Here is a 55189-nt window from a genome sequence, read left to right on the forward strand (position 1 = left end):
CGCTGAGGCCGTGAGGCAGACGCGCGATGACGCGCAGAACGAGCTCGGCGACCTACTCAGCGCAGCGCCGTCCACGGTCATCTCGGCCACCCTCGTCCACGACGTCGACTGACCCTGACTGACCTCGCCCGGTACTGGGAAGCACCGGGCCCTGAGGTGCATGATCCGCGGTTCAGGGCCCGTCGATTGACCTGATGGGCAGCGCTCCATGCGGACTCGGCCGGGCCACAGACCTGCACGTCGTCCCCCGGGAGCAACAGTCGTGTTGGGTTTCAGCCCTTGTGCAGCATGGCTCTGGACGGACCATCGTGCACGCGCCGCTGGAGCCGACTCACATGGCCGGCGCCGCAGACGGGAATGGGGATCCTGAGATCGTCGTCGAGGTGATGGGCGAGGCTCCATTCGCCGGAAGAACGTCTCGAGGCGCCGAGGCGGATAGGAAACGAAGTCCGTTCGAGTGGAGTCGGTGCGTTCGGGTCGGGCGGTGGTGACCGTCGCACGATGGCGACGGGTGTTGGCGATGGTGGTGGCGGCGCTGGCATGCGAGAGGCTACAGGTATGGTTACGCGCACGTTCAGAGCTGTCATGGAGAACGGCGACGCCTACGACGATCCGTCCGAGGACGTCCTCCTGTTGCTCCTCGAGGACCTCGCCGCGGGTGAGGGCTCGTGGGTCATCGTCGAGAAAGTCGCGGACGCGTCAGGTCAGACGTACGCGCAGGCGCTCCGGCTGTCCGACGGGTCGTTCCAGGTCGAGCGGCGGCGCGGAAGCTCGGACACGCACGAGGTCGTTCCCGCGCAGTCTCTACGAGAAGCGCACGCACTGCTGACCCGGTGGGCGTTCGCGTTGTAGACGACTGGTGGGACCTCTCCGACGCTACGTGTCCCGGTCGGCCGGCTGGTCCGCTGTCGCTCGCGCCCACCGCTGCTGGTCGCGGGAGGACCGCTCGGCGGAACCTGAGGACGCTTTCGTTGGGTCTTGGCGTGGCTGCGCTTGACGGCCACGAGCTCGCGGGCACCCCGCGCGTCACATGCGATCCCATCGCGACGCTCGTCCTGGTTGCGGACGCCCCACGGCTGCGGCCGGCTCGGCGTCGAGACGTCGGCCACCCGGCCCTGGTCGGGCTGAGCTAGGCGCTGGCGGACTGATCCAGCAGCGCGTGCACTTGGGCGGCGTGGAACCGCCGGTGCCCGCCGAGCGTGCGGACCGCCTCGAGGCGACCCGCCCGAGCCCAGCGCGTGACCGTCTTCGGGTCGACCCGGAAGAGCGCAGCCACCTCAGCCGGAGTCAGCAGCACGTCCGCGGCCGCGAGTGGCGTCGTCGATGTCGTCATGTCGAACCCCAATGCAACGTAGTCCCTGACTACACCTGCAGGCGCGCGAACGTCGCGGTGTGCCCTCCACGGTAGAGCGCCACGGCTCGCGGCAGGCGGGATTGCACCGTTTCCTCAATCGTGGTCCCACTCCTGCATGCAGTAGGTATCGCTGCCTCTGAGGCGACCTCTGCTGCGTCTGCCCGTCCTAGGTCGGCAGCGCCGCGACCTCATCCACCGCCTGGTCGCCGAACCCGGCGCCTGGGCCGAACGCTCAGTTTGTCTGAACTGGGGAGCACGCCAGCATCACCTACGCGGACGCTTTGAGAGCACCTTCGAGTGCGCCCCGTCGCCTCCCACGATGTCATTCGCCATCCCGCCTGTGTCGCTGCGCGCCCGCCCCGCCGGGAGAGTGCCCCGACGCCCTGGCGTGCGCTGGGGCCGCCGGTGCTTCAGGCCGTGGCAGAGCCGGCCTGACCCACGGTCGAATGTCGCGCCCTCGGTGGGCCACGAGCAGTAGCGGCCGGCCACGCCACGGCTAGGCTCGGCATCGAGTCGTTTGCGGGCTCGGACGTTGAGGAGGTCGACCTGATGGCTACAGAGTCACCCGGCGCGGAACGCCAGTGGGCAGCTGAGAAGCGCGACTTCGTTGGCGACCGACGTGACGACCTGGCTGGCGAGCGAGACCTGGCCGGGGACCTGCGGGACCTGACGGCCGACGCGCGAGAACAAGCGCTGGACAAGCGGGAACGTGAGCTGGACGCCCGGGAAGCTCAGCTCGGTCTGGCGCGTCAGGCCGAGGCAACCGCGCACCGGCTCGATGCGCTCGCCATTCGTGGGCAGGCACGGCAGACCCGTGAGCGTTCAGGCGCCGAACGCGTGGCCGCCGCCCGGGCCCGCGACGATGCGACACAGCGACGGCTGGAGGCGGCACCGATCACGGGACTCGCATCGTCGTTCGCCACCATCGCCGCGAACCTCTACGCCGCGGATTCCTACGACGCCGTCCTCCAGCGCATCGCCGAGGCCGCGGTCAGCACCGTCGCCGGGTGTGAGATGGCAAGCGTCACCCTCAGCGAGCACGGGGGCTATCGCACGGCCTCGACAACGGACGTGGCCGCATCGGCGGTCGACCAGGCCCAGTACGACGCCCGGGAGGGCCCCTGCCTCGATGCGGTCGAGACCACGCTGGTCTATGCGAAGTCGTTCCCCGACAACCGCTGGCCCACGCTCGCATCCCGTCCGGTCGATCTGGGCGCGCACTCCGTGGCCTCCTACCGCCTGGCAGCGGCGAGCGAGGGGAGCGCCGGCACGAGCGGCTCGCTCAACACCTACGGCATCAAGCCGGACGCATTCAGCGACGAGGCGCAGCAGATCGGGTTGCTCCTAGCCGCGCACGCCTCGATGGCCGCCGGGGCAGTCCGCGAACGGGACGCCCTGCAGGATGTGGCAGAGCATCTGCACCAGGCCCTGTTGACCCGAGATGTCATCGGCCAGGCCAAAGGGATCCTGATGGAACGGCTCAAGCTCACCCCGGAGGCCGCCTTCAACATCCTGCGTCACGCCTCGAACGCGTTGAACGAGAAGCTTCATGATGTGGCGCTCAATCTCGCGGAGACTGGCGACTTGGACACGCCCGCCCAGCGCCGCGCAGACAGACACTCCTGACTGACGGTCACTCGTCGGCACTACCGATCGGCGGCATATGAGGGCGTTCTCAGAAGGTGACGTCCGGCGGCGCACTTTCACCCACGGCGACCAATCTCAGGAGAGCTCCCCGGGGTCGAGGTCTGGCCTGGTGCGGTGCAGCCGCGCTGCGTGGCGCAGCACGCCCGGTGCGGCGGAGGCGTCGGCGTCGACCTCGACGACGAACGGTGCGACGACCATCACCCGACTTGGCGCAGCTGAACCCCAGGCGAAGGTGCGCTCGAACGTCTCGCCGGTCGGGTGCAGCAGGGGCGCCAGCGATCGGCCGACCGCCTTCGACAGGGCTGTTGTCGAGCCGGCGGTGACCGGGCCACCGTCGTCGTCGACGTTCCCGGGGAACGCGAGGACCAGAGAGGTGGGTGCGGCCGCGTCCCCGGTGAACCCAATCGCGAGCATGTCGAATGTCTCCGTGGCCTTGACCTTCCACCAGGCCCGTTGCTGGGGTGTGGTGGGGTAGGTGCCGCTCGCGTCCTTGATGACGAGGCCTTCGATGCCGCCGGCTGTCAGGGTGTCGAACCACTCGCGGGCGAGGCTGGGGTCGTCGGTCTGCTGGCACAGCACGATAGGGGAGGCGATCCCGGCCAGTGTCCGCTCGAGCAGGGCCCGGCGCTCTCGCAGTGGTCGGCCTCGGAGGTCCTCAGTGCCGGCGGCGAGAACGTCGAAGACGACGAACTGCGCTGGCCGGCGGGCGGCGACGGCGCGGATCCGTCGCCCGGCGGTCATGCGGGCCTGCAGGCCCTCGAAGTCCAGCCGTCCCGTGGCGGGATCCCAGGCGATGACCTCGCCGTCCAGCACTAGGTCCTTGGGCAGTCGTGCGCTCAGGACCGGGGCTAGGTCGGGGAACAGCGGCGTGAGGTTGGTGCCGTTGCGCGAGTAGATGCGGCCACCACCGACGAGGGCGCGGTAGCCGTCCCACTTCGGCTCCCACACCAGATCCGCGGTCTTGGAAGGGACGAGCTCATCGACGCGCCGCGCCAAGGCGACCGGCGCCTGCAACGACACGACAGCCATGTGCTCACCATGCACCCCTGCCGGCCGGCATGCGTGTTCCAGCGTGGCGGGTCATGGACCACCGAGGCTCGTGGCGCCGGGAAGCGCCACGGACCAAGGCTGGGAGGGCGGCTCCACGCCCGTGGAGAGCCGCTCCGGGATGAGCCAGTCCCATCCGCCGTCCTCGGTCGGCACCTCGCGGGTGGCGAGCCACCGGCCGTCGTACCAGCCGTGGTATTCACTCCAGGCCCAGGCGCGAGCTTCGGACAACTGCTGTTGCAGGGACTCGATGCGCTGGTCCTGGTCGTCGTGCGTCATGGACCTAGGTCTCCGCGGCGACGGCTCACGCGTCCGGACTGGTGCAGGATCGGTCAGGTCGACCGCCGTCGCTGCGTCTCGCCGATGAGCCCCGCTGTGGAGGCGGGTAGAGGGCGTCGATGCGGCTGGGCAGCCACCACCGGCGTCCCCGGTGGACGCCGTCCGGGCGGAGAGAGGTTTGGGCGAGGCGGCGGACCGTCTCCCGCGACACACCGAGCCGTTGCGCCAGATCCGACGTCCACAACACGTCCCCTGGCTGCTGTCGCTCGTACTGCTCCACGGCGGCGCGGTCCCACCAGAACGCCCCGCGGCCACCGTGCCGCCCGCCGGCCGGCAGGGCCCGGTTCTGCGCCAGCCGGTGAACCTGGCTGGTGCTCACCCCGAGCCGCGCTGCCACCTCGGTGACGACCAGCGCGTCGGCGGATGGACGGTGTAGGCCCCACCCGGCGACGGTTGCCGGCCACCACCAGCTGCGTCCGCTCGTGCGCCCGTCAGGCCGGTGCTGCCCTCGCGCGATGCGCCGGGTGAGCGAGGCGGTGGTGATGCCGAGCATCGCCGCGACCTGGCCCGCGACGAGGGCGCCGTCGGGTATCCGTTCCCTCTGCTCCTCCGGGGTTGCGGCTCTCCAGAGCCGGTAGTGCGTCCAGCAACGGCCCCGAGCCCGGGCGGGCTCGACGCACTCGACACAGACACCTCGCACACGGCGCGGACTCATGCCAGGCCGGCATCGTCAGGCGCCGGCCGCGTCGCGTGCGCGCGCGGACCAGCGTTCGGCGAAGCGCGGCGCCGGTTGTAGCGGCTGGCGCACGAGCGGGAGCAGAACCGGCGCTTCGATGCCCCGCGCAGCGGGCAGAACTCGACGCTGCACTCCTGACAGACGACGACGATGCCGCGGCGCCGCGAGCCGCCGCGCCGGAGGCCGGCGGCTGCTGAGGCGGCGGCGCCGGCGGGGGAGAGCGGCTGCCCTGCAGCGAGCCGGGCTGCGGTCGCCTTGCGGGTGTCCCGGTTGGCCAGGAACGCCGACCTGCGGGTCAACTGGGCAGCCGAGCGCACCGCGAGCTTCTCGCGCACCGCCGAGGCCACCAGACCCTTCGAGCGACGCAAGCCGTGCTCGATCTTGTAGCTCTGTGCCTGCATCCCATGACTCTTGAAAACGTGAAGCCCGAGATGTACAAAGCGCCTGCCGCACTCGTGGCAGAGCAGCCCGTCCTCGTCCTCATCCAGGACCCCGAAGTGTCCGTGTCCGTCCGGCCGTCCGACCTGGGCAGCAGGGCCGGGGGAGACCCCGGGCTCGGTCTCCGGAGGCGGGAGGAGGTCCCCGGTGGAAGAGGTCGGAGTCGTCACGGCCACATGATGCCCGTGAGCGGGCCATCACGCCCGCCGGACGCCCTGCGGGCGAGGCGGGTCTAGCCGTCAGGGAGAGACCTCGCTAGACCTTCACGGGCTTGGCTGAACAAGTGCGGCACCACCGCGTGGGGCTCCGTGCCCACCCAGCGAGGCGCCTTGTCTCAGCGCTGGGCTGGCGTCACGAACTCCGACGGGAGCCACTGCTGGATCAGGGCATGGTCGCCCTCGAGGAAGTAGGCAACAAGCGCGAACCAGGTCGCGTCCCGCTTCTCCCAGGCGAGCACGATCCCGGCGTGCGGACCGGGTGCGTCCCCAGCCCCGCGCACCCAGCAGTGCCGCCGAGGACGCGGAGGCTCCGGGATCGGGTGCTCATGCCCCCGTCCTGAACCGCCCGCCATCTCTCCAGTGTGCCAAAGGATCGAACTGGTGTACGAATGTGGTTGGGTCGGCGAAGGGCAGCCAGGGCTCCTGTGGTGGTGCCGGCGGTGCCTCAGGCGAGGTCGAGAGGGCTGTGCTCGGACGTTGGCAGAAGACGCATGACCTCGGGGCGGTGGAGCCGTTCTGCTAGCTGAGGCGCCGCTAGCAGCAAGCCGCACAGACCACGCCGGAAGGGACGCTCTATGCCTGAAACAGGCATTTCGCAGCGGCCGGCGTGCTTGACACGTAGCCTCAGGTCACACAGGGAAGCGGGGGTCACGAGAACCTGCGGCATGCGAGGCAGCGGGCGTGCCGAGGTCGACTGGTCGCCCTCGTCCATGGGGACTGCACGGCAGCCCAATGCAGCGCCGCTGTTGATGGCAGTGCTGTCCCCGGTGAAGAGACATGCCCACGCCACATTAACCACAGAAAGATGCCGCTCTGACCGCGACCGGTCGGGACCGGTGACATAGCGCTGAGAAGACGGGCCAAGGTGCCTGCGGCAACACGAGGATCACTGAGTTCGAATGCCTGTCGAGTTCCACGCACCACAAGGATGGCCCGCGCCTCCGACCGGCTGGGTGCCGCCGCCCGGCTGGCTGCCCGACCCGGTATGGCCGCCAGCTCCGGACGGCTGGCAGTTCTGGACGACCGCGCCGGAGTCCCCGGGCGCCGTGTCCCCGGCCTCTTCATCGCTGGCGTCGCCCCCAGCCCAGCCGGCGCGCGCCTCGTACGGGAGTGCAGCACCCCTGCAGCCACCGACGCCGTGGTCTCCGCAGCACGGCGGCGCGGGTAACCGGCCGCCCGCCGCTGCGGTTTCTGCCTTCGTCGCCGACTCCGCGCCTCAGGGTGGCAGCCCCGACCGCGGCCGCATGCTCGCGGTAGCCGGTTGGGGTGGCCTGGCCGTCACCACGCTCGCGGGTCTGATCTCTGGCATCGGCGGTGCGCTGCTCTTCGCGGGGATGTTCGCCTTCTTCGTCGCCATCGTGGCCCTCATCCGCGGGCAGGTCCGGTGGGCTCACCTACCGAGCCGTGCCGCCGCTGCGGTCGCCTTGGTCGGTGCGCTGGTGGCCGTGTCGGTCGGCGGGGCGCTGTCCCCGTCGCCGGCGTCCGTCCCCACCTCGCAGACGGTTCTGCCAGCCGCACCAGCGCCCGCAACCCCGTTGCCGGCGACGGACTCCGCAACGACCGAGCCGGCCACCGCTTCCCCGACCTCGACCATCGCAACCGCTAGCCCGTCGCCGACCGACCCGGTCACCGCCGCCATCGGGCAGGCCCGACCCGGCACGGCGCTCGCGGGGTTGGGCACGTTGACGGTCAAGGGTCGCGGCCCGATGACCGGCTACACCCGCGAGGCGTTCGGTGCCGTGTGGAGCGACACCGACCGCAACGGCTGCGACCAGCGCAACGACACCCTCCGACGCGATCTTCGCTCGCTGACGCTCAAGGCGGGCACGAACGGGTGCGCCGTCATGACGGGCGCCCTGGTGGACCCGTACACCGGGGCGCGGGTGGCCTTCACCAGCGGCGCCTCCTCCAGCTCGGCTGTGCAGATCGATCATGTCGTCGCACTGGCTGACGCGTGGGTCAAGGGCGCCGCCGGGTGGCCACAGGCGAAGCGGACCGCGTTCGCCAACGACACTCTGAACCTGACGGCGGTGTCCGCGTCGGTCAACGCCTCCAAGGGCAGCGGTGACGCGGCGACCTGGCTGCCGCCCGCGATGTCGTACCGGTGCATGTACGTGGCTCGCCAGATCGCCGTCAAGGCCCGGTACGAGTTGGCCGTGACGGCCGCGGAGCGCGTCGCCGTGGCCCGCGTCCTCACGACTTGCCCGGACACGCCAGTCCCGGCGGTGTCGGTGGCCAAGCTCGGCGGCTTCCCGATCTACGCGCCGCCCGCGCCGAAGCCGACCGTCGCGCCCGCCCCGCACCCGACCGTCACGCCGGCTCCCAGGCCGGCACCGCAGCCCAGCCCCTCGCCCTCGCCGGCCGCGCCGTCGCCCCGTCAGGGGGTGCACCCTGGTGCGTTCTGCTCGCCGGCGGGCGCGCTCGGCTACACGAGCGCGGGCACGCTGATGCGCTGCTCATACAAGTCCGGCGACACCCGCGCACGCTGGCGCGCCGCCTGACCAGCCCGTCCATGGCAACCACAACATCAGACGTACCGCCGGGTGCGGTACAGGGAAGGCAGGGCCGGTAGATGGGCCTCGGTGTCAGCTTCAAGCTCGCCCCCGGGGTGCGCGTGCGCGCCTCCAGCAGGGGCGTGCGTACCAGCATCGGCCCCCGCGCCGCCCGGGTCCACGTCGGCGCAGGAAGGACCCGCATCTCCAGCGGGGCCGGGCCCTTCACCGTCTCCACCGCCGTCGGAGGCGGCTCACGCAGCAGCCGGGCCCGCACCTCCACGCGAGCCTCGTCCGGCTCTTGGCCCCAGTCGTCGGGCGCCTCGACCCGGACGGCGGGTGCTTCGCCGCGCCCGCGGCAGCCCACCGTCGCGCAGCATCAGGCCCAAGCCCGGGCAGCCGAACGCGCCCAGGAGGTCGCGGCCGTCGCCGCGGTGGAACGCTCCCTCACTACGCTGCACCACGAGGACTTCCCCGAATCGACACGCCGCGTCGTGGCCGTCCCCGCCGCCCCGGGGCCAGCCGAGGTCAAGGCGGTCCGCCGCGAGCTGCACCGGATCGCCATCGCCGCGGTGCCCTTCTGGAAGCGGTCTGAGCGCCGGGAGGCGAAGGCCTGGGCGGCGCAGCAGGCCACCGCCGAAGCGCAGCGCCGGCACACCGGCGCGCTCGTCGAGGCGCAGCTCGAGCAGTGCCGACTCGACCAGCAGTGGCAGGCGCTGGTCGACCACGACCCGCAAACGGTGATCGAGGCCGTCGAGGACGCGTTCGCGGACAACGCCAGCGACTCCACCTGCGTCGACGCCGAGGCCGACACCGGCGTCCGGTACGTCACGGCGGTCGTCACCTATGGCGGCATCGACCTGGTCCCGGACGTTCGTCCGGACACGACCCCCGGCGGGAAGCCGACGCTGCGCAAGCGCACCAAGACCGACCGCAACTCCCTGTACGCCACTGCTATCGCCTCGACGGTGTTGGCGACCGCCAAGGAGGCCCTGGCCGTAGCGGTCACCGCCACAGAGGTCCGCGTCCTGGTCATTCGCAGTGGGATCGGTGGCAGCACCGGTGGCGTCGAGCCGGTTTACGCGGGCATGCTGCGACGCGACCATCTCGCGCACCTGGACTGGCGAAACCTGGACCCGCTGACGGTGGCCATGTCCGCCGAGGACGCACAGATGGCGCGCAAGGGCAGCGCCCGCGAGGTCGTAGCCCTGCCCGTCGAGCCCGGCTCACCGGCACAGGAGCTGCTGGACGCCTGGTCGGCAGCGCTCGACGACCGGACCGAGGCTCAGCCCGCACCCTTCCCTCCCGCCACACCGACAACCTGAGGCATCCTCGAGCAGGACCGATCCAGGGTGTCTCCCGACGCGTGGTTACGCGTCCTTCTCCATCGCCCTGACCAGTTTCATGGAGGAGAACCAGATCTGGGCGAGCACGTCCCTCCTGGTTGTACGTCTGACGACCCCACCTGCTGCTGGTGCGGACGTCACGGTCGGCGTGGGCGGGGCAGTAGTTGCCTGCCGCCCGGGCCAGCACGTCGGGTGTCAGCTCCTCGGCGAACCACACGAAGTAGGGCTCGAACTGGGTGGGGCGGAAGTGGTCGGGCTGTGGCTCGTCAGGATCAATCTCCCAAAGGCCGTAGGTGCCCAAGCTGAGCCGCCACGGCGGTTCTTGTCTGTCGTCATGCACGATCTGCACGCCGGAGTAGCGCTTCTCCGCTCGCCTGTCACCGCGCAGAGGGAGTTCCTCCTCCACAGGGAGGAGAAACGTCACCGACCTGTCCGGGGCCGGTCGCCGGGTCAGTCGCACGGTCGGCGCGACCAGTTCCACGTCAACGCCGAGCGCGTTCGCGACCTGCTGCACGCACCAGCGACGACGCGCCGCATCCGCCTCGTCCCATGCGGGACGGGAGGTCTCCACGAGCTGGTGCAGGGCCGACGAGAGGTGGCGAGCCGTTGTGGAGTGCGGGCCGTCCAGGCGCGGAGAGTTGCGCCGGTCCTCGCTGCGCGGACGCGATGTCATGGACCGCACCCTACGGGCCAACGGTGGCGCGAGCACTTCGGCCTGACGGCGGCCTTCCCGGCCCTCAGCTGAGGGCCGGGGGACGGCCTTCCGTCGTTGCGCGGCTACGAAAACCGCCACGGTTTCGCCCCGTGTCACTGGCTGGCCGTCCCAGGAGCACAGACCGCGAACCAGGGTGGATGCACTGATGCGGATTCGGAGCGAGCGGGCGGTCATCCCAGCCACGTCCCGGAAGCGGGACACCCTCAGCCAGCGCCAGGCCAACCGGTCACCGGCCCCGCGGACCCCGTCGCGCAATCGGGCGCCCTCGGCCAGCCGGAATACCTCGAGCCGCCCGACCTCACTGGCCGTCGGAGTACCTCCGGTGCTGCTCCCTGAGCTCGGCGCGGACCTGGTTCAGCATCGCGGTGTCCGAGGCCAGGTCAGGGTGCTGCACCGCCCGGTCGAGCTCCACCACCTGTTCCAGCTCGCGGATCGCCTGCTCGAGTCCGCCACGACCTCGAAGGACCATGGCGACATTGAACCGCGTCACCGCCTCACCAGCGCGGTCGCCGACCTCCCGCAAGATCGGCAGGGGCTGCTCGAAGTGGCGCAGGGCGCTCTCGCCGTCGCCGCGTCCGTGGTGGACGGCGCCGATGTTCGTCAGGGTGGTGGCCGCGCCGGCGCGATCGCCAACCTCCCGCAGGATCGGCAGGGCCTGCTCGTAGTAGCGCAGCGCGGTGTCGAGATCGCTCCGGCGGAGGTGGACCAGCCCGATGTTGCTCACCGTCGCGGGCGCCAACCTCCCGCAGGATCGGCAAGGCCTGCTCGAAGTAGCGCAGGGCGATGTCACCGTCATCGCGGCTGTCGTGGACGCTGGCGATGTTGTTCAAGGTCGCGGCTTCGCCGCCGCGGTCGCCGACCTCCCGCAGGATCGGGAGGGCCTGCTCGTAGTAGCGCAGAGCAGTGTCGCCGTCGCCGCGGCGGTCGTGGACGGGGCGCCGATGTTGCTCAACGTGGCGGCCTCACCGGCGCGGTCGCCGAACTTCCGCCGAATCGACAGCGCCTGCTCGTAGTGGCGCAGGGCGGTGTCGAGGTCGCCCAAGGTCGCGCTGGCCCTACCGGCGTACACCAGGGTGCGCGGACTGGTCTGGATGCGTTGCGAGCGGGCCGTCAGCCCGGCCACGTCCCGGAACCTGGACACCCCCAGCCAGCGCCCGGCCAGTCGCTCACCCACCCCGCGCACCACGTCGCCCAATCGGGCGGTTTCGGCCAGCCGGAACACCTCGAGCAGCTCCACCTCACTGGCCACCGGGGCGCCCCCTCTGCTGCTCCGTGAGCTCCGTGAGCTCGGCGAGCTCAGCGCGGACCTGGTCCAGCATCGCGGTGTCCGAGGCCAGGCCAGGGTGCTGCACCGCCCGGTCCAGCCCCACCACCTCCACCAGCTCGCGGATCGCCTGCTCGAGTCGGCCACGGTCCCGAAGAACCATGGCGATGTTGTACCGCGTCGCGGCCTCYCCGSCGCGGTCGCCGACCTCCCGCGCGATGGCTAGCGCCTGCTCGTAGTGGCGCAGGGCGGTGTCGAGATCGCCGCGGCTGTGGTGGACGCCGCCGATGTTGCTCAACGTGGTGGCCTCTCCGGCGCGGTCGCCGACCTCCCGCKSGATSGSWAGSGCCTGCTCGTAGTGGCGCAGGGCGGTGTCGAGATCGCCGCGCCGGTCGTTCACGCCGCCGATGTTGCCCATGGTGGTGGCCTCTCCGCCGCGGTCGCCGACCTCCCGCGCGATGGCTAGGCCCTGCTCGAAGTGGCGCAGGGCGGTGTCGAGATCGCCGCGGCTGCCGTGGACCAGCGCGATGTTGTTCAAGGTGGCGGCTTCGCTGGCGCGGTCGCCGACCTCCCGCGCGATGGCTAGCGCCTGTTCGTAGTGCCACAGCGCCGCGAACCCGTCCCCGCGGCGGTCGTGGACGCCGCCGATGTTGCTCAACGTGGTGGCCTCGCCGGCGCGGTCGCCGACCTCCCGCCGGATCGGCAGGGCCTGCTCGTAGTAGCGCAGGGCCGTGTCGAGATCGCCGCCGCGGTGGTGGACGCTGCCGATGTTGCTCAAGGTGGTGGCCTCGCCGGCGCGGTCGCCGACGTCTTGCTGAATCGGCAGGGCCTGCTCGTAGTGGCGCAGGGCGGTGTCGAGGTTGCCGCGCCCGTGATGGACCAACCCAATGTTGCTCAAGGTGGTGGCTTCGCCGGCGCGGTCGCCGACCTCCCGGAGGATCGACAGGGCCTGCCCGAAGTGGCGCAGGGCGGCGTCGCCGTCACCGCGGCGGTGGTGGACCAGCCCGATGTTGTTCAAGGTGGCGGCCTCGCCGGCGCGGTAGACGACCTCCCGCTGGACCGGCAGGGCCTGCTCGAAGTAGTGCAGGGCGGTGTCGCCGTCACCGCGGCGGTCGTGGACCAGCCCGATGTTGCTCAAGGTGGCGGCTTCGCCGGCGCGGTCGCCGACCTCCCGTTGGATCGGCAGGGCCTGCTCGTAGTAGCGCAGGGCGGTGTCGCCGTCGCCGCGGCGGTGGTAGAGGCTGCCGATGTTGCTCAAGGTGGTGGCCTCACCGGCGCGGTCGCCGACCTCCCGCTGGAGCGGGAGCGCCTGCTCGAAGTGCCCCAGGGCCGCGGTCAGGTCTCCCAGGGTCGTGCTGGCCATGCCCGCCTGCACCAGGGTGCGCGCACTGGTCTGGATCCGGAGCGAGCGGGCGGTCAGCCCGGCCACGTCCCGGAACCTGGACACGGACAGCCAGCGCCCGGCCAACCGGTCACCGGCCCCGCGCACCACGTCCCCGACGCGGGCGGCCTCGGCCAGCCGGAACACCTCGAGCAGCTCCACCTCACCAGCCACCGGTGCGCCCCCGCTGCTGCTCCGCGAGCTCCGCGCGAACCCGCTCCAGCGTGGCCATGTCAGGCGCCAGGTCAGGGTGCTGCATCGCCCGGTCGAGCTCCACCACCTGCTCCAGCTCGCCGATCGCCTGCTCGAGTCGGCCACGATCATGAAGAACCATGGCGATGTTGTACCGCGTCACCGCCTCACCGGCGCGGTCGCCGACCTCCCGCAGGATCGGCAGGGCCTGCTCGTAGTAGCGCAGGGCGGTGTCGCCGTCGCCGCGGCGGTCGTGGACGCCGCCGATGTTGTTCAAGGTGGTGGCCTCGCCTGCGCGGTCGCCGACCTCCCGCTGGATGGCCAGCGCCTGCTCGTAGTGGCGCAGGGCGGTCTCGCCCTCGCCGCGACGGTCATGAACGCCGCCGATGTTGTTCAAGGTGGTGGCCTCCCCGGCGCGGTCGCCGACCTCCCGCCGGATCGGCAAGGCCTGCTCGAAGTAGCGCAAGGCGGTCTCGCCGTCATCGCGACGGTCATGAACGCCGCCGATGTTGTTCAAGGTGGTGGCCTCCCCGGCGCGGTCGCCGACCTCCCGCCGGATCGGCAGGGCCTGCTCGAAGTAGTGCAGGGCGGTGTCGGGGTCGCCGCGGCGGTGGTGGACGCTGCCGATGTTGCTCAAGGTGGTGGCCTCGCCGGCGCGGTCGCCGACCTCCCGCTGGATCGGCAGGGCCTGCTCGTAGTGGCGCAGGGCGGTGTCGGGGTCGCCGCGGCGGTGGTGGACGCTGCCGATGTTGCTCAACGTGATGCCCTCCCCGGCGCGGTCGCCGACCTCCCGCTGGATCGGCAGGGCCTGCTCGTAGTGGCGCAGGGCGGTGTCGCGGTCGCCGCGGCGGTCCTGGACGCCGCCGATGTTGTTCAAGGTGGCGGCCTCGCCGGCACGGTCGCCGACCTCCCGCGAGGTGGCGAGCGCCTGCTCGTAGTAGCGCAAGGCGGTGTCGCCGTCACCGCGGCGGTTGTGGACCAGCCCGATGTTGCTCAAGGTGGCGGCTTCGCCGGCGCGGTCGCCAACCTGCCGCTGGACCGGCAGGGCTTGCTCGAAGTAGTGCAGGGCGGTGTCGCCCTCGCCGCGGCGGTCGTGGACCAGCCCGATGTTGTTCAAGGTCGCGGCTTCGCTGGCGCGGTCGCCGGCCTCCCGCTGGATCGGCAGGGCCCGCTCGTAGTGCCGCAGCGCTGTAGCCAGGTCCCCCAGGGTCATGCTGGCCCTGCCCGCCTGATTGAGGGTCCGCGCACTGGTCTGGATTCGCAGCGAGCGGGCGGTCAGCCCGGCCACGTCCCGGAACCTGGACACGGACAGCCAGCGCCCGGCCAGCCGGTCACCGACCGCGCGGACCACGTCCCTCGTGCGGGCGGCCTCGGCGAGCCGGAACACCTCGAGCAGCTCCACCTCACTGCCCACCGGCGGGCCCCCGCTGCTGCTCGGTGAGATTGGCGAGCTTGGTGAGCTCGGCCCGGACCTTGATCAGCATCGCGGTGTCAGAGGCCAGGTCAGGGTGCTGCATCGCCCGGTCGAGCTCCACGACCTGCTCCAGCTCGCCGATCGCCTGCTCGAGTCGGCCACGATCATGAAGAACCATGGCGATGTTGTACCGCGTCACCGCCTCACCGGCGCGGTCGGCGACCTCGCGCCGGATCGACAGCGCCTTCTCGTAGAAGCGCAGGGCGGTGTCGCCGTCGCCGCGCCGGTGGTGGACGCCACCGATGTTGCTTAAGGTGGTGGCCTCGCCTGCGCGGTCGCCGACCTCCCGCTGGATCGGCAGCGCCTGCTCGAAGTAGCGCAGGGCGGTGTCCCCTTCGCCGCGGCGGTGGTGGACGCCGCCGATGTTGGTCAAGGTGGTGGCCTCGCCGGTGCGGTCGCCGACCTCCCGCCGGATCGGCGAGCGCCTGCTCGTAGTAGTGCAGGGCGGTGTCGCCGTCGCCGCCGCGGTCGTGGACGAGCCCGATGTTGTTCAAGGTGGCGGCCTCGCCGGCGCGGTCGCCGACCTCCCACCGGATCGGCAGGGCCTGCTCGAAGTGGCGCAGGGCGGTGTCGCCGTCACCGCGGATGTCGTGGGCGCCGCCGATGTTGTTCAAGGTGGCCGCCTCGCCGGCGCGGTCGCCGACCTCCCGCTGGATCGGCAGGGCCTGCTCGAAGTAGCGCAGGGCGGTGTCGAGGTCGCCGCGGCTGTGGTGGACCATGCCGATGTTGTTCAAGGTGGTCGCTTCGCCGGGGCGGTCGCCGAGCCCCTGCTGGATCGGCATGGCCCGCTCGAAGTAGTGCAGGGCGGTCTCGAGGTCGCCGCGGCTGTGGTGGACCATGCCGATGTTGCTCAAGGTGGTGGCCTCCCCGGCGCGGTCGCCGACCTCCCGCGCGATGGCTAGCGCCTGCTCGAAGTAGCGCAGGGCGGCGTCGCCGTCGCCGCGGCGGCGGTGGATGTCGCCGATGTTGTTCAACATGGCGGCCTCGCCGGCGCGGTCGCCGACCTCCCGCCGGATCGACAGCGCCTGCTCGTAGTGCCGCAGCGCCGCGGCCAGGTCCCCCAAGGTCGCGCTGGCCCTGCCCGCCTGATTGAGGGTCCGCGCACTGGTCTGGATTCGCAGCGAGCGGGCGGTCAGCCCGGCGACGTCCCGGAACCTGGACACCGACAGCCAGCGACCGGCCAAGCGGTCACCGACCCCGCGCACCACATCCTCCACGCGGGCGGCCTCGGCGAGCCGGAACACCTCGAGCAGCTCCACCTCACTGGTCACCGGTGCGCCCCCGCTGCTGCTCCGTGAGCTCGGCGCGGACCTCCCCCAGCATCGCGGTGTCCGAGGCCAGGTCAGGGTGCTGCACCGCTCGGTCGAGCTCCACCACCTGCTCCAGCTCGCCGATAGCCTGCTTGAGTCGGCCACGACCGCGAAGAACCATGGCGACGTTGAATCGCGTAATCGCCTCACCGGCGCGGTCGCCGACCTCCCGCCGGATCGGCAGCGCCTGCTCGTAGTAGTGCAGGGCGGTGTCGCCGTCGCCGTCGCCGCCGCGGTCGTGGACGAGCCCGATGTTGTTCAAGGTGGTGCCTTCCCCGGCGCGGTCGCCGACCTCCCGCTGGATCGGCAGGGCCTGCTCGTAGTAGCGCAGGGCGGTGTCGCCGTCGCCGCGCCGGTCGTGGACCAGCCCGATGTTGTTCAAGGTGGTGGCCTCCCCGGCGCGGTCGCCGACCTCCCGCCGGATCGGCAGGGCCTGCGCGAAGTAGCGCAGGGCGGTCTCGCCGTCGCCGCGCCGGTGGTGGACCATGCCGATGTTGTTCAACGTGGTGGCTTCGCCGGCGCGGTCGCCGACCTCCCGCTGGATCGACAGGGCCTGCTCGAAGTAGGCCAAGGCGGTGTCGAGGTCGCCGCCCCGGTGATGGACGCCGCCGATGTTGCTCAACGTGATGGCCGCCCCGGCGCGGTCGCCTACCTCGCGCGCTATGGCTAGCGCCTGCTCGAAGTAGCGCAGGGCCGTGTCGCCGTCGCCGCGCCGGTCGTGGACGCCGCCGATGTTGCTCAACGTGATGGCCGCCCCGGCGCGGTCGCCGACCTCCTGCTGGATCGGCAGGGCCTGCTCGTAGTGGCGCAGGGCGGTGTCGCCGTCGCCGCGGCGGTCGTGGACGCTGCCGATGTTGTTCAAGGTGGTGGCCGCGCCGGCGCGGTCGCCGACCTCGCGCAGGATCGGCAGGGCCAGCTCGAAGTGCTGCAGCGCGGTGTCGCCGTCGCCGCGGCGGTCATGGACGCTGCCGATGTTGCTCAAGGTGGCGGCTTCTCCGGCGCGGTCGCCGACCTCCCGCTGGATCGGCAGGGCCTGCTTGTAGTGCCGCAGCGCCGCGACCGGGTCCCCCAGCGTCGTGCGGGCTAGCCCCGCCTGCACCAGCGTGAGCGCACTGGTCTGGATTCGGAGCGAGCGGCCGGTCAGCCCGGCCACGTCCCGGAACCTGGAGACGGACAGCCAGCGCCCGGCCAGCCGGTCGCCGACCCCGCGGACCACGTCCCCCACACGGGCGGCCTCGGCGAGCCGGAACACCTCGAGCATCTCGACCTCGCTGGCCATGGTCCTACGCGCTTTCGGGTTCGACCCACAGCTCGTAGAGGAACCGGGCTCCACGTTCCTGGGCCTGCAGGAGCTCGTCATCGGTGAGCCGTTCGAGCGTCTTCGCCAGCAGTGGCCGTACCAGCGGGGAGACGAGGTAACGCAGTTCGCCGGTGCTCGGGTGTAGGCCGGCCTGAAGCAGACCGACAGAGACCGCGGACTCGATCTCGGCCTTGATCGGTTCGTCGGGGCTGAGCGCGAGGATCGCATCCAGGGGGACCGCGATCTCGTACACAGCGGCCAGGGAGATGGCGTGCCGCACCTCTTCGGACTGCTCGTCGAGCAGTCGGTGCAGGAGCAGCTCTTCGCGGTACTCGACCTCTTTCGCCTCGATGGAGGTGAACAGCGCTTCCAGGCCGCCCGGGTCAGTGCTGAGCAGGCTGTCGAGTCGCTCGAGCAGCCGGGGGATGCCCGCTGCGGCTGTGATCGCCCGATCCTTGACTGCGGCTTCCAACGGACTGGTGGGTGCGAGTTGCTCGAGCGTACGCAGTTTCTTGTCGAGGTCGTTGCCTTGCAGCTGGAGGACGGGCAGCCGCATGGCCTTGACTTCGGTCGGGAGGGGGAAGTCGTATCGGCTGGTCACCACGACGCGGCTGGCGCTGCCGGTGCGAGCGATAGCTGTGGCGAAGCCGCGCAGCACCTCGAGGGCCTCGGCGCGGCAGCGGTAGGCGCCGTGCCCGTCGGACTCCAGGTTGCCGTCCTCGAAGTCGTCGAACACGAACACGCAGGGGGTGTCCGCCAGTGGCCCGTCCAGGACGTACCGCAGCCGGTCCGCCAGGGTGACGTTCTCCCGGCCGAGCAGCTCGTTGACCCGCTGGTCGATGTCGGGGTCGCCCAAGTTGAGGCGCCGCGTCAGCGACACGACCTCTTGCTCGTCGATGCGTCCGACCCAGACGGCGCTCTGGTCGTGGCTGGTCCGCATCCGCTCCAGCAGCCGTGCGGCGAGGGTGCTCTTGCCCAGCCCGCCCATACCGTGCAACAGCGCGAGCTGGGGACCCTCGGTCGGATCGTCGGGCCGAAGCTCCCTCAGCAGCTTCTGCAGCTCGCGCCGGCGGCCCACGAAGCTGGCGCGGTCGGCGACCTTGACCTGCCCTTCGGCGTCCAGGAACAGGGTGCTGCTGGCACGCGTTCGCAGGCGGACTCGTCCCTTGGTGCCGGGGGCCGTCACGAGTGACCCGAGCGGGGTGCGGTCCGCGTACAGTCGCAGCAGGTGCCAGTCCTGACTGTTGGCATCGAACAAGGCCCGTCGGGCCAGCGTCACAGCGTGGTCGATCGGGCCGCCGTCGGCGAGCCGACCGTACAGGGACGCGGCGAGATCGCTTGCGGCCGAGTCTCCCACGGGTAGGGCCCACCCTAGGACGGAGGGGGCGCCGGCGTCGACGAGCGACTCAGCCATCGAGGCCACGACGCCGTCCTTCTGCGCTGCGGCCGTGTAACAGCCAGACACGAACAGCAACCCCGGCCAGCGGCCCTCGATGGCCGCGCCGATCTGTTCCGCGCTGTGGTCGGACTGGCTGCCGTCGGCGGCCTCCATGACAAATCGGGGCCCGGCCGGGGTGATGTATCCGTGACCGCTGAGGTGGAGCACGTCGAAGTAGTCAGGACCGAACCAGGACAGCATCGCGCCAAGCCCGGCGAGGGAGCCGCTCTCCTCCACGACCACCTCGACGCGCCCGGCAGCGGCGGCCAGGATGACGCCCTCCTCCTGCTCGAAGTCCAGGACCGGCTCGACACCCACGGGGGAGGCCGCCATGAACAGGACCCGGAGGGCGCGGTTTGCTGGGTCCGGCCGGGTTGCCTGCCTAGCCGAGACGGCACGAACCGGCGCAACGGGTCGCGTCGGGTGGATCGTCAAGAAGGAGTTGTCGAACATCAGCTCCCACGGCAGTTCCCGGAGGCGTTCCTGCGCGTCAATGTGGAGCGTCATCGGTTTGTGGTCGGATAGCGCTTTTTGCAGCCACCGCTCGGTCGGTCCGTCCAGCCAGTTGTACAAGTCCGCACCGAGCTGCGTTAGCACGGGCGAGTAGGCGGAGTACTCGTTCGCGACACGATCTACGAACTCGTCGATGTCCTTGCGGGTCAGGCGCCGTTCAGCCATCTCGCCCTCGGGCGGAAACCAGCGCAGTCGCGGGTTCGTCCCCTCCGCGTCGAACAACTCGATCCGGTAGCCGTCCGTCATGGGTCACGCCTCCCCTGAACTCGGATCCCGAGGACTGCCGTCAGCGTGCAGACCTGATCCCGACATTGCACCATGCGGGCGGCAGGCGCGGGCGGGTGTTGGGTGGGTTCCTCGGGGTTCGGACCTGTGCGACGGCTGAGGGCTATGCCTGAACCTGCAGAGCCGCGCCTTTCGCTTCGGCCCTAGCCAGCCGTTCAGCAGGTGCCATCCGACGCGGTGGGTTTCGCGTTCCGCGCTCGGTGAGGTCGCGTTCTCAACTACGTCCGGTGGGGGAGCGCACTTGTCCGATGGTGGCAGGTCAGAACTAATGTCCCGACCCCCCAGAGGCCCGGGGGGAAGTCACGTCAGAACGACAGGGATGTGGTTTCGGCGAGACGTCACCCGGGCCCAGTATGCCGTAGGCGGACTGCTCGTCCGGCATCGACGTCGGCCACCCGCAGGCGACCGACGTCGATGCCGGGGAGGCGGCGTCCGGGCCGGGGGCCCGGACGTCGGGCAGCGAACCCGTGGCGAGGTAGGCGGCGATCTTGTTGTCCGTGCAGGCCACGCCCGAGAGCGAGCCCGCATGCGTCGTCCCGCCGACGCCCTCGATGAGGACCGACTTGGGGAAGAGGGACCGCACCTCGAGGCTGCCCTCATAGGGGGTGGCTGCGTCGTGGGTCTCGTCGATGAGCAGGATCGGCGGGGCGTGCCGTCCGGACACCTTGACCGGCTCGGATGCCTTGCCCGTCCAGGTGCGGCACGGTGCGTTGAACCAGGCGTTGCCCCACGTCTCGAAGGGCGCCTTGTCGTAGACCCGCCAGTTGTCCCGCTGCCAGACCGACCAGCTCTTCGGCCACGGCGCGTCGGTGCACGAGGTGGCGAGGTAGATCGCGTACCCGTTGTCGGCGCCCGGTCCCTGGGGGTTGGCGCCGTCCCAGAGCGACTTGATCTTGCTGTAGTCGCCGTGGTTCACCGCTGCCGAGAAGGCGTCGGCGATGTCGGTCCAGCCGTAGACGTAGTAGCCGGCATAGAGGAACACGTCGGTCCACTCGTCCGGTCCGATCGTCCCGCCGGCCTGCGGGTGCGCCCGGAGCTGGTTGAGGATGCGGTAGTAGGTGCGTTCGACAGCCTGGCCGTCGTTGCCCAGGCCGTAGACGCCGTCGTGCTTGGCGACCCAGTCGAAGTAGATGCCCATGTTGGTGTCGAAGGCGTAGTCCTGGTCGAGGTTGGCCTGGTACCAGACCCGCCGCGGGTCGACGTTGCTGTCGAGGACGAAGCGCCGCACCCGCTCGGGGTGCAAGGTCGCGTAGACCTGGCCGAGGTAGGTGCCGTAGGAGAAGCCGTAGAAGTTGATCTGCTTCTGGCCCAAGGCGATCCGGATGCTCTCCATGTCTGCCACGTTGTCCGTGGTCTTCAGGTGGTCGAGCAGCCGACCGCCGGCGGCCGTGCACGCCTTCGCGTAGTTCTTCGTCCTGGTCAGCCAGGCGTTCTCGATTCCGCGGTTCACGGGCACGTAGTACGGCCGGTCATACCCGAAGTAGTTGCCGTCGCAGGACAGCGCCGGGACGCTCGACCCGACCCCGCGCGGGTCGAAGCCGATCCAGTCGTAGGACTTGCCCGCGTTGTTAGGGACGAACCCTTGGTAGATGGAGAGCACCAGGCCCGAGCCTCCCGGGCCGCCGGGGTTGACGAGCATGACGCCCTGGTATTGCGACTGCGGGGTCGTGTGCTTCACCCGGGAGACCGCCAGGTGGATGAGGGTGCCGTGCGGGTGCGCGTAGTCCAGAGGGACCGTGAGCATGCCGCACTGGGCGCCGTAGTGGACGAGCGTCGGATCCGAACAGGCTCCCCAGGTGATCGGCGGCGGGACGTACGGCGTCGACGCACTGTCAGCGGCTGTCGCGACACCGCCGGAGGCGGCTTGCGCCGGGGCGGAGAAGACGGCGGCGCTGACGGTCAGCGCCGCGGCCGCGACGACGGTGATGAGTCGTTTCATGATGGTTCCCCTATGAGCGACCTGTGGCGGCGGACGTCGCCACCCACCAATGTGGCACCGTCGGGAGCGGGGTGGGCGGGCTTCACGCGGCTGTTTCGGGCCACCTCCGGGTCTGAGTCCGGCATGTCACGACAAAGGCGGTGCCCGGGTCCGGTCGAGGGGCTAGCCTCTGCTCACTCCACTGCCGGTCACCGTCGATCGGCACGACAGAACGGAAGAGGCCGAATGCCGTACGCCATCGATCTCAGCGGGCGCGTCGCCCTCGTCACCGGGGGAACCAGCGGCATCGGACTCGCGACCGCGAGCAAGCTGGCGACCGCTGGGGCGCGCGTCGTCATCTGCGGGCGTGACCCGGAACGAGGCGCAGCCGCAGCAGCGGAGGTCGGCGAACACGGTCCCGTCAGTTTCCTGCGGGCCGACGTCTCGGACGACGAGCAAGTCCAGGCCCTCATCAGGGCCATCATGGAGGAGCACGGCCGCCTCGACATCGCGGTGAACAACGCCGGCAATGCCGAGTCGGTCGACCGGTCTGCGACAACCAGCCTGGACGTGAGCCCGTCACACTTCGATGCCACCTTCCGCACGTTGATGACGAGCGCGTGGTCGTGCATGCGCCACCAGATCCCGGCCATGCTCGCCGGGGGCGTCGCAGCCGAGGGTGGCGCGTCCCGTCTGCCCGGGGCCGCCGTCGTCAATGTCTCCTCGATGGATGCCGCCCTGCTTGCTGCGGGTAGCGGCAGCTACTCCGCGGCCAAGCTCGGGCTGGAGGCGCTCACCGTGAGCACGGCCAAGGAGTTCGCTGCCAAGGGGGTGCGCATCAACGCCGTTCGCCCCGGCGCGATCCTGACGCCCATGCTCGAGCGCAACCTTGCGGGCAGCAGCCCCGACGAGCGAGCCCGGAACGTGTCGGCATACGAGTCGCTGATCTCCATGCGGCGGCTCGGGCAACCGCAGGAGGTGGCCTCCGTCATCACGTGGCTGTGCTCGGACGACGCGTCGTACGTGACAGGGCAGGTCCTCAACGTGGACGGAGCGATCTCGATGTAGCGAAGTGCCGGCGGCGTGCCCGGTCAGCCGCGCGGGCTGTCCGCGTCAGGTGTCTCACGACGACGCAACGGGGACAGGAAGGTCCACAGCATGGTCGTGGTGGCGCCTGCCGCAGCAATCCACAGGGCCGTGTGGAGCCCGAGGGTGGTGCCGAGGACGCCGCCCGCGAGCGCCCCGAGGGGCTTGACCCCTTGCGTCAGGAAGCCGTTGCAGGCGCTCACGCGACCGAGCAGCTCCGGTGCCACCGCCCTGAAGGTCAGCCCGGCGGCGGTCACGTCGAAGACCATCACGGCGAAACCACCGACGAGCTCGCCGCCGCCGATGACACCCAGCTCGACCCAGCGAGGGCCGGCGGCGAGTGGCAGCGCGAACAGGGCGAAGGAGAAGACCACCGTCGCGGCGACGATGGCGCGACCCGCGCCGATCTTGGCGGCGATCCGAGGAGCCGCGAGGGCGCCGGCAAGGGCGCCGACGCCGCCGGTCATCATCACCGCACCGATCATCCCGGCCGACAGGCCGAGCGTGCGCGTCGCGTACGCCACGAACAGCGCCATCACCAGCATCCCGAAGAGGTTGAGGTTCGCGGCAGAGCCGGCGATGGCCCGCAGCGAGGGGTTGCGCAGCACGGTCGAGAGTCCCTCGCCCAGCTCTGCACCCATCGAGCGGTTCGGGGTGGTCGGCGTGGTGCTGCGCTCGGGCGACCGGAGCGATCGGATGCAGGCTGCGGAGACGAGGAAGGATGCCGCGTCGAGCAGGATGGCCACCGGCGCTGACACCGCCTGCACGAGGAGGCCGCCGAGCCCGGGGCCCACCAGCATGGCCCCGGAGTCTGAGGTCCGGAGGTGCCCGCTCGCCGTCGTGAGGTGGTCGCGCTCGACGACCTGGGGCAGGTGTGACTGGTAGGCCGGACGGAAGATCACGCGGGCGCACCCGACGCCGAGCTCGACGACCACGAGCTGGGTGACGGTGAGAGCGCCCAGCCACCAGGCGATGGGGATGCTCAGCAGGGCGGCGGCCGAGGCGAGATCGGTGGCCACGAGGACCGGCCTGCGCCGGGGCAGGCGGTCGACCCAGACCCCGGCAACGAGGCCGATCGCCAGGTTCGGCAGCGTGGCGGCCGCTGTGAGCAGGCCCATCTGGAACGCCGAGGCGCCGAGCAGGACCGCGGCAGTGAGGGGCAGGGCGAGGACGGTGATCTCGCTGCCGAACGCCGAGATCGAGTAGCCGAGCCAGAGTCTGCGGAAGTCACGCTGCCGCGCGGGTCCGTCAACGCGGGGCGCCTGTGCTGAGGTCATCGTCGTCATGGACGTGAAAGTAGTCTTTCACGTCCATGTTGTAAAGGGTTTCTTTCGGATATGATCAGGGCATGGCCCACCTCCCCTCGACCGAGCAAAGCCCCGTCGTCATCACCGACCCACGAGCGCTTCGGGCGCTGGCTCACGCGGGGCGGGCGAAGATCCTGGAACGCCTCACCATCTACGGCCCGGCCACCGCGACCGAGTGTGCGGAGGAGGTTGGTCTTTCGGCGAGTGCGTGCAGCTATCACCTGCGGCTGCTCCAGCGGTACGGGTTCGTCGACGAGGCGCACGACGAGGAGCGCACCGACGGCAGGGAGCGGTTGTGGAAGGCCGTCGTGACCTCGTGGCGGGTCGAGGGGCTCGACGACACCGACCCGCAGACGATGCAGAGCATCGACATGGCCTTGGCCCGGGTGCTGCTCGCCGGCTCCGACGAGCGCGTCCTCGCTTGGGTCGACCAGTCGGCACAGGACGGGCCGGAGTGGCACGACGCTTCGCTGATCTCCAACAACACCCTCGCCGCGACCGTCGAGGAGGTGAAGCGGCTCCAGGACCAGATCCACGCCCTGCTGCGGCCCTACCAGCTGGGGAACCGTCGACCCCAGGACCTCCCCGAGGGCACGCGCCTGGTCCACGCCGCCGTGCGACTGACTCCGACCACGGGGCCAGCGACCGCATCCGACCGCGACGACTCGACACGCAGGTAGACGTCCGACTCGATGCGTGGTGCCCGGCGACCGGACGGCGGCAGTCGGTCAGGTCCGACGCCCGATGACCCAGTCCCCGAGCGTCCCGTCGACGCGGTCGCGCATGACGAGGGCCCAGACGAGGACCGACGCGGCGAAATCGCCCATCGGGGCCGCCGCGGCCACTCCGTCACGCACCGCGGCGAAGCTCGGACCGTCGGTGGGTCGGCGGAAGCGCAGCCGGGGGGAGTCGAGCACCACCGCGCGCGCAGCGACGGGGAGGTTCTCGCCGGTCGCCGGTCGTGCTGCGGCGACTGACTGGCGCCGACGGGTCGCGCGCCAACGGAGGAGACCGCCGGCGGCCACGCCGACCGCGGCAGCCGCCAGCACGACCGCAGTGCCCAGGGCGAGCTCGGACCCGGAGGCCGGCCAGAGCCTTGTCACCGCAGCCGCCCCCACGGCCAGAGCGAGCGCCGTGGCGAAGGGCCACCCGAGTCGCCACCACGTTGCCTCACGCTTCAGCCGTTCCTGCTCGTAGAACCGGGCCGTCCACTCCCGGACGGCGAAGACCGGGAAGTCGGAGCCGACCTCCACCCGCGGCCCGGACCTCGGCAGCCCCGGCAGCACCGGGTGGGTGCGGCGCGCTGGTCGTTCCTCGCGCATCGAGCGGCCCCTGTCTGGTTTGTCACGTTCTGCGGCTCCAGACTAGCGACGTTCCCCGGACTGGGAGGGGTCGGAGCCGCTCGCGGGCCCCAGGGCGGACCGCAGGCTGCCCCGAGCGGAGTCGACCACGGCTCGCCGCGCCCTGAACTGGTCGGGGCCGCCGTCGGCGGACGCCGCGAGGTCGGCTCCCACCGCCTCCACCAGGGCGCGCAGCAGCTCGCGGACATCCGTGGCGCGGCTGGCACGAGCTGGGTCCGGTGCAGTCGACGTCAGGGTGTGGAAGGTCGCGTCGGTCTCGAGCAGTCGAGGTTGCGCGGCCGCCCAGATCGACTGGGCCTCAGCGGTGCTCGTCCGGGACAGCACCTGTGGGGTGAGCGAGTCCTCGACCCACGACGCCTCCTGCTCCGCAGTGGTGAGCTGCTCGTCCCAGGCGCGGACCTCGGCCTGCGCACGGCGGCGCTGGAGCAGGAACCACGCCAAGGCGCCGAGCACGAAGATCGCGAGCAGCACCCACGGCCACCAGGTCGTGCCGCCGGTGGACTCTGCGGTTGGAGCGGCCTCGGGCGTCGGCGTCGGGGTCTCGGGCGTGGACGGGGTGGCTGTGGCGGTCGCGGTCTGGGTCACGGTCGCCGTCGCCGTCCGGGTCTCAGTCCGGGTCTCAGTCCGGGTCTCCGTCTGCGTCTGGGTCTGCGTCTGGGTCTGCGTCTGGGTCTGGGTCGCCGTCTGGGTCTGGGTCGCTGTCTGCGTCACGGTCTCCGCAGACCGTGTGGGACCGGTGACCGTCGGGAGCGCGAGCGTCGGCGCGGTGCGGGACGGCGCCGTCACCGACGGCAAGGCCGCGCTCGACAGCGTGACGCTGGGCTGTGACGTCGGCAGCGAGACGGACCCGCTCCCGGAGCAGGCCGCCAGGACTGCAAGCAAGAGGAGGGTGGTGACCAAGGCAGCCGCACGTCTCATGCACGATTCTCCGCGCCGAACATCCTTCTAGGGCGTCACCCGCCGAGGGTGAAGTGGGGTGGAGGAGACGGCAGCAACGGGCAGCGCTGCGAGCCGGAACGGCATACGCAATCGATGGGTATGGTGCAAGCACCAACGGCTTCGCAGGAGGACCGCATGAGCCTCGACCGACCGGTCGCCCCCAACCCCTACGACCTGCTGCCGCAGGTGGCGTCGTTTCGCGTGACCAGCGCCGACGTCACCGACGGGGCCCCGCTCAAGGACGACCAGGTGGCCGACGGGGGCAACACCTCGCCGCAGCTGTCGTGGAGTGGCGCCCCTGAGGGCACTCAGAGCTACGTCGTCACGTGCTTCGACCCCGACGCGCCGACACCGTCGGGCTTCTGGCACTGGGTGCTCGTCGACCTGCCTGCCGATGTCACGTCACTCGACACTGGAGCCGCCGCAGACGCCTTGCCCGGCAAGGCTTTCCACGTGCGCAACGACGGAGGCCAGCAGGGGTTCATGGGGGCTGCGCCGCCGAAGGGCGACATGCCGCATCGCTACTTCTTCGTCGTCCACGCCGTGTCCGAGCCCAGCCTCGGCGTCGACGACTCCGCGTCGCCTGCCGTGGTGTCCTTCAACCTCGCGTTCAAGACGTTGGCTCGCGCCGTCATGCACGGCACCTACCAGTACTGAGGCCGTCCACAGCAGGACGTATGCCGGGTCGTAACCAGGCGGCCCGGCCGGGGTCACGCGAAGGTGAAGTGGCCGGAGGTCGGGGCCCATCCGTCGGGAGGGTCCTCGCCGACGCGACCGTCGAGGGCTTCGCGCAGCAGGTCGGCGTGTCCGGTGTGACGGGCGTACTCCTCGACGAAGTCGGAGACGAGCCGCCGCAGGTTTGCGTGCCGACCGTCGGGCATCGAGGCGTGGACGGCCTGGTCGAGACCGTGGTCGACGAGAGCGGCGGCCAGCCGTTCGCGTGATCGCTGGACGGCGCCGTCGTAGAGGTCGTACAGCTCCTCGGGGGAGTCCTGCTCGGCCGACGCGAACTCCCAGTCGTTGCTGCCGTCCCATCCCGTCCCGTCCCACGGTGGCCCGATGGGTTCGCCGCGCATCTGCTGCGTGAACGTGTAGTCCTCGCAGGACGCAAGATGTTTGAGGAGGCCTCCGAGCGTCAGGCTGGAGGCGCCGACGCGCGCTCGCAGGCCTTCGGCGTCGAGGCCGTCTGCCTTCCAGCGGAAGGTGGCTCGCATCCGTTCGAGGGACCCCACGAGCTGCTCGACGTCGCTGCCGGCGATCGGCGGCTCCCACGGGGTCGGGTTGGTCGTCGTCTGCGGTGTGCTCATGGGGCCACGCTAGAAGGGGTTGCGGACGTTCCACGTCCGGTTCTCGGTGCGGAGCGTGAGCCCGCAGAGCCCGCACCGCCGTCGTCTGCGGTGCGGGCTCGTGGTCACCCGAGGGTGAGGGGTGGCAGTTCCTCAGGCGCTCAACAGCTCCGCGGACTCGAGGTGTTCACGCAGCTCGGCGAGCACGCGCCGCAGCAGCCGGCTGACCTGCATGGCGCTCAGGCCCATCGTCTGCGCGATCTCCGCCTGGGTCATGTCGTGGGCGAAGCGCAGCTCGAGGACCTGCTGGTCGCGAGTGGGGAGTCGCTGGAGGACCGTCCGCACGAGGATGCCGTCGTCGAGCCCGGGGTCCGTCTGGTGCTCGGCGCGTGCGTCGACGAGGTCGAGCACCGGTCGGCCGCCCTCCGTGGTCACCGCGTCCAGGGACGCCGGGCGGAGGTTGGTCGAGGCCACCTGCGCCTCCCTGACCTGCTCCAGGGTGAGGTCGAGGGCTGCGGCGAGGTCCGCCTGGGTCGGCTCGTGGCCGAGTGTCTGCTCGAGGTGCGTGCGGGCGTCCGTGACCTGCTGGCGGCGCTCCTGCAGGCCGCGCGGGGGCCGGACGAGCCAGCCGTGGTCACGGAAGTGACGGCGCAGCTCGCCCGTGATGGTGGGCGTGGCGTAGGCACCGAACTCCGTCGGCTGCTCGAGGTCGAAGCGACGGATCGCCTTGAGCAGGGCGAGAAAGGCGACCTGCTCGAGGTCGTCCCTGTCGAGCCCCTTGCCGGCGTAGCGGTGGGCGAGGGAGCGGGCGAGCGGCATGTGCAGCCTGGTCACCGTCTCCAGGGCCGTCGACCTCTCGGTCTCGGAGGTCGAGGTGCGGTGCGTGGTGATGAGCTCGCGGGTCAGAGCGTCCTTGCGGGGTCCGCGGAAGGGGTCGGTCATGGCGTCTCCATCAGAGGGTCGTGACGGCGCTTGCTTGACCGACGTCCTGAACCTTAGACAAAGTCTCAACATTGCACAAGCCCTCGACAATTGGGCGCGCGCGTCCTCACCGACTCCAACTGGCCAGCGAGACCGGCCGGTCGCGCGTCGCGACGCCAGCATCCCCCGGGCCTCCCTGCGTCGGAGCTAGCCTGCTGGGATGAGCGAGAGCGACCATCGCGCCCCGAGGCGGCCGGCCTTCTTCAGTGAGGCGGCGCTCGAGGCGCATGGTCCCGCCTACGACCCCACCGAGCAGATCCACGTCGCCCACGAGACCGCGCTCGCGCTTGTCCATGCCGGGCGCGCCTCCTCGGACCCGGCGGTGACCCGGAAGCTCGTGGCGCTCGTCGACGACATCGGACTCTCGACGCTGGCCGAGCTGTGGTCGCAGCGCCCGGCCCGGTCGCTTCCCGGGGCACTATGGCGCCTCTACGTGCTGCGTGAATGGGTCCAGCGCGCCCCCGCAGACGCAAGCCGGGAGTATGCAGCCGGCATCCGTTTCACCGGTCCCAACCACGTCGTGGCCGGGGCTGCCGAGCCTCCGGGGCCGCAGGAGATGGGGCGGGTCATCGACGAGGTGCTGCGTGGTGTCTTCGAGGGTGACCTGGCCGTGGCCCTCGAGCGCGCGTCGGCCTTCTGCCGTGTCGTGTCGGCGGGGCGCGCCGACATCTCGTCGGGTGACGAGGCTGCCGAGCAGGCCGCCAGCGTTCTCGGCATGGCCGAGGACCTCACCGTCTGCGCGCGGTTGTGGCGTGCGGACGCGCTCGAGTGAACCCACCCCCGTGCCGGGCTGACGGCGGGTGCCAAATCCGGCGTCGCGGGATCTTTGGTGATCCGTTCGGACGCCTTTATCCTTGAGGGCGCGTCGGGTCGCGGTAGCCCCGGGTCCCAAATCAAGCCGCTACGAGCGGCCCTGTGCCGAGAGGCGCTCCCGGCCCGACGCAACCTCGGCACGACGGCATACGACACGTACAGCGCGCTCACATCGTTCGGGGCTTCGCCGCACGGATGACCATCTGGACGCCTAGATTGGACTCATGATGCCCGACGATGAGCGGTCAGGTGACCTGCTCGATGTCGCCCTCGCCGACGAGATCGAGCTGGTGAGCGACCTCGTCGTTGCCGCCTCGTCGAGCCCCCGTCACTTCACACCGGATGAGGTGGACGCGCTGCTCGGCATCTCGGGTGAGCCGGCCTCCACGGCCCGTTCCTTCCACGGTGCGAGTAGGGCCCGGCCTGACTCGGGGGAGTAGCAGCGGGCGAGCTCCCTCGTCGTCACGAGTGGGGTGAACGCCGGATTGATGCTCGGTTGCGTGGGAGTGACCGCGACGCCGTAGCATCGTCCCCGGACCAGCCCTCGATCGACCGGAGCAGCCCCGTGGGTTTTCGCCTCACACCCCAGGACACCAGTTTTTTCGTTCTCTTCACCTCCTCGGCCGAACTCCTTGTCGAGGCGACCCGCGAGCTGACCCGCTTCCTCGAGGTCGAGCCCTCGCAGCGGCAGTCGGTGGCCGACCGGCTCAAGGACCTCGAGCACGCTGCGGACGACGCGACGCACGAGCTCCTCAACAAGGTCAACAGCTCGTTCATCACCCCGTTCGACCGCGAGGACATCCACCACCTGGCTGCCTCCCTCGACGACTGCATGGACTACATCGAGGAGACCGCCGACCTCATCGTGCTCTACCGGATGGGTGAGATCCCCGAGGGCCTCGCCGAGCAGTTCGAGATCCTCGCCCGGATGGCCGAGGTGACCGCCGAGGCCATGCCGCGCCTGCGCTCGATGAAGGACCTCAAGAGCTACTGGATCGAGATCAACCGTCTTGAGAACCAGGCCGACTCGCTCCACCGCAAGATGGTGGCGGCCCTCTTCAACAACGCGCCCGACCCGGTCGACCTGATCAAGGTCAAGGCCATCGTCGACGGCTTCGAGAACGCCGCCGACGCGTTCGAGAAGGTTGCCCACGTCGTCGAGGGCATCGCGGTCAAGGAGTCCTGAGCCGCTGATGGACACGACCATCCCCGTGCTCGGGGTCGTTGCGGTCATCGCACTGGCCATGGGCTTCAACTACACCAACGGTTTCCACGACGCAGCCAACGCGATCGCAACCTCGGTCTCGACGCGGGCCCTGACGCCCCGGGTCGCGCTCGCCATGGCTGCGGTCGCCAACCTCTTCGGTGCCTTCTTCGGCACGAAGGTGGCCCAGACCATCGGGTCCGGCATCATCGAGCAGCCCCAGGGCGTCAACGGCCTGTGGCTCGTCGCCGCCGCCCTCGTCGGCGCCACCGGCTGGAACCTGCTCACGTGGTGGTTCGGCCTGCCGTCGTCCTCCTCCCATGCGCTGATCGGCGGTCTGGCTGGCGCTGCCCTGGTTGCCGGCGTGGCGGTGCAGTGGAGCGTCATCTGGGAGAAGGTCGTCATCCCGATGATCGTCTCTCCGGTCATCGGGCTGGTCGGGGGCTATCTCGTCATGACCGCGATCTTCTGGCTCTTCCGCCGCGCCAACCCGGGCCGCGTCACGCGTGGCTTCCGGCTGGCCCAGACCGCATCTGCTGCGGCGATGGCCTTCGGCCACGGCCTGCAGGATGCAGGCAAGACCGCCGGCGTCGTCCTGCTCGCCCTCAACATCTCGGGCCTTCACGACAGCAACACCGTCCCGATCTGGGTCCTGCTGCTCTCGGCAGTCGTCATCTCCCTCGGCACGTATGCCGGTGGGTGGCGGATCATGCGCACGCTCGGGCGCCGGATCATCCACCTCACGCCGCCGCAGGGCTTCGCAGCCGAGACGACGGCCGCGTCCATCCTCTACGTGGCCGGCCTGGTCTTCGGTGCACCGATCTCGACGACGCACACCATCACGGCATCCATCATGGGAGTCGGTGCGACCAAGCGTCTCTCGGCGGTTCGCTGGGGTGTCGCCGGCAACATCGTCGGAGCCTGGATCCTCACCTTCCCCGGCGCGGGCATCGTCGCCATCGTCGCCTGGTACGCCACGTCGATCTTCCGCTGACCCTCGAGGTAACCCCCCACCAATCGAAAGAGCAGTCCGTCCGGTTCCGCGTGAGGATGCCTCACGCGAGACAGGGACGGACTGCTCTTTCGATTGCTTCTTCGGGGCGGGCCCGGTCAGCCGAAACGGCCGGAGATGTAGTCCTCGGTGGCCCGCTCGGAGGGGTTGTTGAAGATGCGCGTCGTGTCGCCGATCTCCACGAGACGTCCCGGCTCGCCGGTCGCCTTGAGGTTGAAGAAGGCGGTGCGGTCCGAGACCCGCGCTGCCTGCTGCATGTTGTGAGTGACGATGACGATCGTGAACTCGCTCTTGAGCTCGTTGACGAGGTCCTCGATGGCCAGCGTCGAGATCGGGTCGAGGGCCGAGCACGGCTCGTCCATGAGGAGCACCTGCGGCTGGACGGCGATGGCGCGTGCGATGCACAGGCGCTGCTGCTGACCGCCGGAGAGACCCGCACCCGGCTTGTTCAGGCGGTCCTTGACCTCGTTCCAGAGGTTTGCGCCGTGCAACGACTGCTCGACGATGCCGTCGAGCGTCTTCTTGTTCTTCACGCCGTTGAGGCGCAGGCCCGCTGCGACGTTGTCGTAGATCGACATGGTCGGGAACGGGTTGGGCCGCTGGAAGACCATGCCGACGGTGCGGCGCACGGTGACGGGGTCCATCGAGCTGTCGTAGAGGTCCTGGTCGTCGAGCATGACCTTGCCCTCGACGCGTCCGCCGGGGATCACCTCGTGCATGCGGTTGAGGGTGCGCAGGAAGGTCGACTTGCCGCAGCCGGAAGGGCCGATGAAGGCCGTGACGGAACGGGGCTCGACGGTCATCGAGACACCCTCGACGGCCTTGAAGGAGCCGTAGTAGACGTTGAGGTCGGTGACGTCGATTCGCTTTGCCATCGTGAAGTTCGCTTTCTCTTACTTCTTGATCGAGCCGAAGTGCGCGATGACTCGGCCGATGAGGTTGAGCAGCAGGACGAGGAGGATCAGGGTGAGGGCAGCGCCCCACATGCGCTCGGCGGCGGTGGCCAGGGCGTAGTCGCCGCGGTCCTGGTTGATCATCATGGGCAGCGTCGGGAAGTTGCCGTTGAAGAGGTCGCGCTGGAAGTTCTTCGTGTAGGGCGCGAGGATCAGCAGCGGCGCCGTCTCACCCATGACTCGGGCGACGCCGAGCAGCACCCCGGTGATGATGCCGGAGAAGGCGGTGCGCAGCACGATCTTGACGACCGTGACCCACTTGGCCACACCGAGGGCGTATGCCGCCTCGCGCAGCTCGTTCGGCACGAGCTTGAGCATCTCCTCGGTCGAGCGCACGATGACCGGGATCATGAGCAGCACGAGCGCGAGCGACGCGGCGAAGCCGGACCGGCTGATGCCGAAGGTCGTCACCCAGACCGCGTAGATGAACAGGGCCGCGACGATCGACGGGATGCCGGAGAGGATGTCGACGGTGAAGCTGATGACCCGCGCCAGGGCGCCGCGACCGTACTCGACGAGGTAGACCGCGGTCAGGATGCCGATCGGCACCGCGATGAGGGCGGTGACGCCGACCATCTGGAGCGTGCCCTCGATGGCGTGCCGGGCACCGCCACCGGCGTCGTCGGAGTTGATGTTGCGCTGGTTGCCCGTCCACCACGTCGACGAGGCGAGCATGTGGGCGCCCTTGGCGATCACGGTCCAGAGGATCCACACGAGGGGGACCACGGCGATGACGAAGGCGCCCCACATGACGATCCGGGCGACGACGTCCTTGACCGCGCGGGCCCGGTGGGGGTGGCGCATCTGGGCCAGTGCATCCCGCCCGGGGCGGCCGCCCGGGGGCGAGGCTGCGTCGTCGACGGTGGCGTCGTCGGGGACGCGGCGGTCCGTGGCGGTGCTCATTCGGTGAAGGCCTTCCTGCGCTCGATGACGACGCGGGCGATGCTGTTGACGATGAACGTCAGCACGAAGAGCACGAGCCCGGCCGCGATGTAGGCCCCGGTCTTGTTCGGGTTGCTGAACTCGGCTGCGTTGTTCGCGATCTTCGAGGCGAACGTCTCGCCGCCGTTGAAGAGCGACCACGTCCAGCTGGTGCCGTCGGCGAGCGCGGAGACGAGGAAGGTCACAGCGATCGTCTCGCCGAGCGCGCGGCCGAGGGCCAGCATCGCGGCGGAGATGACGCCGGGGCGGCCGAAGGGCAGCACTGCCGTGCGGATCATCTCCCACTGCGTGGCACCGAGGGCGAGGGCGCCCTCCTTGTGGGCCGTCGGGGTCTGGGCGAAGACCTCGCGCGAGAGAGCCGTGACGATGGGCAGGACCATGATCGACAGCACGATGCCGATGAAGAAGATCGTGCCGCCGGAGATGCCCGTGGGGGCGAAGAGCGGGAACCAGCCGAGCGCACCCTCGATCCCGTCCTGCACCGGCTTCCACACCGGAAAGAAGACGACGAGGCCCCAGAGGCCGTAGACGATCGAGGGCACCGCGGCGAGGAGGTCGACGAGCGTGGCGGCCGGCCCGCGCAACCAGGTCGGGGCGTACTGCGTCAGGAACAGCGCCACGCCGACGCCGACGGGCACTGCGAGGAGCATCGCGACCGTCGAGGCGGCGACGGTCGTCCAGAGGAACTCGAGGATGCCGAAGGCGGGCTGATCGCCTCCGGGGGACCAGACCCGGCTCGTGAAGAAGTTCACCGAGTTGTCCATCAGGGCCGGGACGGCCTGGACCACGAGGAAGGCCCCGATGAGGGTGACGATGCCGATGACGATGACCCCGGACACCGTCGCGGCGCCCCCGAAGATCCGGTCGCCGAGGCGACCCGTGGAGGCCCGGTCGCCCTGCAGCGGCCTTTGCCCGTCCGGCCCGGGAGTCTGGTCCGCGGCTGACACGCCCGTCACTGTGGACACGTGGAGGCCCCTTCCTTCGGTTGCGTGGTACTGGCGCAGGGGCGGCCGCCGAGAGTGGCGCCCGCCCCTGCGTTGTCGACCTGGCCTGATCGCTCCGACCGGGTCATGGGGAGCTTCAGGAGATCGCGTCGACCGCGGCCTGGACCTTGGTCGCGACCTCGGTCGGAAGCGGGGCGTAGCCCTTGGACTCGAGGCCCTTCTGGACGTCGTCCGAGGCGAAGGTCTTGAGGAAGCTCTTGACCTTCTTGCCCGTCGCGGCGTCGGCGTACTTCGAGCAGACGACCTCGTACGTCACGAGGACGATCGGGTAGGCCCCGGCCTCCTTCGTGGCGTAGTCGATCTTGAGCGCGAGGTCGTTGCCCGTGCCGGTCTGCTTGGCCGTGGCGATGGTCTTGCCCGCCGAGGCGGCGGTCAGCTCGACCGGGCCGGACCCGGTGTCGATCTGCGCCATCGGGAGCTGGTTCTGCTGGGCGTAGGAGAGCTCGACGTACGTGATGCCGCCGTCCTGCCCCTTCGTCGCGGTGGCGACACCAGCCGACTTCTCCTTGCCCTCACCCTTGCCGGTCCACTTCTTGCCGGTCTCGTAGGACCAGGCGTCGGGGGCCGCGGCCTTGAGGTACTTCGTGAAGTTCTCGGTCGTGCCCGACTCGTCGGAGCGGAAGAAGACCTTGATCGGCGTGGCGGGGAGCGTGACGCCCTTGTTGAGCGCCGCGATGGCGGGGTCGTTCCAGGTGGTGATCTTGCCGTCGAAGATCTTGGCCGCGACCTCGGCGTTGAGCACGAGCTTGTCGACGCCCTTGACGTTGTAGGCGATCGCGATGGGGCCCGTGACCATGGGCAGGTTCCAGGCGTCGGAGCCGCACGAGGCCTTGGCGTCCTGGGCCTCGACCTTCCCGTCCTTGGGCGTCGTCTTGAGCGACGAGTCGGAGCCGGCGAAGTCAACCTGCTTGGCGATGAACTGCTTGATGCCGGCGCCCGAACCCGTGGGCTGGTAGTCGATGTTGGCGTCGGCGCACTTCGACTGGTACGCCTTGATCGCCTCGTCGATGGCGTTCTTCTGGGCCGAGGAGCCCTCGGCCTTGAGGTCGCCGGTGAAGCAGTCGCCGGCGGCCGTCGAGCCCGCCGCGGTGGAGCCCGCGCCGGGCGCTGCGCCGTTGTTCTCGGACGCGCAGGCCGAGAGCGCGAGAGCGCCGGACAGGGCGATGGCGCCGAGCGCGCTGATACGCGAAACAGACACGAGTGTGATCCCTCTCGATGGGGTGTTCTTGGGTTGTGGGACGGGTCCGGGCAGCGCTGCACGGACGTGGATCCACCGCGAACATAGGCGCGCAGGATGACCGTTCATCCATCTGCGGTTAACGCCGGGTGAACGGAGGACGACGTCTTGGGGCGAGGCGCATCCTCGAGGTGCGCGATGCCGCCCGCAGGCCCACGATGAAGGGTTTCGGACGACACCCCGGAAGGTGCTCAGGACCGTCCGGACGTCAGGTGTCGATGCGCTCGACGTCGACGACGCGCGCGTCCTCGCCCCGACCGACGAGGTGGCAGACGAGCACCTCTCCCTTGGCCATGGACTCGTCCGCGGCAGCGCGCAGGTGCTCGGCCACGAGCCCGCCGCGCTCGGGGGAGTGCGCGACGCGGGTGTGCAGGATCCCGAGGAGGGTCGGGAGCACCGGGCCGTGGCTGCACACGGCGGCGGGGTGGCCGCGCTCGAGCAGGCGCCGCACCTGGGCGACGGCCCCCTCCTGGCTCTCGGCGAAGCCCTCCTCCGAGAGCGCGTCGCGGGTGCGCAGGCGCAGTCCGCGCGCGGCGGCATACGGCTCGACGGTGGCCACGCAGCGGGTCGACGACGAGGAGACGAGGCGCTTCACGCCGTAGGCGCCGAGCACCGCCGAGACGGCGGTCGACTGGGCCCGGCCGAAGGCATCCAGCGGTCGCCGCCGGTCGTCGCCGCTCCACTTGCCGCGCGGGATCGCCTTGGCGTGGCGGACGAACGCGATGGGCCATGTGCGCAGCTCGTCGCTGCGGTCGGCCCGGACGAGCGCGAGCAGCTGCTCACGGTCCCGGGCGTAGTCGAGGCGGTCGTGTGCCGTGCGGACGTCCACCCAGGCGACCTCGTCGATCTCGTGCTCGAGCGTCCCGGTGCCGCCGGTCACGCGGGCCGACCAGTAGTGCACCTGCTTGGTGGCCGGACCTCCGGTCGCGTCGAGCACGGGATACTCCGCCGACGGGAGCGGCAGCCCGAGGCGCACGACGAGCCCGGTCTCCTCGAGGGTCTCGCGCGCCGCGGCCACGCAGGCGTGCTCGCCGGGGTCGAGCTTGCCCTTGGCCCAGGACCAGTCGTCGTACTTCGGCCGGTGCACGAGGGCAACCTCCAGGCGTCCGTCGCGACGGCGCCAGGGCAGCGTGCCGGCGGCAGGGATCACTGAGGCCACGCGTGCCAGTCTGCCCGATGCCGGCGTCGTCGGCGCAGCGACGGTCGCAACCTGGACGTATGCCGACCTGCCGTCAGCGCCGCCGCGCCTTGCGGCGCCGCCTGTCGTGGCGCTCGATGAGCTTCTCCTGCAGGTCGTCCAGCGGTTCGCCGGAGTCGGACAGGTGGTGGCGCACCCAGCGGCCGTCCGAGCCGAGGTCCCAGCGCGACGTGGTCTCCGCGAAGGCGAGGTCGATGAGGTCCGCGAGCTCGACGAGGTGGCTGGGCTCGGCGATGCTCACGAGCGCCTCGACCCGACGGTCGAGGTTGCGGTGCATCATGTCGGCGCTGCCGATGTAGACCTGCGGTTCGCCGCCGTGGTCGAACCAGAACACCCGGGAGTGCTCGAGGAAGCGTCCGAGGATGGAGCGGACCCGGATGTTCTCGGAGAGGCCGTCGACGCCGGGTCGGAGCGCGCAGATGCCGCGCACCCAGATGTCGACGCGGACGCCGGCGATGCTGGCCCGGTAGAGCGCGTCGATGAGCGCCTCGTCGACGATCGAGTTGGCCTTGATGACGATGCGTCCGGACGGAGCCCCCTCGCGGCGCGAGGCGTGGAGGTCGATCTCCTCGTCGATGAGGTCGATCAGGCCCGACCGCACGGATCGCGGTGCGACGAGGAGCCGCTTGAACTTGCTGCGCGGCGCGAATCCCGAGAGGAGGTTGAAGAGCCGCGACAGGTCCTCGCCGACCTGCGGGTCGGTCGTGAAGAGGCCGAAGTCCTCGTAGACGCGGGCCGTCTTCGGGTTGTAGTTGCCGGTGCCGATGTGGCAGTAGCGCACGAGGCCCTCGGACTCCTGGCGCACGACGAGGCACAGCTTGGCGTGGGTCTTGAGGCCGACGACGCCGTAGACGACGTGGACGCCCGCCTCCTCCAGCTGTCGGGCCCACGAGATGTTGTTGACCTCGTCGAAGCGCGCCTTGATCTCGACGACGGCGAGCACCTGCTTGCCGGCCTCGGCGGCGTCGATGAGGGCGTCGATGATCGGCGAGTCGCCCGAGGTCCGGTAGAGCGTCTGCTTGATCGCGAGAACCTTCGGGTCGGTGGCTGCCTGCTCGATGAAGGCCTGCACCGACGTCGAGAACGAGTTGTACGGGTGCTGGACGAGGACGTCCTTCTGACGCACTGCCGTGAGCAGGTCGATGGCCTTGGCGCTCTCGGTCGGGGCGAAGTCCGGGTGGGTGCGAGGGAAGAACTTCGGGAACTCGAGGTCGCTGCGGTCGACGTCGGCGACGGTGAAGAGGCCACGCAGGTCGAGCGGGGTGGGCAGCCGGTAGATCTCGCGGTCGCTGATCTGCAGCTCGCGGGCCAGCATGTCGAGCACCTTGGGGTCGATGTCCTCCTCGACCTCGAGCCGGATCGGCGGGCCGAAACGGCGCCGGGTCAGCTCCTTCTCCAGGGCGGTGAGGAGGTTCTCGGCGTCGTCCTCCTCGACCTCGAGGTCCTCGTTGCGCGTGACGCGGAAGGAGAAGTGCTCCTGCACGAGCATCCCGGGGAAGAGCTGGTCGAGGTGGCTCGCGATGACGTCCTCGAGCGGGACGAAGCGCTTGCGCTCGACCTCGGCGTCGACGTCCTCCTCGACGAGGATGAAGCGGGGGAGGCTGGGCGGGACCTTGACCCGGGCGAAGTGCTCGGTGCCCGTCTTCGGGTTCTGCAGCAGCACGGCGAGGTTGAGCGACAGGCCGGAGATGTAGGGGAAGGGGTGGGCGGGGTCGACCGCGAGCGGGGTGAGCACCGGGAAGACACGGTCGGCGAAGAAGTAGTGGAGCGGGTCCCGGTCGTCCTCGTCGAGGTCGTCCCAGCGCACGAGGCTGATGCCCTCGTCCTCGAGCGTCGGACGCACGTCGTGCTGGAAGACGCTGGCGTGCTGCTGCATCAGCTCGTGCGCGAGGCGGGCGATGCGCTCGATCAGCTCGCGAGGCTCCAGCCCGGCCGCGGTGCGGACCGCCAGGCCGGTTGCGATGCGCCGTTTGAGCCCGGCAACCCGGACCATGAAGTACTCGTCGAGGTTGTTGGCGAAGATGGCGAGGAAGCGGGTGCGCTCGAGGAGCGGCACGGCCGGATCCATCGCGAGCTGGAGCACCCGCTCGTTGAACTGCAGCCACGACAGCTCGCGCTCGAGGTAGCGGTCAGCGGGGAGCTCGTCCTCGTCCTCCTGCCCACCGGCGCCGACGAAGCGCCCGTTGGGTGCCCGCGCGGGCGTGCGCCGGGTCGGGACGGTGCTGGTGAACGAGCTGACCTCTGCCGCCTCGCTCGTCGGCTCCTCGGCTGCGGCGTCACGGGCTTCCGCCGCCTGGGTGTTCTGCTGGTCGAGGTCGGGGGTGGTGAGGCTGCCGGTGCTCATGCGTCCATCGTGGCACCGAACGGTGATCCGAGGGTGAACTCGTCTCAGCCGGGGGCGGGCGAAGCGGTGCGGTCGACCGCTTCCGCCCGGGCGTACTGCCGGTGCACCTCGATGTCGACGAACCCGAGGGCGGCATAGGTGCGCACGGCGGCGACGTTGTCCTCGTCCACGTAGAGCACGACCCGGTGGAGACCGAGGGAGCGCAGGTGGTCCAGGCCCAGCACGGTGACGGCCCGGCCGAGGCCCTGCCCCTGCCGGTCGGGAGAGACCGCGACGACGTAGACCTCGCCGACGTCCCCACCCGGGGGGTCGACCTTGGTCCAGTGCGAGGCTGCGAGCACGTCGGGCGCGTCCGCCTCGACGACGAGGATGAGTCCGGCCGGGTCCCACCACGGCTCGGCCATGCGCTGGTCGAGGTCGGCCCGGCGCAGCGACCCCTGCTCCGGGTGGTGCGCGAACGCCGCGGCGTTGAGGGCCAGCCACGCGTCCTCGTCACGTCCGGGCTCGAAGGAGCGGACGGCATACCTCCCATCGAGCGAAGCGGGCGGCCACGCGAGCCCGTCCTGCAGGGCGCGACCCATGACGTGCAGGGAGCGCACGGCCACGAGGCCGTTGGCGCTGGCGAAGGCGGCAGCCGCGTCCGCTGCCCCTCCCGTCGCGTGGCTCCAGACGCGTATGCCGTCAGGCAGGCTCGCGAGCAGCGCGGTGCCCACGCCGGACCGCCGGGCCGCGGGCGCCACGACGAGCTCCCCGGAGGGCGGTCCGTCGCCGGTGCGCGACTGCGCGTAGCCGACGAGCAGACCCTCGGCGTCCGTCGCGAGCAGGTGGTCGACGCCCGCGTGCTGGCGGGACTGCACGGAGAGCCGGAACTGCTCCGACAGCGCCTGCGAGCCGTCGACCGACGCGGCCTCCTCGGCGAGGGCGAGCACGGCAGCGGACTCGTCGGCGGTGAGCTGGTTCGTCGCGTCGCGCAGGGCGACCGTCGGGCGCGGCATACCGCGATTCCACCACAGCGACGCCCGGGGGTCTCCCGCCTGTCGCCCTTCCCGGCTAAGGTCCGGTCAGGGCTCGGGGGCCCTGCACCGCAACTCACAACATCGCTACTCGGCAAGCCCCTCCGGCGACCCTCCGGGCACTAGCCTCCGTGGGTGCCGATGGGCACGCGACTCACACCGCTGAACAAGGGGAGACACATGTCCCGTACCACCCGCCGCATCACGGGCGTCGCCGTCGCAGGGATCTGCGCCGCGGCCCTCGCGGCACCGGCCCTCGCGGCACCCACCGCCGGGCCCGACACCGGCAAGGCGCCCGGCAAGACGCAGTTCCCGATCCAGATCCTGTCGTTCAACGACTTCCACGGGAACCTCGAGCCCCCGTCGGGTTCGAGCGGCCGCACCCTGACGAAGGCCGGCAACGTCGACACCGGCGGCGTCGAGTACCTCGCGACGCACCTCAAGCAGGCCCGCGCGGGCCACCCCAACACCGTGACGGTGGCCGCGGGTGACATGGTCGGGGCCTCCCCGCTGCTGTCCGCGGCCTTCCACGACGAGCCGACGGTAGAGGCGCTCAACAACCTCGGGCTCGAGGCCACGTCCGTCGGCAACCACGAGTTCGACGAGGGCTACAAGGAGCTCCAGCGCCTCCAGACCGGCGGCTGCATCGACGACGGCGCCGGCGCCAACAACCAGAACTCCTGCCCCGAGGGCACCTTCGCCGGCGCCAAGTTCCGGTACCTCGCGGCCAACGTCGTCGAGAAGGCCACGGGCAAGACGATCCTGCCGCCTTACTGGGTCAAGAACTTCAATGGCGCCAAGATCGGCTTCATCGGCATGACGCTCAAGGACACGCCGTCCATCGTGACGGCATCCGGCGTTGCCGGCCTCCAGTTCAACGACGAGGTCAAGACCGCCAACGCACTCGTGCCGGTCCTCAAGGCCCAAGGCGTCAACGCCGTCGTCGTGCTCATCCACCAGGGCGGCACCCCGCCGGCCGGCACGCCGTACGACTACGCCTGCAAGGGCGGCGGCTCGCTGTCGGCCGACTCGCCGATCATCCCGATCGTCAAGAACCTCGACCCGGCGATCGACATGGTCATCTCAGGCCACACCCACCAGCCGTACGTCTGCGCGATCCCCGACTCCAACGGCGTCCCGCGCCTGGTCACGTCCGCCTCCTCGTTCGGGCGGCTCTACAACGACACCGAGGTGACCTACGACCGTCGCACGTCCGACATCGTCCGACCCACCGAGGCCGACTCCGTCAACAACCTCGTGACGCGCACCGTGGCCGCGGACAAGACCGAGACGGACCTCATCATGAAGTACAAGGGGCTCGTCGAGGCGATCGCCAGCAAGGTCATCGGCACCATCTCGACTGACATCGTCAGGACGCAGAGTGGCGCGGGTGAGTCCCCGCTCGGTGACCTCATCGCCGACGCACAACTGGCCGACCCGTCGGTCGTCACTGGTGGACAGACCCCGGTCGCGGCGTTCATGAACCCCGGCGGCATTCGGGCCGACCTCACCTACTCGAGCTCGAAGTACGGCGAGGCGCCGGGGGCCGTCACCTACGAGGAGGCGTTCAACGTCCAGCCGTTCAACAACTACCTCGTGTCGATGAATCTCACGGGTCAGCAGATCTACGACGTCCTCAACCAGCAGCGGACGGGAGCCAACGCCGGTTCGCAGGCCAAGACGCTCCAGGTGAACAAGGGCTTCACCTACACCTGGAGCACGGCGACGCAGAAGGTCGTCGACGGCACCGTCGCGATCAACGGCAAGCCGGTCGACAAGGCCGCGTCGTACCGCATCGTCACGAACAACTTCCTCTCCGACGGCGGCGACAACTTCCCTGCTTTCCAGGGTGGCACCGGGAAGTACTTCGGTGGGCTCGACATCGACGCCTTCGCGAACTACCTCGCCAAGCCGGCGAACGCGAACTACTCGCCCGCACCGCTCGACCGCATCAGCGTGCAGTGACCCTGTCGCGATGACGAAGCGGCCCGGCTCCCCACGGAGCCGGGCCGCTCTCGCGTGAGCCCCTACCGCGCCGCAGCCCTTGCCGGGGTCAGGCGTCGGCGGTCTCGGGAGTCGGGGTTCCGGGAGCCGGGGTCTCGGCTCGGTCGGGCACCAGGCGGTAGCCGACGTTGCGGACCGTGCCGATGAGCGTCTCGTGGTCGGGACCGAGCTTGGCCCGCAGCCGCCGCACGTGGACGTCGACGGTGCGGGTGCCTCCGTAGTAGTCGTACCCCCAGACCTCCTGGAGCAGCTGGGCGCGGGTGAAGACCCGGCCCGGGTGCTGCGCGAGGTACTTGATGAGCTCGAACTCCTTGTAGGTCAGGTCGAGCGGGTGGCCCCGGAACTTCGCGGAGTAGGACGCCTCGTCGATGACGAGCTCGCCCGAGGTGATCGGCAGGTCGAGGCCGGCGTCGTCGTCCTGTCCCTTGGTCATGGCCAGACGCAGCCGCGCGTCGACCTCGGCGGGCCCGGCGGTGTCGAGCAGGACGTCGTCGAGCCCCCACTCGGACGTGAGGCCAGCGAGGCCGCCCTCGGTGAGGACGGCCAGCAGGGGAGTGCCGATCCCGGTCGTGCGCAGCACCCGGCACAGGGAGCGCGCGCTCGCCAGCTCCCGTCGCGCATCGACGACGACGACGTCGCAGTCGGGCGAGTCGACGAGGGCCGTCGCCTCGGCGGGCAGGACGCGCACCGTGTGGCTCAGCAGCCCGAGGGCAGGCAGCACCTCGGCGCTCGGGGCGAGCGCGTTGGTGAGCAGCAGCAGGCGGGCCATCTCATGCAGGATAGGCGAGACTGGTCACCTGCGAACCAGACCGCATCAACGATGAGACGGAGTGTGAGATGGCCCCGAGTGCACCCGAGCCGCGCACGGCCCCGTCGGCCGCACCGGCGCTCGCCGCTGCCGCGGACACCGCCGCTCCAGCCACGCCCACCGCGACCGTCACAGTGCGCTACTGGGCCGCGGCCCGGGCGGCGGCGGGCACCGACAGCGAGACGCGGACGGGTGCCAGCGTGGGCGAGGTCGTCGACGCGGCGGTCGCCGCACACCCGGAGCTCGCGCGCGTCGCCGCGGTGGCGACCTTCCTGCTCGACGGGCGCGCCGTGGGACGCGAGGAGCCGGTGCCCGACGGTGGCACGGTCGAGGTGCTGCCGCCCTTCGCCGGGGGCTGATGCACAATGGCCACCGTGCCTGAGGACAACGCGGCCCTGCGCGAGCCCGGCCCCGACCGCTCCCACGCCTCCGGTGCACCCGGGGCCGCCGGGTCGCTCCGGGAACCGCTCTCGCCCCTGGGCGCCGCGCGCATCCGCTGGGGCAGCATCGTCGCGACTCTCATGGCCGCGGTGGTCCTCCTCGTCGCGCAGGACTCCGGGTATGCCGCGACGCTGGGTGTGACGCTCGTGCTCGCCCTCGCGTTCGTCTGGGGGTGGCCTCGGCTCACCGGCTCGTGGACGCCGGTGGCGACGACCGTCGTGCTCGGTGTCGCCTCCGTGGCCATCGTGCTGAGCGCCCTGCGCGAGGACCTGCTGTGGGTGCCTGCCGCCGTGGCGTTCGGCATCGTCCTCGCGTTCGTCGGGCAGCTCGTCCGGCGGACGGGCCGCGAGGGCCTCGTCCTCACGCTGCTCTCGTCGTTCGGCGGGCTCGTCGTCATCGCCTCGGGCACGACGGCGGTCGTCGCCGCCGACACCCACCGCGGTCAGGCCGTTGCCGTCGTGGCCATGGCCGCGGTCGCGGCTGCCGTGGTCGCGGACCTCCTCTCCGGAGTCCGGGTCGCCGCGCCCCTCCTTGGCTTCGTCGCGCTCGTGGGCGGCATGCTCGCCGCGGTCGTCGCGTCACGCTTCGCCGGGGCCGGGGTGGGCACGCTCGAGGCGCTCGGCATCGGTGCCGCGGTCGGCGCGGTGTCGTGGTCGTTCCGGCGGGTCCTCGCGCTGGAGCCGGCCGTGCTGACGGTCCGCGGACAGGTCAGCGCCGGTGTCGGTTCGGTGCTCGTCGTCGGTGCCGTCGTGCACCTCTTCTCCGTCCTCACCTGACCACCCTCGAGCCCGACCCGCCCCACCCGGCGCTCCAACCGTCGAGAGGCCACGTCTGGCCGCCTGCCGCCCGTCGAGAGGCCACGTGTTGTCGCCTGCCGCCCGTCGAGAGGCCACGTGTTGTCGCCTGCCGCCCGTCGAGAGGCCACGTGTTGTCGCCTGCCGCCCGTCGAGAGGCCACGTGTTGTCGCCTGCCGCCAGTTGAGAGGCCACGGCTTTGGGAATGCTCAGTAGACGAGGGCCTGCGCGCCCTCGGCCATGACCTCCTCGACGAAGACCGCGGCCCCCTTGATGGCCGCACCGTCGACGAGCTGGTCCTCGGTCAGGTCCCGCCGTGCCGCGCACTGCGTGCAGACGGTGAGCCGGCCACCCGCGAGCACCGCGTCACGCAGCGGGGCGAGCGGGGCGGCATACGGCAGCTCGAACTCCTCAGCCCGTCCCGGAACGGCCATCCACGTCGACTCACCTGTCAGCCAGAGCGACACGGCGACGCCGCTGGCGACGGCCGTCGCGGCGACCGTGAAGGCCTGCGAGAGGCGCTCAGGGGCCTCGGTGCCGGCGGTGACCTTGACGACGAGCGAGCGTGCGGGGGCGTCCATGACATCAGGCTACGATCGGGCGCATGTTCAACCTCGACCAGGACATCCCCGAGCCGCTGCGACCCCTCGCCTGGCTCATCGGACGCTGGGAGGGTGCTGGGGTCGTGGGCTATCCCACGATCGAGTCCGCGCATTTCGGCCAGGAGGTCGAGGTCACCCACGACGGACGCGGCTTCCTCAAGTGGGAGAGCCGAGCCTGGATCCTCGACTCCGAGAACGGGGCCAAGGTGCGCCCGGCGGCGGTCGAGTCGGGGTTCTGGCGTCCGCTGGAAAACGGCGAGGTCGAGCTGCTGCTCGCGCACCCGACCGGCATCCTCGAGCTCTACTACGGCAAGATCGAGCCGGCAAAGATCCAGCTCAAGACCGATGGCGTCCTGCGCGCCCCGGGGGCGAAGGAGTACAACGCCGCGACCCGGATGTACGGCCTCGTCGACTCCAACCTGCTGTGGGTCATGGACATGGCCGCCGTCGGCCAGGAGCTCCAGAGCCACGTGTCGGCCACGCTCAAGCGCGTGGAATGAGGCGTGTGCCGTGAGCGTTCCACCGGGCATGAGCGACGTGGAGCTGCCGACCCCTTCGACGACGAGGAGCCCCCTGCTGTCCTGGCCGGGGGCTGTGGCGGGCGAGGGCCTCGAAGCAGGCGTCGCGCTGCACTACGGCGACCCGATGCGCGAGCAGCGCCTCCTCGAGGAGGGCCTCGCGGTCGTCGACCTCTCGCACCGCGACGTCGTGACGGTTACCGGACCCGACCGGCTCAGCTGGCTCCACTCGCTGACGACCCAGCACCTCCTCGGCCTCGAGCCGCGGCAGTCGCGGGAGGCCCTGATCCTGACTCCCAAGGGCCATGTCGAGCACTCGCTGCACCTCGTCGACGACGGCGACACGACGACGTGGATCACCACGGAACCGGGTGCCGGGCAGGCCCTGACCGACTGGCTCGACAAGATGCGCTTCATGCTGCGGGTCGAGGTCGCTCTCGTCACCGACGACTGGGCGGTACTCGGCGAGCCGCACGCCAGCGAGTCCGTCGAGGGTGAACCCCTGGCCTGGCGCGACCCGTGGCCCGGCCTCGTCGGCGACAGCGCGGCATACGGCCCCGTCGACGAGCACCCCGGCACCGAGCGGGCTTGGCGCGAGGTGATCGTGCCACGCGCCGATCTCGTTGCGGCAGTGGGCGATCGGCCGCTCGCCGGACTCTGGGCAGCCGAGGCGCTGCGTATTGCTGCGTGGCGTCCGCGCCTGGGCCTCGAGACCGACCATCGCACGATCGTCCAGGAGGTCGACTGGCTGCGCACGGCCGTGCACCTGCACAAGGGCTGCTACCGCGGTCAGGAGACCGTCGCCCGGGTGCACAACCTCGGCCGCCCGCCGCGGCGTCTCGTCTTCCTCCACCTCGACGGGTCGGGCCACGTCCTGCCGGCGCAGGGGAGCGAGGTCCGGGCCGGTGACCGCGTCGTCGGGCACGTGACCTCGGTCGCGCGCCACCACGTCGACGGCCCCATCGCCCTCGCGGTCATCAAGCGCAACACCGACCCGACCCTCGAGCTCCTCGTCGACGACCTCTCGGCCGCGCAGACAGTCATCGTCGCGCCCTGAGCGGACGCGGTCGCCGGCGCTGGCAGGATGAGCGCCATGAGCGCCATGAGCACGGCTCGCAGCGTCGCGAGCACCCTGATCACCGTCGCGCCGACCGGTGCCGAGACCGCCAAGTCGGACGTCCCGGCGTTGCCGACGACGCCGGAGGAGCTCGTCGAGACCGCCGTCGCGTGCGAGCGGGCGGGCGCCGCCCTCATCCACATCCACGTGCGCGACCGCGAGCACCAGCCGACGCTGGAGCCCGCCTTCCTCAAGGAGGCCGTCGACGGGGTGCGCGAGGCCACCGATCTCGTCGTCCAGCTCTCGACCGGCGGGGCCGTCACCGACCCGCTCGACAAGCGCCTCACCGTCCTCGACGCGGACCCCGACTCATGCTCTCTCACGTGCGGCACGACGAACTTCGGCGACGGCGTCTTCCTCAACCCGTGGGGCTTCATGGTCGATCTCTATCGCCAGGCGCAGGAGCGCGAGGTCGTGCCGGAGTTCGAGCTGTTCGAGCTCGGACACGTGCACGCCCTGCGCCGGCTCATCGACGAGTGCGGCCTGCCCTACGGGGGCAAGGTCCACGTCGACTTCGTCACCGGGGTGCCGGGCGCCATGCCGGGCACGCCTCAGGCCCTCCTCGCCGGGGTCGCGATGTTGCCGCCCGAGGTGACGAGCTGGTCGGCCACCGGCATCGGCCGCGCGCACCTGCCCATCGTCGCGGCGGCCCTCTCGGCCGGCGGTCACCTGCGCGTCGGCATGGAGGACAACCTCATGTATGCCAGGGGCCGGCCGGTCGAGCACAACCGCGAGCTCGTGGCCCGGGCCGCCGACCTCGCGACGGTGATGCAGCGGCCGCCGATGTCGACGACCGAGGCCCGCGAGGCGCTCGCGATCAAGGACCGCCGCACCCGCTGACCCGCGTTCCCGGAAGGCCGTGGAGTGGTGTGGGACGTCTCACGCTGCCCAGAGTTTGCATTCTGCTTGCTCTAGTTAGCACAATGGAGGCATGAGCAAGCTTCCGCTTCCCGACCTCGGGGCCTACTTGCGCGAACAGCGCGAGAGCGCCCAGCTGTCGCTGCGTCAGCTCGCTGAGATGGCCGGTGTCTCCAACCCCTACCTGTCGCAGATCGAGCGTGGCCTCAAGCGGCCCAGCGCCGAGATCCTGCAGCAGATCGCCAAGGGCTTGCAGGTGTCGGCCGAGTCGCTCTACGTCCGGGCCGGCATCCTCGACGAGCGGGTCACCGACAGTGACCCTGCCGCCGCCCCCGACGTCCTCTCCGCCATCGCCGCCGACCCGGTCCTCAGCGACCGGCAGCGCGCGGTGCTCGTCGACATCTACCTGTCGTTCGTCGGCACCGACGGGACGGCAGCCGCCACGGCACCGCGCACTCCACGCCCCCCGCGCACCACGCATACGCCCGCTGGTGCACCGCGCCGGCGCCCGTCGCGCAGCACGACCGCTGCTGCGGCCCCCGAGCTCAACGAGAAGGAGAACTGAGATGGCACTCACCAAGAAGATCACCCAGGCCGTCAAGGACGCCCAGAAGCAGGCCGAGGCGGCCGTCGCCGACGTGCGCGGACAGCTCGTCCAGGTCGAGGGCCGCATGCCCGACGTCCAAGTCGACCCGACGCCGTTCTACGCCGTCGTCGGCGCCGCGAACATCGCGATCGACACGGTCCGCACCGCAGGCGAGCAGCTCGAGGTCGCCCGCCGACAGGCCAAGGGCGCCGACCTGCGCAAGGGTGCCAAGAAGGAGGCGAACCAGCTGCAGAACGACCTCCAGAAGCGCATCGCCGACCTCCAGAGCCGCACCACCGAGCTCCAGAAGCTCGCGACGACGTATGCCGAGCGCTTCGTCACGCAGGCGCAGGACCTCCCGGCCCGCGTCCTCAACGAGGGCCTCGTCATCGCGAGCAACGCCAAGGACCAGTACGACGCCGCCGCAGCCCGCGGCGAGAAGGTCGTCACCGATCTGCGCGCCCAGGGCGAGCGCACCGCGTTCGACCTCAGCGAGCGCGGCACCGCCACGGTGACCCGTGGTCGTCGCGTCGCCGAGACCGCCGTCACCGAGGGCGAGAAGGTCGCGAAGACCCTCATGGACGTCGTCGCCAAGGATGCCTCGAAGGTCGGCTCGCAGGTCGGGTCCTCGGTCGACGCCGTCGAGTCCGCGGCCGCTCCGGTCCCCGCCGTGCGCACCGCCGCGCACCAGCAGGCGATCCGTAGCTCGGCAGCGCAGAAGGCCGCCGCCACGCGCAAGGACAACGAGGTCGAGGCCAGGACGACCCGCAAGGTCGCCGCTCGCAGCTCGGCCACGACGGACGACCCCAACGCCACGGTCGCCCGCAAGGCCGCGCCGGCCAAGAGGGCCGTGAGGAAGACGGCCTCGAAGACGGCCGCCAAGACGACGGCTGCCACCAAGAGCGCTGCCAAGACCGCCGCCAAGAAGTCCGCGCCGGCGAAGAGGGCCGCGAAGAGCTCGACGAGCACGACCAGCACGACGACCGCGACGAGCTGAGCCTCGCGCCGGCACTCAGCTGGACCGCAGGGCCGTCACCCCACCCGGGGTGGCGGCCCTGCCGCGCCGCTCCGGCATACTGCGGGTCGTGTCCGATCACCGCGCCCCGTCACCCGTCACCGCGTCCACGTCAGTCAGCGCGGCGCTCGCCGCCGCCCCGATCGTCGCGCACGTGGTGCGCGCCGGTTTCGTCGAGTCGGTCCACCACGGCACCGCCGTCGTCACCGCTCCCGACGGCTCGGTCGAGCTCGAGATCGGCGACTCGAGCGGACCCGTCTTCCCCCGCAGCTCGAGCAAGCCGCTGCAGGCGCTCGCGATGGTGCGCAGCGGCCTGGCCACTGACGGGCGCCTCCTGTCGCTCGCATGCGCGAGCCACTCGGGCGAGGACTTCCACGTCGAGGCGGCTCGCGAGATCCTCGCCGGCGCGGGCCTGACCGAGACCGACCTGCAGAACACCCCCGACTACCCCTACGACGACGCGGCGCGGATCGGGTGGATCGCGAGCGGTCGGCCCAAGCAGTCCATCGTGCAGAACTGCTCCGGCAAGCACGCCTCGATGCTCGCCACGTGCGTCGTCAACGGGTGGGACCTCGCGACCTACCGCGACCCGGCCCACCCGCTCCAGGTGGCCATCGCCGACACCGTGCGTGAGCTCACCGGCGCCGAGCCGAGCGCTGTCGCCGTCGACGGCTGCGGCGCCCCGATCCATGCCGTGCCGCTACGCGCGCTGGCCCTCTCGTTCGGCCGTCTGGCCGCCGCCACGGACGGGCCCGAGGCCAAGATCGCGACGGCCATCCGCGCCTTCCCCGAGTATCTCGGCGGCACGCACCGCGACGTCACCGCGCTGATCCGGGGCGTCGACGGGCTCGTCGCCAAGGACGGCGCCGAGGCGGTCTACGCCGTGGGCCTGCCCGATGGTCGTGGCGTCGCGGTCAAGGTCGCCGACGGCACCTCGCGTGCCCGCAGCGTCCTGCTCGCCGCCGTGCTGCGCCGCATCGGCGTGGGCAGCGACGACATCCTCGAGGTCCTCGAGCACCAGCCGGTCCTCGGTCACGGACAGCCCGTCGGCTCCGTCGTCGCCGTCGGCGTCTGAGCCACGCGTGAGGGCGGTGCTGCAGCGCGTCACGAGCGCCCGGGTCGAAGTCGAGGGTGAGGTCGTCGGTGCCATCGACCGCCCCGGCCTGCTCGCGCTGGTGGGGGTCACGCACGACGACGGCCCGGACCAGGTGGAGCGGATGGCGCGCAAGATCGCCGAGCTGCGGATCCTGCGCGACGAGCAGAGCCTGACCGACGCCGGGGCGCCCGTCCTCGTCGTCAGCCAGTTCACGCTCTACGCCGACACCCGCAAGGGGCGTCGACCTTCCTGGAGCGCGGCCGCTCCGGGCCCGGTGGCCGAGCCGCTCGTCACGGACCTCGTGGCCGCGCTCCGGGCGCGGGGGATCGAGGTCGAGCAGGGCCGGTTCGGCGCGATGATGCAGGTCTCGCTCGTCAACGACGGCCCGGTCACGCTCGTCGTCGACGCCTGAACCCGTCGAGTCCGGTCGCCGGTTGGAGGCGGTTCTGACCGCGCGCCGGGTTACGCTGCTCGCATGCAGCTCTACGCGGGATACCAGAGCCTCGTCACCCTCGTCATCGGGGTGGTGGCCCTCGGCTGCGAGATCTTTGCCTTCGTCGACGCCGTGCGTCACCCGGAGAACGCCTACGTGGCCGCCAGCAAGCGCACCAAGCGGTTCTGGCTCCTGATCACCGGGGCGGCGCTGCTCCTCGGCTCCATCTCGGTCTTCAACCCGATCGGGCTGCTCGGTCTGGCCAGCTTCATGGGTGCCGCCGTCTACCTCGCCGACGTCCGCCCCGCGCTGCGCCAGGTTCGAGGCCTCGGGGGCCGGGGCCGCTCGAACAGCGGCTGGTAGGACCCACCGGACACCGCCTGGCCCACCATCGTGGCCGGATGCGGCACACTGGGCTCTCACCGACGATGGGGGACCCCATGACCGACCAGCACCGCGCTGGTGCCACCGTTTCGGCCGTGGCGCCGGGCCAGGGGCCCGCGCACTCGCCCGACGACTACGAGGTCAGCGACCGCAACCCTGCCCAGGACATCTTCGTGGCGGAGCGCCCCTGGGGGCAGTTCCAGCAGTTCGTCTCCAACGAGCAGGTCACCGTCAAGATCATCACCGTGCAGCCCGGCCACCGGCTCTCGCTGCAGCGCCACGACCACCGCGGCGAGATGTGGCAGGTCCTCGACGTGCCGATCGACGTCACGGTGGGCGACCGCACGTGGAGCGCCCAGCCGGGCGAGACGGTCTGGGTGCCGCGCAACTCGATCCACCGCATGGGCAACCCCGGGAGCCGCCCGGGGCGCCTGCTCGAGGTCGGCTTCGGCCACTTCGACGAGGCCGACATCGAGCGCCTCGAGGACGACTACACCCGCTGACAGCGGGAACCAGCGCCTTTCGCACCACGCACGAACGGCAGGTATGCCGCCCGCCCCGCCGGGCGGCATACCTGCGTTCAGCGCTGGAGGGGAGCCACGGCCGACCAGTCGACGGTGAGCTCGCCGAGTCGCCACCGGGACGGTCCGTCGAGCAGCGGCCAGCGCTCCCGGAGCTCGGAGAGGGCGGCCAGGAAGCGCTGGCGAGCACCCCATGACGACTGCGGTGCGTGTCGAGCCCATGCCCGGTCGAGGTCGGCGAGGAAGGCGTGGATCGGCTCGCCCGGGACGTTGCGGTGGATGAGCACCTTCGGGAGCCGCTCGGCCACGTCGGAGGGCCGATCGAGGCCGCCCATCCGCAGCGAGATCGTCAGGCTGACCGGCCCGCGGGCGTCGACCGCGACCCACGCCGCGCGGCGACCGATCTCGTCGCAGGTCCCGTCGACGAGCAGGCCGTCGGGGGCCAGTCGCTCCTGCACGAGGGCCCAGGCGGCCGGCACCTCGTCCTCGGCGTACTGGCGCAGCACGTTGAACGCGCGCACGACCATGGGCCGGGCACCCGCCTCCAGCGGGATCTCGAAGCCGCCGAGCCGGAAGCTGAGGCCGTCGCGCTCCAGTGGCTTGCCGGCCGCGACCCGCGCCGGGTCGATCTCGATGCCGACGACCCGGACGTCGGGCCGCACCCGCCGCAGCCGGTCGTGCAGCTCGACGGCGGTGGTGGGCGACGCGCCGTAACCGAGGTCGACGACGACGGGCGAGGCGGGGCTGCGCCGGAGCCGCCACGCCTGCGGTCCCGCGATCCACCGGTCGCACCGTCGCAGACGGTTCGGGTTCGTCGTCCCCCGAGTCACCGTGCCGACGGGTCGCTGATGGGGAGGCACGTCCGCAGGCTACGCGTGGCGCCCCGTTCGAGGTATTCCACGGTCACCGGCGACGGCGGAATACCTCGAACGGGGGGTGTGGTTGAGACAAGGAACGAGCAGGCCGAGCAGGTCTTGCAGGACGAAGGGATGCCGATGGCGGTCGAGCCGCGACGAGTCGCGATGATCAGCGTCCACACCTCGCCCCTGGAGCAGCCCGGCACCGGTGACGCGGGCGGGCTCAACGTCTACGTCGCCGAGACGGCGAAGGAGCTCGCGGCGCGCGGCGTCGAGGTCGACATCTTCACCCGTCGCACGACCGGTGAGACGCCCGTCGAGGCGGACCTCGTCCCCGGAGTTCGGGTGCGGCATGTGACCGCGGGCCCGTACGAGGGGTTGGCCAAGGAGGAGCTCCCGGGCCAGCTCTGTGCCTTCTCGGCCGGCATCATGCAAGCCGGGCTCTCGGTCCCCGAGGACCACTACGACCTCGTCCACTCGCACTACTGGCTCTCGGGTCAAGTCGGCTGGCTCGCCGCCGACCGGTGGCGCGTCGCGCTCGTGCACACGATGCACACCATGGCCCGCGTCAAGAACCTCCACCTCGCCGAGGGCGACCCGCCCGAGCCGCGGGGCCGCGAGATCGGCGAGGTCCAGGTCGTCGACGCCGCCGACCGGCTCATCGCCAACACCGACGACGAGGCCCGCGAGCTCATCGAGCTGTATGCCGCCCCGCCTGCCAAGGTGTCCGTCGTCCCTCCGGGGGTCGACCTGTCGACGTTCACGCCCGGCGACCGGGCGGAGGCGCGTCGGTCCCTCGGTCTGCCCGTCGAGGGCGAGCTGCTCCTCTTCGTCGGTCGGATCCAGCCGCTCAAGGCCCCCGACGTCCTGCTCCGGGTCGCCGGTGAGCTGCTGCAGCGCGACCCGGGACGACGCCGGCGCCTGACGGTCGCCGTCCTCGGCGGACCGAGCGGCAGCGGGCTCACGCGGCCCCACGAGCTCGAGGAGCTGGCGCGCTTCCTCGGCATCGACGACGTCGTCCGCTTCGTGCCGCCGGTCGACCGTCCGGTCCTCGCGCAGTGGTACCGCGCCGCGGACCTCGTCGTCGTACCGAGCCACTCGGAGTCCTTCGGCCTCGTCGCCATCGAGGCGCAGGCATGCGGCACCCCCGTCGTGGCCGCCCGCGTCGGGGGCCTGCCCACTGCGGTCGGTGACGCGGGCGTCCTCGTCGACGGGCACGCCACCGCCGACTGGACGGACGCCGTCGAGTCGCTGCTGCGAGATACCCCGCGTCGGCTGGCGCTGGGCTCGGCGGCCGTCGCCCACGCCGCGCAGTTCGGTTGGGGCGCGACCACGGACCGGCTCCTCGAGGTCTACCGTCAGGCCATGCGAGAGCGCGCCCACGGCACCAACGAGTCGCCGATCGACGAGGGCCAGAGCCTCGTCGGCGTCCCCACCGCGGTGATCCCGTGACCGCCGAGCTGCAGGACACCACGCCGGCCGACGACTCACCGCGCGCGCAGGCGGAGGCCCGCCTCACGGCATACCTCGGCTCGGTCGGTCTCGACTGGGAGCTCGGCGGACGCGTGGGGGAGTACGTCGTGACCCTGCCGGGGGAGAAGAAGCTCAAGACCGTCGTCTCGGTGCTCGTGCGTGACCGGACGACAAGCGTCAGCGCGTTCGTCATCCGCAACCCGGACGAGAACCACGAGGCCTTCTACCGCACCCTGCTGCGCAAGAACCTGCGGCTGCAGGGGCTCGCCTACGCCATCGACACCGACGGCGACGTCTACCTCCGCGGCGAGATCCCGACCGTCGCAGTGGATGCCGACCACCTGGATCAGGTCTTCGGCATCGTGCTGTCCGCGAGCGACGACGTCTTCAACGAGCTGCTCGCGCTCGGCTTCCTCGGGTCGATGCGGAAGGAGTGGGCCTGGCGGGTCTCGCGCGGGGAGTCCACGCGCAACCTCGACGCCTTCCGACACCTGCTGGACGACGGGTCGGACGCCTGATCGGCCGTCGCTAGGCTGGCGCCATGACCTACACGCTCGTCCTCGTCCGTCACGGCGAAAGCGACTGGAACGCCAAGAACCTCTTCACCGGCTGGGTCGACGTCGACCTCACCGACAAGGGCCGCGCCGAGGGCGTGAGCGCCGGCGAGCAGCTCAAGGAGGCCGGGATCCTTCCCGACATCGTGCACACGTCCCTGCTGCGCCGGGCCATCACGACCGCGAACCTCTCGCTCGACGCGGCTGACCGGCACTGGATCCCGGTCAAGCGCGACTGGCGCCTCAACGAGCGCCACTACGGCGCGCTGCAGGGCAAGGACAAGAAGCAGACCCTCGAGCAGTTCGGCGAGGAGCAGTTCATGCTGTGGCGCCGCTCCTACGACGTGCCGCCGCCGCCCATCGACGCGGACGACGAGTTCTCGCAGCACGGCGACCCCCGCTACCGCGGGCTCGGCGCCGCGATGCCGGCCACCGAGTGCCTCAAGGACGTCGTCGCGCGCCTCATGCCCTACTGGGAGAACGAGATCCAGACCGACCTCGCCGACGGCCTGACCGTCATGGTCGCCGCCCACGGCAACTCGCTCCGCGCCCTGGTCAAGACGCTCGACGGCATCTCCGACGAGGACATCGCCGGCCTCAACATCCCGACGGGTATGCCGCTCGTCTACGAGCTGGACGATGAGTTCCGTCCGGTGACCCGGGGTGGGCGCTACCTCGACCCCGAGGCCGCCCGCGCCGCGGCAGAGGCCGTCGCGAACCAGGGCCGCTGACCCGCCCGCGGTTCCCGTCGGCTCCCCACCCGTCGAAAGGCCACGTGTGGCCGCTTGACCACAGTCGAAAGGCCACTTCTCACGGCGAGGAGTGGCCTTTCGACTGTCACGAGGCGGCCACACGTGGCCTCTCGACGGTTGAAGGGGAGGGGGAGGGGAGAGGGGGAGGGGGATCAGACGGGGGTGGTGGGGGTGGTGCCGCGCTCGATCTCGGCGATGACGTCGGCGTCCTCGTCGTCCTCGTGGTCGAAGCTGACCTCCGAGTCGTACTCGCCCGTGACGAGGTAGACGACGCGGCGGGCCACGGACACGGCGTGGTCCGCGAACCGCTCGTAGTAGCGGCCGACGAGGGTCAGGTCGAGGATCGAGC

Annotated in this window: 54 protein-coding genes and 4 pseudogenes (1 of these 58 cut by a window edge); 26 read left to right on the forward strand and 32 right to left on the reverse strand. The window is 70.8% G+C overall.

The features are described from left to right. The first annotated feature begins 558 nt into the window (after positions 1 to 558). Complete coding sequence (locus tag AC1DIW_RS00005; protein WP_442280405.1) at positions 559 to 852, forward strand: hypothetical protein; 294 nt, start codon at positions 559 to 561, stop codon at positions 850 to 852. A gap of 277 nt (positions 853 to 1129) precedes the next feature. Here the strand turns inward: AC1DIW_RS00005 and AC1DIW_RS00010 are convergent, their stop codons facing one another. After that, positions 1130 to 1333 carry a BldC family transcriptional regulator gene (locus AC1DIW_RS00010; RefSeq protein ID WP_442280406.1) on the reverse strand — a complete coding sequence of 68 codons (204 nt, stop codon included), beginning with the start codon at positions 1331 to 1333 and terminating at the stop codon, positions 1130 to 1132. A gap of 570 nt (positions 1334 to 1903) precedes the next feature. Here AC1DIW_RS00010 and AC1DIW_RS00015 point away from each other — a divergent pair. Then, positions 1904 to 2980 carry an ANTAR domain-containing protein gene (locus tag AC1DIW_RS00015; RefSeq protein WP_478106027.1) on the forward strand — a complete coding sequence of 359 codons (1077 nt, stop codon included), beginning with the start codon at positions 1904 to 1906 and terminating at the stop codon, positions 2978 to 2980. 96 nt (positions 2981 to 3076) lie between these two features. Here AC1DIW_RS00015 and AC1DIW_RS00020 read toward each other — a convergent pair whose 3' ends face one another. From AC1DIW_RS00020 to AC1DIW_RS00040, 5 genes are all read right to left on the reverse strand, one after another. Further along, positions 3077 to 4045 (reverse strand): ATP-dependent DNA ligase, encoded by a 969-nt coding sequence (locus AC1DIW_RS00020; RefSeq protein ID WP_478106028.1) that lies wholly within the window; start codon positions 4043 to 4045, stop codon positions 3077 to 3079. Between the two features lie 36 nt (positions 4046 to 4081). Then, on the reverse strand, positions 4082 to 4327 hold the full coding sequence (locus AC1DIW_RS00025) for a hypothetical protein (RefSeq protein ID WP_478106029.1): 246 nt from the start codon (positions 4325 to 4327) through the stop codon (positions 4082 to 4084). A 25-nt stretch (positions 4328 to 4352) separates the two neighbouring features. Beyond that, on the reverse strand, positions 4353 to 5042 hold the full coding sequence (locus AC1DIW_RS00030) for a hypothetical protein (RefSeq protein ID WP_478106030.1): 690 nt from the start codon (positions 5040 to 5042) through the stop codon (positions 4353 to 4355). Further along, the gene (locus AC1DIW_RS00035) at positions 5039 to 5677 is read right to left on the reverse strand and encodes a MucR family transcriptional regulator (protein ID WP_478106031.1); all 639 of its coding nucleotides are present in this window, start codon (positions 5675 to 5677) and stop codon (positions 5039 to 5041) included. Before AC1DIW_RS00035 ends, AC1DIW_RS00030 begins: the two co-directional genes overlap by 4 nt. A gap of 158 nt (positions 5678 to 5835) precedes the next feature. After that, positions 5836 to 5958, reverse strand: a complete 123-nt coding sequence (locus AC1DIW_RS00040; protein ID WP_442280411.1) for a hypothetical protein — start codon at positions 5956 to 5958, stop codon at positions 5836 to 5838. A 1005-nt stretch (positions 5959 to 6963) separates the two neighbouring features. Between AC1DIW_RS00040 and AC1DIW_RS00045 the strand changes: the two genes are divergently transcribed. Both AC1DIW_RS00045 and AC1DIW_RS00050 read left to right on the forward strand, forming a co-directional pair. Further along, positions 6964 to 8220 carry an HNH endonuclease family protein gene (locus AC1DIW_RS00045; RefSeq protein WP_442280412.1) on the forward strand — a complete coding sequence of 419 codons (1257 nt, stop codon included), beginning with the start codon at positions 6964 to 6966 and terminating at the stop codon, positions 8218 to 8220. A 71-nt stretch (positions 8221 to 8291) separates the two neighbouring features. After that, positions 8292 to 9536, forward strand: coding sequence for a DUF4236 domain-containing protein (locus AC1DIW_RS00050; RefSeq protein WP_478106032.1), 1245 nt, complete (start codon positions 8292 to 8294; stop codon positions 9534 to 9536). Positions 9537 to 10570: 1034 nt separating this feature from the next. Here AC1DIW_RS00050 and AC1DIW_RS00055 read toward each other — a convergent pair. From AC1DIW_RS00055 to AC1DIW_RS00100, 10 genes and pseudogenes are all read right to left on the reverse strand, one after another. Then, complete coding sequence (locus AC1DIW_RS00055; protein ID WP_478106033.1) at positions 10571 to 10996, reverse strand: tetratricopeptide repeat protein; 426 nt, start codon at positions 10994 to 10996, stop codon at positions 10571 to 10573. A gap of 61 nt (positions 10997 to 11057) precedes the next feature. Next, positions 11058 to 11171 (reverse strand): annotated as a pseudogene (locus tag AC1DIW_RS00060) (hypothetical protein); the annotation flags it as partial. Between the two features lie 339 nt (positions 11172 to 11510). After that, positions 11511 to 13091, reverse strand: a complete 1581-nt coding sequence (locus AC1DIW_RS00065; protein WP_478106034.1) for a tetratricopeptide repeat protein — start codon at positions 13089 to 13091, stop codon at positions 11511 to 11513. Beyond that, the gene (locus AC1DIW_RS00070) at positions 13081 to 14523 is read right to left on the reverse strand and encodes a tetratricopeptide repeat protein (protein WP_478106035.1); all 1443 of its coding nucleotides are present in this window, start codon (positions 14521 to 14523) and stop codon (positions 13081 to 13083) included. The genes AC1DIW_RS00065 and AC1DIW_RS00070 overlap by 11 nt, the downstream gene beginning before the upstream one ends. Next, positions 14513 to 14788, reverse strand: a pseudogene (locus tag AC1DIW_RS00075) (tetratricopeptide repeat protein); the annotation flags it as partial. The gene AC1DIW_RS00070 and the pseudogene AC1DIW_RS00075, both read right to left, overlap by 11 nt. A gap of 3 nt (positions 14789 to 14791) precedes the next feature. Next, positions 14792 to 14956, reverse strand: a pseudogene (locus AC1DIW_RS00080) (tetratricopeptide repeat protein); the annotation flags it as partial. 55 nt (positions 14957 to 15011) lie between these two features. Continuing rightward, positions 15012 to 15854 (reverse strand): annotated as a pseudogene (locus tag AC1DIW_RS00085) (tetratricopeptide repeat protein); the annotation flags it as partial. Then, the gene (locus AC1DIW_RS00090; RefSeq protein WP_478106036.1) at positions 15844 to 17172 is read right to left on the reverse strand and encodes a tetratricopeptide repeat protein; all 1329 of its coding nucleotides are present in this window, start codon (positions 17170 to 17172) and stop codon (positions 15844 to 15846) included. The pseudogene AC1DIW_RS00085 and the gene AC1DIW_RS00090, both read right to left, overlap by 11 nt. Positions 17173 to 17176: 4 nt before the next feature. Next, on the reverse strand, positions 17177 to 19390 hold the full coding sequence (locus AC1DIW_RS00095; RefSeq protein WP_478106037.1) for a CHAT domain-containing protein: 2214 nt from the start codon (positions 19388 to 19390) through the stop codon (positions 17177 to 17179). Between the two features lie 304 nt (positions 19391 to 19694). Further along, positions 19695 to 21368 (reverse strand): alpha/beta hydrolase, encoded by a 1674-nt coding sequence (locus tag AC1DIW_RS00100; RefSeq protein ID WP_478106038.1) that lies wholly within the window; start codon positions 21366 to 21368, stop codon positions 19695 to 19697. Between the two features lie 225 nt (positions 21369 to 21593). Here AC1DIW_RS00100 and AC1DIW_RS00105 point away from each other — a divergent pair, with 225 nt between their 5' ends. Further along, positions 21594 to 22415 carry an SDR family NAD(P)-dependent oxidoreductase gene (locus AC1DIW_RS00105; RefSeq protein WP_478106039.1) on the forward strand — a complete coding sequence of 274 codons (822 nt, stop codon included), beginning with the start codon at positions 21594 to 21596 and terminating at the stop codon, positions 22413 to 22415. A 23-nt stretch (positions 22416 to 22438) separates the two neighbouring features. Here the strand turns inward: AC1DIW_RS00105 and AC1DIW_RS00110 are convergent, their stop codons facing one another. Further along, positions 22439 to 23719, reverse strand: coding sequence for an MFS transporter (locus AC1DIW_RS00110; RefSeq protein ID WP_478106040.1), 1281 nt, complete (start codon positions 23717 to 23719; stop codon positions 22439 to 22441). A gap of 62 nt (positions 23720 to 23781) precedes the next feature. Between AC1DIW_RS00110 and AC1DIW_RS00115 the strand changes: the two genes are divergently transcribed. Further along, a complete protein-coding gene (locus AC1DIW_RS00115) occupies positions 23782 to 24420 on the forward strand; it encodes a helix-turn-helix domain-containing protein (RefSeq protein WP_478106041.1) in 639 nt (212 codons plus the stop codon). Positions 24421 to 24468: 48 nt separating this feature from the next. On the opposite strand, the gene AC1DIW_RS00120 is transcribed toward AC1DIW_RS00115, so the two are convergent. Together AC1DIW_RS00120 and AC1DIW_RS00125 are read right to left on the reverse strand one after the other, a co-directional pair. Then, positions 24469 to 25062 carry a hypothetical protein gene (locus AC1DIW_RS00120; RefSeq protein ID WP_478106042.1) on the reverse strand — a complete coding sequence of 198 codons (594 nt, stop codon included), beginning with the start codon at positions 25060 to 25062 and terminating at the stop codon, positions 24469 to 24471. 42 nt (positions 25063 to 25104) lie between these two features. Further along, positions 25105 to 26019 carry a hypothetical protein gene (locus AC1DIW_RS00125; protein WP_478106043.1) on the reverse strand — a complete coding sequence of 305 codons (915 nt, stop codon included), beginning with the start codon at positions 26017 to 26019 and terminating at the stop codon, positions 25105 to 25107. 156 nt (positions 26020 to 26175) lie between these two features. On the opposite strand from AC1DIW_RS00125, the gene AC1DIW_RS00130 reads away from it, so the two are divergent. Beyond that, positions 26176 to 26697: a YbhB/YbcL family Raf kinase inhibitor-like protein gene (locus tag AC1DIW_RS00130; RefSeq protein WP_442280447.1), complete on the forward strand. Its 522-nt coding sequence runs from the start codon at positions 26176 to 26178 to the stop codon at positions 26695 to 26697. A gap of 53 nt (positions 26698 to 26750) precedes the next feature. On the opposite strand, the gene AC1DIW_RS00135 is transcribed toward AC1DIW_RS00130, so the two are convergent. Continuing rightward, positions 26751 to 27347 (reverse strand): mycothiol transferase, encoded by a 597-nt coding sequence (locus AC1DIW_RS00135; RefSeq protein WP_478106044.1) that lies wholly within the window; start codon positions 27345 to 27347, stop codon positions 26751 to 26753. A gap of 132 nt (positions 27348 to 27479) precedes the next feature. Further along, positions 27480 to 28268: a sigma-70 family RNA polymerase sigma factor gene (locus AC1DIW_RS00140; protein WP_442280449.1), complete on the reverse strand. Its 789-nt coding sequence runs from the start codon at positions 28266 to 28268 to the stop codon at positions 27480 to 27482. A gap of 199 nt (positions 28269 to 28467) precedes the next feature. On the opposite strand from AC1DIW_RS00140, the gene AC1DIW_RS00145 reads away from it, so the two are divergent. The 4 genes from AC1DIW_RS00145 to AC1DIW_RS00160 all read left to right on the forward strand — a co-directional run bounded on the left by AC1DIW_RS00145 (position 28468) and on the right by AC1DIW_RS00160 (position 31318). Continuing rightward, positions 28468 to 29079, forward strand: a complete 612-nt coding sequence (locus AC1DIW_RS00145; protein ID WP_442280450.1) for a hypothetical protein — start codon at positions 28468 to 28470, stop codon at positions 29077 to 29079. Positions 29080 to 29344: 265 nt separating this feature from the next. Further along, a complete protein-coding gene (locus AC1DIW_RS00150; protein WP_478106045.1) occupies positions 29345 to 29560 on the forward strand; it encodes a hypothetical protein in 216 nt (71 codons plus the stop codon). 125 nt (positions 29561 to 29685) lie between these two features. Then, positions 29686 to 30306: a DUF47 domain-containing protein gene (locus AC1DIW_RS00155; RefSeq protein WP_442280452.1), complete on the forward strand. Its 621-nt coding sequence runs from the start codon at positions 29686 to 29688 to the stop codon at positions 30304 to 30306. Between the two features lie 7 nt (positions 30307 to 30313). Further along, positions 30314 to 31318 (forward strand): inorganic phosphate transporter, encoded by a 1005-nt coding sequence (locus tag AC1DIW_RS00160; protein ID WP_478106046.1) that lies wholly within the window; start codon positions 30314 to 30316, stop codon positions 31316 to 31318. Positions 31319 to 31434: 116 nt separating this feature from the next. Here the strand turns inward: AC1DIW_RS00160 and pstB are convergent, their stop codons facing one another. The 7 genes from pstB to mshD form a co-directional block, all read right to left on the reverse strand. Beyond that, complete coding sequence (gene pstB, locus AC1DIW_RS00165) at positions 31435 to 32211, reverse strand: phosphate ABC transporter ATP-binding protein PstB (protein ID WP_442280454.1); 777 nt, start codon at positions 32209 to 32211, stop codon at positions 31435 to 31437. An 18-nt stretch (positions 32212 to 32229) separates the two neighbouring features. Continuing rightward, a complete protein-coding gene (gene pstA / locus AC1DIW_RS00170; protein ID WP_442280455.1) occupies positions 32230 to 33192 on the reverse strand; it encodes a phosphate ABC transporter permease PstA in 963 nt (320 codons plus the stop codon). Beyond that, positions 33189 to 34196, reverse strand: coding sequence for a phosphate ABC transporter permease subunit PstC (pstC, locus tag AC1DIW_RS00175; RefSeq protein ID WP_442280456.1), 1008 nt, complete (start codon positions 34194 to 34196; stop codon positions 33189 to 33191). The genes pstA and pstC overlap by 4 nt, the downstream gene beginning before the upstream one ends. 115 nt (positions 34197 to 34311) lie before the next feature. Beyond that, positions 34312 to 35433: a phosphate ABC transporter substrate-binding protein PstS gene (gene pstS / locus AC1DIW_RS00180; RefSeq protein ID WP_478106047.1), complete on the reverse strand. Its 1122-nt coding sequence runs from the start codon at positions 35431 to 35433 to the stop codon at positions 34312 to 34314. Positions 35434 to 35680: 247 nt separating this feature from the next. Continuing rightward, a complete protein-coding gene (locus AC1DIW_RS00185) occupies positions 35681 to 36631 on the reverse strand; it encodes an NUDIX hydrolase (protein ID WP_478106048.1) in 951 nt (316 codons plus the stop codon). Between the two features lie 73 nt (positions 36632 to 36704). Then, positions 36705 to 39014: an RNA degradosome polyphosphate kinase gene (locus AC1DIW_RS00190; protein ID WP_442280459.1), complete on the reverse strand. Its 2310-nt coding sequence runs from the start codon at positions 39012 to 39014 to the stop codon at positions 36705 to 36707. 44 nt (positions 39015 to 39058) lie between these two features. Then, positions 39059 to 40009: a mycothiol synthase gene (mshD, locus tag AC1DIW_RS00195; protein WP_478106049.1), complete on the reverse strand. Its 951-nt coding sequence runs from the start codon at positions 40007 to 40009 to the stop codon at positions 39059 to 39061. Positions 40010 to 40207: 198 nt separating this feature from the next. Between mshD and AC1DIW_RS00200 the strand changes: the two genes are divergently transcribed. Next, positions 40208 to 41992 (forward strand): bifunctional metallophosphatase/5'-nucleotidase, encoded by a 1785-nt coding sequence (locus AC1DIW_RS00200; protein ID WP_478106050.1) that lies wholly within the window; start codon positions 40208 to 40210, stop codon positions 41990 to 41992. Between the two features lie 88 nt (positions 41993 to 42080). Here the strand turns inward: AC1DIW_RS00200 and AC1DIW_RS00205 are convergent, their stop codons facing one another. Then, positions 42081 to 42800 (reverse strand): response regulator transcription factor, encoded by a 720-nt coding sequence (locus AC1DIW_RS00205; RefSeq protein WP_442280462.1) that lies wholly within the window; start codon positions 42798 to 42800, stop codon positions 42081 to 42083. Between the two features lie 68 nt (positions 42801 to 42868). Here AC1DIW_RS00205 and AC1DIW_RS00210 point away from each other — a divergent pair, with 68 nt between their 5' ends. Next, entirely contained in the window at positions 42869 to 43198 is a 330-nt protein-coding gene (locus AC1DIW_RS00210) for a MoaD/ThiS family protein (protein WP_478106051.1), read from the forward strand. A gap of 6 nt (positions 43199 to 43204) precedes the next feature. Beyond that, a complete protein-coding gene (locus AC1DIW_RS00215) occupies positions 43205 to 44056 on the forward strand; it encodes a hypothetical protein (protein ID WP_478106052.1) in 852 nt (283 codons plus the stop codon). Positions 44057 to 44283: 227 nt separating this feature from the next. Here AC1DIW_RS00215 and AC1DIW_RS00220 read toward each other — a convergent pair whose 3' ends face one another. After that, positions 44284 to 44655: a DsrE family protein gene (locus AC1DIW_RS00220; RefSeq protein WP_478106053.1), complete on the reverse strand. Its 372-nt coding sequence runs from the start codon at positions 44653 to 44655 to the stop codon at positions 44284 to 44286. Positions 44656 to 44678: 23 nt separating this feature from the next. Here AC1DIW_RS00220 and AC1DIW_RS00225 point away from each other — a divergent pair, with 23 nt between their 5' ends. The 9 genes from AC1DIW_RS00225 to AC1DIW_RS00265 all read left to right on the forward strand — a co-directional run bounded on the left by AC1DIW_RS00225 (position 44679) and on the right by AC1DIW_RS00265 (position 51186). Next, on the forward strand, positions 44679 to 45176 hold the full coding sequence (locus tag AC1DIW_RS00225; protein WP_442280466.1) for a heme-binding beta-barrel domain-containing protein: 498 nt from the start codon (positions 44679 to 44681) through the stop codon (positions 45174 to 45176). Between the two features lie 28 nt (positions 45177 to 45204). Then, positions 45205 to 46251, forward strand: a complete 1047-nt coding sequence (gene ygfZ, locus AC1DIW_RS00230) for a CAF17-like 4Fe-4S cluster assembly/insertion protein YgfZ (protein ID WP_478106696.1) — start codon at positions 45205 to 45207, stop codon at positions 46249 to 46251. 36 nt (positions 46252 to 46287) lie between these two features. Next, a complete protein-coding gene (locus AC1DIW_RS00235) occupies positions 46288 to 47151 on the forward strand; it encodes a beta-keto acid cleavage family enzyme (RefSeq protein WP_442280467.1) in 864 nt (287 codons plus the stop codon). A 91-nt stretch (positions 47152 to 47242) separates the two neighbouring features. Further along, positions 47243 to 47734: a helix-turn-helix domain-containing protein gene (locus AC1DIW_RS00240; protein WP_478106054.1), complete on the forward strand. Its 492-nt coding sequence runs from the start codon at positions 47243 to 47245 to the stop codon at positions 47732 to 47734. A 1-nt stretch (position 47735) separates the two neighbouring features. Then, positions 47736 to 48752, forward strand: a complete 1017-nt coding sequence (locus tag AC1DIW_RS00245) for a hypothetical protein (RefSeq protein ID WP_478106055.1) — start codon at positions 47736 to 47738, stop codon at positions 48750 to 48752. 88 nt (positions 48753 to 48840) lie between these two features. Continuing rightward, positions 48841 to 49845: an asparaginase gene (locus tag AC1DIW_RS00250; protein WP_478106056.1), complete on the forward strand. Its 1005-nt coding sequence runs from the start codon at positions 48841 to 48843 to the stop codon at positions 49843 to 49845. Positions 49846 to 49852: 7 nt separating this feature from the next. Next, positions 49853 to 50278, forward strand: a complete 426-nt coding sequence (gene dtd / locus AC1DIW_RS00255) for a D-aminoacyl-tRNA deacylase (RefSeq protein WP_442280471.1) — start codon at positions 49853 to 49855, stop codon at positions 50276 to 50278. Between the two features lie 63 nt (positions 50279 to 50341). Then, entirely contained in the window at positions 50342 to 50662 is a 321-nt protein-coding gene (locus AC1DIW_RS00260; protein WP_478106057.1) for a DUF2516 family protein, read from the forward strand. Between the two features lie 77 nt (positions 50663 to 50739). Continuing rightward, on the forward strand, positions 50740 to 51186 hold the full coding sequence (locus tag AC1DIW_RS00265; RefSeq protein WP_478106058.1) for a phosphomannose isomerase type II C-terminal cupin domain: 447 nt from the start codon (positions 50740 to 50742) through the stop codon (positions 51184 to 51186). Positions 51187 to 51263: 77 nt separating this feature from the next. On the opposite strand, the gene AC1DIW_RS00270 is transcribed toward AC1DIW_RS00265, so the two are convergent. After that, the gene (locus AC1DIW_RS00270) at positions 51264 to 52064 is read right to left on the reverse strand and encodes a class I SAM-dependent methyltransferase (RefSeq protein WP_478106059.1); all 801 of its coding nucleotides are present in this window, start codon (positions 52062 to 52064) and stop codon (positions 51264 to 51266) included. Between the two features lie 129 nt (positions 52065 to 52193). Between AC1DIW_RS00270 and mshA the strand changes: the two genes are divergently transcribed. From mshA to AC1DIW_RS00285, 3 genes are read left to right on the forward strand one after another with little or no spacing between them, the layout of a single operon-like run. Further along, positions 52194 to 53513 (forward strand): D-inositol-3-phosphate glycosyltransferase, encoded by a 1320-nt coding sequence (gene mshA, locus AC1DIW_RS00275; RefSeq protein WP_478106697.1) that lies wholly within the window; start codon positions 52194 to 52196, stop codon positions 53511 to 53513. Continuing rightward, entirely contained in the window at positions 53510 to 54052 is a 543-nt protein-coding gene (locus AC1DIW_RS00280) for a YbjN domain-containing protein (RefSeq protein WP_478106060.1), read from the forward strand. Before mshA ends, AC1DIW_RS00280 begins: the two co-directional genes overlap by 4 nt. Before the next feature lie 23 nt (positions 54053 to 54075). Continuing rightward, positions 54076 to 54819, forward strand: coding sequence for a phosphoglyceromutase (locus AC1DIW_RS00285; RefSeq protein WP_478106061.1), 744 nt, complete (start codon positions 54076 to 54078; stop codon positions 54817 to 54819). 173 nt (positions 54820 to 54992) lie between these two features. Here the strand turns inward: AC1DIW_RS00285 and phoU are convergent, their stop codons facing one another. After that, on the reverse strand, positions 54993 to 55189 hold the end of the coding sequence (gene phoU / locus AC1DIW_RS00290) for a phosphate signaling complex protein PhoU (RefSeq protein ID WP_442281377.1). It continues 532 nt past the right edge of the window; the window shows 197 of its 729 coding nt (coding positions 533–729); its start codon lies beyond the right edge, outside the window; the stop codon is at positions 54993 to 54995.

The organism is Terrabacter sp. 01T434 (assembly GCF_056398545.1).

Coding starts and splice junctions, on each gene's coding strand:
- AC1DIW_RS00265 (WP_478106058.1), top strand. CDS start 50,740: ATGACCGACCAGCACCGCGCTGGTGCCACCGTTTCGGCCGTGGCGCCG.
- AC1DIW_RS00225 (WP_442280466.1), top strand. CDS start 44,679: ATGTTCAACCTCGACCAGGACATCCCCGAGCCGCTGCGACCCCTCGCC.
- mshA (WP_478106697.1), top strand. CDS start 52,194: ATGCCGATGGCGGTCGAGCCGCGACGAGTCGCGATGATCAGCGTCCAC.
- AC1DIW_RS00145 (WP_442280450.1), top strand. CDS start 28,468: ATGAGCGAGAGCGACCATCGCGCCCCGAGGCGGCCGGCCTTCTTCAGT.
- AC1DIW_RS00050 (WP_478106032.1), top strand. CDS start 8,292: ATGGGCCTCGGTGTCAGCTTCAAGCTCGCCCCCGGGGTGCGCGTGCGC.
- AC1DIW_RS00045 (WP_442280412.1), top strand. CDS start 6,964: ATGCTCGCGGTAGCCGGTTGGGGTGGCCTGGCCGTCACCACGCTCGCG.
- AC1DIW_RS00005 (WP_442280405.1), top strand. CDS start 559: ATGGTTACGCGCACGTTCAGAGCTGTCATGGAGAACGGCGACGCCTAC.
- AC1DIW_RS00090 (WP_478106036.1), bottom strand. CDS start 17,172: ATGGCCAGCGAGGTCGAGATGCTCGAGGTGTTCCGGCTCGCCGAGGCC.
- pstA (WP_442280455.1), bottom strand. CDS start 33,192: ATGAGCACCGCCACGGACCGCCGCGTCCCCGACGACGCCACCGTCGAC.
- AC1DIW_RS00150 (WP_478106045.1), top strand. CDS start 29,345: ATGATGCCCGACGATGAGCGGTCAGGTGACCTGCTCGATGTCGCCCTC.
- AC1DIW_RS00115 (WP_478106041.1), top strand. CDS start 23,782: ATGGCCCACCTCCCCTCGACCGAGCAAAGCCCCGTCGTCATCACCGAC.
- AC1DIW_RS00130 (WP_442280447.1), top strand. CDS start 26,176: ATGAGCCTCGACCGACCGGTCGCCCCCAACCCCTACGACCTGCTGCCG.
- AC1DIW_RS00240 (WP_478106054.1), top strand. CDS start 47,243: ATGAGCAAGCTTCCGCTTCCCGACCTCGGGGCCTACTTGCGCGAACAG.
- AC1DIW_RS00015 (WP_478106027.1), top strand. CDS start 1,904: ATGGCTACAGAGTCACCCGGCGCGGAACGCCAGTGGGCAGCTGAGAAG.
- ygfZ (WP_478106696.1), top strand. CDS start 45,205: ATGAGCGACGTGGAGCTGCCGACCCCTTCGACGACGAGGAGCCCCCTG.
- AC1DIW_RS00220 (WP_478106053.1), bottom strand. CDS start 44,655: ATGGACGCCCCCGCACGCTCGCTCGTCGTCAAGGTCACCGCCGGCACC.
- AC1DIW_RS00160 (WP_478106046.1), top strand. CDS start 30,314: ATGGACACGACCATCCCCGTGCTCGGGGTCGTTGCGGTCATCGCACTG.
- pstB (WP_442280454.1), bottom strand. CDS start 32,211: ATGGCAAAGCGAATCGACGTCACCGACCTCAACGTCTACTACGGCTCC.
- AC1DIW_RS00140 (WP_442280449.1), bottom strand. CDS start 28,268: ATGACCGACCCCTTCCGCGGACCCCGCAAGGACGCTCTGACCCGCGAG.
- AC1DIW_RS00125 (WP_478106043.1), bottom strand. CDS start 26,019: ATGAGACGTGCGGCTGCCTTGGTCACCACCCTCCTCTTGCTTGCAGTC.
- AC1DIW_RS00215 (WP_478106052.1), top strand. CDS start 43,205: ATGGCCACCGTGCCTGAGGACAACGCGGCCCTGCGCGAGCCCGGCCCC.
- AC1DIW_RS00135 (WP_478106044.1), bottom strand. CDS start 27,347: ATGAGCACACCGCAGACGACGACCAACCCGACCCCGTGGGAGCCGCCG.
- AC1DIW_RS00285 (WP_478106061.1), top strand. CDS start 54,076: ATGACCTACACGCTCGTCCTCGTCCGTCACGGCGAAAGCGACTGGAAC.
- AC1DIW_RS00190 (WP_442280459.1), bottom strand. CDS start 39,014: ATGAGCACCGGCAGCCTCACCACCCCCGACCTCGACCAGCAGAACACC.
- AC1DIW_RS00235 (WP_442280467.1), top strand. CDS start 46,288: ATGAGCGCCATGAGCACGGCTCGCAGCGTCGCGAGCACCCTGATCACC.
- AC1DIW_RS00105 (WP_478106039.1), top strand. CDS start 21,594: ATGCCGTACGCCATCGATCTCAGCGGGCGCGTCGCCCTCGTCACCGGG.
- AC1DIW_RS00025 (WP_478106029.1), bottom strand. CDS start 4,327: ATGACGCACGACGACCAGGACCAGCGCATCGAGTCCCTGCAACAGCAG.
- AC1DIW_RS00120 (WP_478106042.1), bottom strand. CDS start 25,062: ATGCGCGAGGAACGACCAGCGCGCCGCACCCACCCGGTGCTGCCGGGG.
- AC1DIW_RS00100 (WP_478106038.1), bottom strand. CDS start 21,368: ATGAAACGACTCATCACCGTCGTCGCGGCCGCGGCGCTGACCGTCAGC.
- AC1DIW_RS00245 (WP_478106055.1), top strand. CDS start 47,736: ATGGCACTCACCAAGAAGATCACCCAGGCCGTCAAGGACGCCCAGAAG.
- AC1DIW_RS00010 (WP_442280406.1), bottom strand. CDS start 1,333: ATGACGACATCGACGACGCCACTCGCGGCCGCGGACGTGCTGCTGACT.
- AC1DIW_RS00200 (WP_478106050.1), top strand. CDS start 40,208: ATGTCCCGTACCACCCGCCGCATCACGGGCGTCGCCGTCGCAGGGATC.
- AC1DIW_RS00110 (WP_478106040.1), bottom strand. CDS start 23,719: ATGACGACGATGACCTCAGCACAGGCGCCCCGCGTTGACGGACCCGCG.
- AC1DIW_RS00095 (WP_478106037.1), bottom strand. CDS start 19,390: ATGACGGACGGCTACCGGATCGAGTTGTTCGACGCGGAGGGGACGAAC.
- mshD (WP_478106049.1), bottom strand. CDS start 40,009: ATGCCGCGCCCGACGGTCGCCCTGCGCGACGCGACGAACCAGCTCACC.
- AC1DIW_RS00260 (WP_478106057.1), top strand. CDS start 50,342: ATGCAGCTCTACGCGGGATACCAGAGCCTCGTCACCCTCGTCATCGGG.
- AC1DIW_RS00210 (WP_478106051.1), top strand. CDS start 42,869: ATGGCCCCGAGTGCACCCGAGCCGCGCACGGCCCCGTCGGCCGCACCG.
- AC1DIW_RS00030 (WP_478106030.1), bottom strand. CDS start 5,042: ATGAGTCCGCGCCGTGTGCGAGGTGTCTGTGTCGAGTGCGTCGAGCCC.
- AC1DIW_RS00205 (WP_442280462.1), bottom strand. CDS start 42,800: ATGGCCCGCCTGCTGCTGCTCACCAACGCGCTCGCCCCGAGCGCCGAG.